Origin of the sequence: Methylophilus sp. DW102 (genome assembly GCF_037076555.1) — a bacterium.
Classification (GTDB): domain Bacteria; phylum Pseudomonadota; class Gammaproteobacteria; order Burkholderiales; family Methylophilaceae; genus Methylophilus; species Methylophilus glucosoxydans.
This window is the reverse complement of the sequence record NZ_AP029023.1, coordinates 748,940-806,610: the sequence shown is the minus strand read 5'-3', so window position 1 is coordinate 806,610 and position 57,671 is coordinate 748,940. Positions and strand designations below refer to the sequence as shown.

General features: G+C 52.1%; 48 protein-coding genes (1 of these 48 cut by a window edge). 6 read left to right on the top strand and 42 right to left on the bottom strand.

The annotated features are described in order from the left end of the window. From AACH41_RS03785 to AACH41_RS03725, 13 genes are all read right to left on the bottom strand, one after another. Positions 1-365: the 5' portion of a thioredoxin family protein gene (locus AACH41_RS03785; RefSeq protein WP_194747377.1), read on the bottom strand. The gene continues 70 nt to the left of window position 1, outside the view; 365 of the gene's 435 nt are visible here — the first part of the coding sequence; the start codon lies at positions 363-365; the stop codon falls past the left edge of the window. 9 nt (positions 366-374) lie between these two features. Continuing rightward, positions 375-827 (bottom strand): hypothetical protein, encoded by a 453-nt coding sequence (locus AACH41_RS03780; protein ID WP_338656834.1) that lies wholly within the window; start codon positions 825-827, stop codon positions 375-377. Positions 828-872: 45 nt separating this feature from the next. Then, positions 873-1,469: an SRPBCC family protein gene (locus AACH41_RS03775; protein ID WP_338656833.1), complete on the bottom strand. Its 597-nt coding sequence runs from the start codon at positions 1,467-1,469 to the stop codon at positions 873-875. A gap of 6 nt (positions 1,470-1,475) precedes the next feature. After that, positions 1,476-2,540: a vWA domain-containing protein gene (locus AACH41_RS03770; protein ID WP_338656831.1), complete on the bottom strand. Its 1,065-nt coding sequence runs from the start codon at positions 2,538-2,540 to the stop codon at positions 1,476-1,478. Further along, positions 2,540-3,157 carry a hypothetical protein gene (locus AACH41_RS03765; RefSeq protein ID WP_338656829.1) on the bottom strand — a complete coding sequence of 206 codons (618 nt, stop codon included), beginning with the start codon at positions 3,155-3,157 and terminating at the stop codon, positions 2,540-2,542. Before AACH41_RS03765 ends, AACH41_RS03770 begins: the two co-directional genes overlap by 1 nt. After that, the gene (locus AACH41_RS03760) at positions 3,154-4,185 is read right to left on the bottom strand and encodes a vWA domain-containing protein (RefSeq protein ID WP_338656827.1); all 1,032 of its coding nucleotides are present in this window, start codon (positions 4,183-4,185) and stop codon (positions 3,154-3,156) included. The genes AACH41_RS03765 and AACH41_RS03760 overlap by 4 nt, the downstream gene beginning before the upstream one ends. 2 nt (positions 4,186-4,187) lie before the next feature. After that, on the bottom strand, positions 4,188-5,159 hold the full coding sequence (locus AACH41_RS03755) for a hypothetical protein (protein WP_338656826.1): 972 nt from the start codon (positions 5,157-5,159) through the stop codon (positions 4,188-4,190). Further along, positions 5,156-6,121 carry a hypothetical protein gene (locus tag AACH41_RS03750; protein ID WP_338656825.1) on the bottom strand — a complete coding sequence of 322 codons (966 nt, stop codon included), beginning with the start codon at positions 6,119-6,121 and terminating at the stop codon, positions 5,156-5,158. Before AACH41_RS03750 ends, AACH41_RS03755 begins: the two co-directional genes overlap by 4 nt. Before the next feature lie 61 nt (positions 6,122-6,182). Continuing rightward, on the bottom strand, positions 6,183-7,202 hold the full coding sequence (locus AACH41_RS03745; RefSeq protein ID WP_338656824.1) for a MoxR family ATPase: 1,020 nt from the start codon (positions 7,200-7,202) through the stop codon (positions 6,183-6,185). A gap of 129 nt (positions 7,203-7,331) precedes the next feature. After that, positions 7,332-7,607 (bottom strand): methanol dehydrogenase [cytochrome c] subunit, encoded by a 276-nt coding sequence (locus AACH41_RS03740; protein ID WP_194747393.1) that lies wholly within the window; start codon positions 7,605-7,607, stop codon positions 7,332-7,334. An 84-nt stretch (positions 7,608-7,691) separates the two neighbouring features. Further along, positions 7,692-8,306 carry a cytochrome c(L), periplasmic gene (gene moxG / locus AACH41_RS03735; RefSeq protein ID WP_338656822.1) on the bottom strand — a complete coding sequence of 205 codons (615 nt, stop codon included), beginning with the start codon at positions 8,304-8,306 and terminating at the stop codon, positions 7,692-7,694. A 37-nt stretch (positions 8,307-8,343) separates the two neighbouring features. Continuing rightward, positions 8,344-9,186 carry a methanol oxidation system protein MoxJ gene (gene moxJ, locus AACH41_RS03730; protein ID WP_275357162.1) on the bottom strand — a complete coding sequence of 281 codons (843 nt, stop codon included), beginning with the start codon at positions 9,184-9,186 and terminating at the stop codon, positions 8,344-8,346. 98 nt (positions 9,187-9,284) lie between these two features. Beyond that, positions 9,285-11,081 (bottom strand): methanol/ethanol family PQQ-dependent dehydrogenase, encoded by a 1,797-nt coding sequence (locus tag AACH41_RS03725; protein WP_194747397.1) that lies wholly within the window; start codon positions 11,079-11,081, stop codon positions 9,285-9,287. 292 nt (positions 11,082-11,373) lie between these two features. On the opposite strand from AACH41_RS03725, the gene AACH41_RS03720 reads away from it, so the two are divergent. Genes AACH41_RS03720 through AACH41_RS03700 form a run of 5 tightly spaced genes read left to right on the top strand, consistent with a single transcriptional unit; the run spans position 11,374 to position 15,901 of the window. Beyond that, the gene (locus AACH41_RS03720; RefSeq protein WP_228518681.1) at positions 11,374-12,762 is read left to right on the top strand and encodes a sensor histidine kinase; all 1,389 of its coding nucleotides are present in this window, start codon (positions 11,374-11,376) and stop codon (positions 12,760-12,762) included. Beyond that, positions 12,749-13,102 carry a hypothetical protein gene (locus AACH41_RS03715; RefSeq protein WP_275357165.1) on the top strand — a complete coding sequence of 118 codons (354 nt, stop codon included), beginning with the start codon at positions 12,749-12,751 and terminating at the stop codon, positions 13,100-13,102. The genes AACH41_RS03720 and AACH41_RS03715 overlap by 14 nt, the downstream gene beginning before the upstream one ends. Before the next feature lie 15 nt (positions 13,103-13,117). Further along, positions 13,118-13,750, top strand: a complete 633-nt coding sequence (locus tag AACH41_RS03710; RefSeq protein WP_194747401.1) for a response regulator transcription factor — start codon at positions 13,118-13,120, stop codon at positions 13,748-13,750. 14 nt (positions 13,751-13,764) lie between these two features. Next, positions 13,765-14,511, top strand: coding sequence for an ABC transporter permease subunit (locus AACH41_RS03705; protein ID WP_194747403.1), 747 nt, complete (start codon positions 13,765-13,767; stop codon positions 14,509-14,511). Next, a complete protein-coding gene (locus AACH41_RS03700; protein WP_338656813.1) occupies positions 14,504-15,901 on the top strand; it encodes a DUF4350 domain-containing protein in 1,398 nt (465 codons plus the stop codon). Before AACH41_RS03705 ends, AACH41_RS03700 begins: the two co-directional genes overlap by 8 nt. A gap of 147 nt (positions 15,902-16,048) precedes the next feature. On the opposite strand, the gene AACH41_RS03695 is transcribed toward AACH41_RS03700, so the two are convergent. From AACH41_RS03695 to epsA, 18 genes are all read right to left on the bottom strand, one after another. After that, the gene (locus tag AACH41_RS03695; RefSeq protein ID WP_338656811.1) at positions 16,049-16,666 is read right to left on the bottom strand and encodes a hypothetical protein; all 618 of its coding nucleotides are present in this window, start codon (positions 16,664-16,666) and stop codon (positions 16,049-16,051) included. A gap of 129 nt (positions 16,667-16,795) precedes the next feature. Then, on the bottom strand, positions 16,796-17,755 hold the full coding sequence (locus tag AACH41_RS03690; protein WP_338656810.1) for an EpsD family peptidyl-prolyl cis-trans isomerase: 960 nt from the start codon (positions 17,753-17,755) through the stop codon (positions 16,796-16,798). A gap of 119 nt (positions 17,756-17,874) precedes the next feature. Continuing rightward, positions 17,875-18,561 (bottom strand): CAAX prenyl protease-related protein, encoded by a 687-nt coding sequence (locus AACH41_RS03685; protein ID WP_338656808.1) that lies wholly within the window; start codon positions 18,559-18,561, stop codon positions 17,875-17,877. Between the two features lie 49 nt (positions 18,562-18,610). Next, positions 18,611-19,285: a hypothetical protein gene (locus AACH41_RS03680; protein WP_338656806.1), complete on the bottom strand. Its 675-nt coding sequence runs from the start codon at positions 19,283-19,285 to the stop codon at positions 18,611-18,613. Between the two features lie 9 nt (positions 19,286-19,294). Next, the gene (locus AACH41_RS03675; protein WP_275357177.1) at positions 19,295-20,917 is read right to left on the bottom strand and encodes a putative porin; all 1,623 of its coding nucleotides are present in this window, start codon (positions 20,915-20,917) and stop codon (positions 19,295-19,297) included. 93 nt (positions 20,918-21,010) lie between these two features. Beyond that, entirely contained in the window at positions 21,011-21,715 is a 705-nt protein-coding gene (locus AACH41_RS03670) for a TonB C-terminal domain-containing protein (protein ID WP_338656804.1), read from the bottom strand. A gap of 9 nt (positions 21,716-21,724) precedes the next feature. Continuing rightward, a complete protein-coding gene (locus AACH41_RS03665; RefSeq protein ID WP_194747416.1) occupies positions 21,725-22,129 on the bottom strand; it encodes a biopolymer transporter ExbD in 405 nt (134 codons plus the stop codon). A gap of 3 nt (positions 22,130-22,132) precedes the next feature. Beyond that, positions 22,133-22,543: a biopolymer transporter ExbD gene (locus tag AACH41_RS03660; protein ID WP_018986307.1), complete on the bottom strand. Its 411-nt coding sequence runs from the start codon at positions 22,541-22,543 to the stop codon at positions 22,133-22,135. A gap of 10 nt (positions 22,544-22,553) precedes the next feature. Then, the gene (locus AACH41_RS03655; RefSeq protein ID WP_338656803.1) at positions 22,554-24,230 is read right to left on the bottom strand and encodes a DUF2341 domain-containing protein; all 1,677 of its coding nucleotides are present in this window, start codon (positions 24,228-24,230) and stop codon (positions 22,554-22,556) included. A 155-nt stretch (positions 24,231-24,385) separates the two neighbouring features. Further along, the gene (locus AACH41_RS03650; RefSeq protein WP_338656802.1) at positions 24,386-24,895 is read right to left on the bottom strand and encodes a PEP-CTERM sorting domain-containing protein; all 510 of its coding nucleotides are present in this window, start codon (positions 24,893-24,895) and stop codon (positions 24,386-24,388) included. Positions 24,896-24,980: 85 nt separating this feature from the next. Next, positions 24,981-27,278 carry a 5'-nucleotidase C-terminal domain-containing protein gene (locus tag AACH41_RS03645; RefSeq protein WP_338656800.1) on the bottom strand — a complete coding sequence of 766 codons (2,298 nt, stop codon included), beginning with the start codon at positions 27,276-27,278 and terminating at the stop codon, positions 24,981-24,983. A gap of 69 nt (positions 27,279-27,347) precedes the next feature. After that, positions 27,348-28,115: a PEP-CTERM sorting domain-containing protein gene (locus AACH41_RS03640; protein ID WP_313983254.1), complete on the bottom strand. Its 768-nt coding sequence runs from the start codon at positions 28,113-28,115 to the stop codon at positions 27,348-27,350. Between the two features lie 57 nt (positions 28,116-28,172). Next, the gene (locus tag AACH41_RS03635; RefSeq protein ID WP_338656799.1) at positions 28,173-31,256 is read right to left on the bottom strand and encodes an ExeM/NucH family extracellular endonuclease; all 3,084 of its coding nucleotides are present in this window, start codon (positions 31,254-31,256) and stop codon (positions 28,173-28,175) included. A gap of 286 nt (positions 31,257-31,542) precedes the next feature. Next, on the bottom strand, positions 31,543-41,802 hold the full coding sequence (locus AACH41_RS03630) for a filamentous haemagglutinin family protein (RefSeq protein ID WP_338656798.1): 10,260 nt from the start codon (positions 41,800-41,802) through the stop codon (positions 31,543-31,545). A gap of 37 nt (positions 41,803-41,839) precedes the next feature. Then, complete coding sequence (locus tag AACH41_RS03625; RefSeq protein ID WP_338656797.1) at positions 41,840-43,540, bottom strand: ShlB/FhaC/HecB family hemolysin secretion/activation protein; 1,701 nt, start codon at positions 43,538-43,540, stop codon at positions 41,840-41,842. Between the two features lie 242 nt (positions 43,541-43,782). Continuing rightward, the gene (locus AACH41_RS03620) at positions 43,783-45,210 is read right to left on the bottom strand and encodes a hypothetical protein (RefSeq protein ID WP_338656794.1); all 1,428 of its coding nucleotides are present in this window, start codon (positions 45,208-45,210) and stop codon (positions 43,783-43,785) included. An 81-nt stretch (positions 45,211-45,291) separates the two neighbouring features. After that, entirely contained in the window at positions 45,292-46,119 is an 828-nt protein-coding gene (locus AACH41_RS03615) for a PEP-CTERM sorting domain-containing protein (RefSeq protein ID WP_338656792.1), read from the bottom strand. 264 nt (positions 46,120-46,383) lie between these two features. Continuing rightward, positions 46,384-47,214 carry an XrtB/PEP-CTERM-associated transcriptional regulator EpsA gene (gene epsA / locus AACH41_RS03610; protein WP_338656791.1) on the bottom strand — a complete coding sequence of 277 codons (831 nt, stop codon included), beginning with the start codon at positions 47,212-47,214 and terminating at the stop codon, positions 46,384-46,386. 264 nt (positions 47,215-47,478) lie between these two features. Here epsA and AACH41_RS03605 point away from each other — a divergent pair, with 264 nt between their 5' ends. Beyond that, the gene (locus AACH41_RS03605) at positions 47,479-48,126 is read left to right on the top strand and encodes a lytic transglycosylase domain-containing protein (protein ID WP_338656790.1); all 648 of its coding nucleotides are present in this window, start codon (positions 47,479-47,481) and stop codon (positions 48,124-48,126) included. Here AACH41_RS03605 and AACH41_RS03600 read toward each other — a convergent pair. Genes AACH41_RS03600 through gspG form a run of 11 tightly spaced genes read right to left on the bottom strand, consistent with a single transcriptional unit; the run spans position 48,123 to position 57,531 of the window. After that, positions 48,123-48,650 (bottom strand): type II secretion system protein, encoded by a 528-nt coding sequence (locus AACH41_RS03600; RefSeq protein WP_338656789.1) that lies wholly within the window; start codon positions 48,648-48,650, stop codon positions 48,123-48,125. The genes AACH41_RS03605 and AACH41_RS03600 overlap by 4 nt on opposite strands. A 23-nt stretch (positions 48,651-48,673) precedes the next feature. Then, positions 48,674-49,066, bottom strand: a complete 393-nt coding sequence (locus AACH41_RS03595; RefSeq protein ID WP_338656787.1) for a prepilin-type N-terminal cleavage/methylation domain-containing protein — start codon at positions 49,064-49,066, stop codon at positions 48,674-48,676. Further along, on the bottom strand, positions 49,053-49,559 hold the full coding sequence (locus AACH41_RS03590) for a type II secretion system protein (protein ID WP_338656786.1): 507 nt from the start codon (positions 49,557-49,559) through the stop codon (positions 49,053-49,055). Before AACH41_RS03590 ends, AACH41_RS03595 begins: the two co-directional genes overlap by 14 nt. Continuing rightward, positions 49,559-51,586, bottom strand: coding sequence for a secretin N-terminal domain-containing protein (locus AACH41_RS03585; RefSeq protein WP_338656784.1), 2,028 nt, complete (start codon positions 51,584-51,586; stop codon positions 49,559-49,561). The genes AACH41_RS03590 and AACH41_RS03585 overlap by 1 nt, the downstream gene beginning before the upstream one ends. Then, positions 51,583-52,233 (bottom strand): hypothetical protein, encoded by a 651-nt coding sequence (locus tag AACH41_RS03580; protein ID WP_338656782.1) that lies wholly within the window; start codon positions 52,231-52,233, stop codon positions 51,583-51,585. The genes AACH41_RS03585 and AACH41_RS03580 overlap by 4 nt, the downstream gene beginning before the upstream one ends. Beyond that, positions 52,223-52,840: a hypothetical protein gene (locus AACH41_RS03575; protein WP_338656780.1), complete on the bottom strand. Its 618-nt coding sequence runs from the start codon at positions 52,838-52,840 to the stop codon at positions 52,223-52,225. Before AACH41_RS03575 ends, AACH41_RS03580 begins: the two co-directional genes overlap by 11 nt. Next, positions 52,837-53,415 (bottom strand): hypothetical protein, encoded by a 579-nt coding sequence (locus AACH41_RS03570; RefSeq protein ID WP_338656779.1) that lies wholly within the window; start codon positions 53,413-53,415, stop codon positions 52,837-52,839. The genes AACH41_RS03575 and AACH41_RS03570 overlap by 4 nt, the downstream gene beginning before the upstream one ends. Then, positions 53,399-54,241: a hypothetical protein gene (locus tag AACH41_RS03565; protein ID WP_338656777.1), complete on the bottom strand. Its 843-nt coding sequence runs from the start codon at positions 54,239-54,241 to the stop codon at positions 53,399-53,401. Before AACH41_RS03565 ends, AACH41_RS03570 begins: the two co-directional genes overlap by 17 nt. Next, a complete protein-coding gene (locus AACH41_RS03560; protein ID WP_338656775.1) occupies positions 54,222-55,934 on the bottom strand; it encodes a GspE/PulE family protein in 1,713 nt (570 codons plus the stop codon). The genes AACH41_RS03565 and AACH41_RS03560 overlap by 20 nt, the downstream gene beginning before the upstream one ends. Then, positions 55,931-57,103, bottom strand: a complete 1,173-nt coding sequence (locus tag AACH41_RS03555) for a type II secretion system F family protein (RefSeq protein ID WP_338656774.1) — start codon at positions 57,101-57,103, stop codon at positions 55,931-55,933. Before AACH41_RS03555 ends, AACH41_RS03560 begins: the two co-directional genes overlap by 4 nt. Before the next feature lie 5 nt (positions 57,104-57,108). Next, complete coding sequence (gene gspG, locus AACH41_RS03550) at positions 57,109-57,531, bottom strand: type II secretion system major pseudopilin GspG (protein WP_275357213.1); 423 nt, start codon at positions 57,529-57,531, stop codon at positions 57,109-57,111. Positions 57,532-57,671 lie beyond the last annotated feature (140 nt).

Genomic DNA, 57,671 nt, shown 5'->3' with positions numbered 1-57,671 from the left:
ATTTGCAGGTGGTGCTGCAGCTCATGCGCCTGCATGGCGCCCCTGACCATATCAATGATGACGCGATCACGCACCGTCATGAGTGCAGGCACTTGTGTCACCTGGAAATTGGCGACCAGATCGGTGGCGACATCAACATCGGCTACCGCAAACGCGACTTGTGGATGCTGGGCGGCAACCGCTGCCAGGACGGGGGCAAAGTGCTGGCAAGGCTCACACCATTCGGCCGTGAACAATACCACGGCGAGCGGATGCGCCTGCACCCACGCATTGAATTGCGCCTGGCTTGCCAGTGTCTGCACCACGGCAGCGGTTTGGGTAGATGCCAGATTGGATTGCGGATCTGAAGGGTTGGTTGTTTGCATACGAGACTCCTAGGGATGCGCCTGCTCGGGCAGGCGTTTAATGGTACTGAGTGTCCAGTGTTGCGGGCCAGCGATGCTTTGTGAGCACCCCAACTCCTGGCTGGGGTGTTCGGCAGTGAGTTGATGGCGGGTATGGTCTGCGGTCTGCACCTGCATAAACCAGCGGTCCACCCATACCTCCAGTCCGGCTGGGGCAGCGCGCTGGCCGCTGTCAGTCAGGGCCAGCGTGATCAGTTTGCCGCCATGCGCCAGGCATAACGAGTCATCCGTCTCTTCGAGTATCACCCATGTTGCCTCATTGCTGGCGACACCCTCTTCCGCCCTGGCGGGCAGACTGGCTGTGACCAAAACACAAACTACGGCTGGCAACATCATCGTTGCCCACTGGGCCAGGTGACTGGCACCTGAAGAGATACACAGCCATCCAGACTGCCCGGATAACCCTAAGTGTTTACTCACCATGACATGCCTCGCTGAATCCACACAATCAACACGGCGGAGCTCAATTTATGCACACAGGCTGGAACCCATGCGTTTAAACAAAGGGCGCAAGCTGGCGCAGAGTTTTTGGCGCCAACCCTGGGTGTTTGCCGCTGCATTCTGGCGGCCTTCTTTCAGCCCTTGCAAACCGGCTTTGACAAAGGCGTCTACCGCATTTTTGGCGGATTCATCATCCTGGCCTGCAGGTGGTTCATTGCCAGTAAAGGCGCGGTAATAACGGGCACTCCAGGTCACTTTGGCGTTGCTGCCATCAGCAGCAACTTTGATTTTGCCGTTCAAAGAACTCACAGGCAGCGCTTCCAGATCAATGTCGCCAAACAGACGATAAGACACGGTCATGTCTGCCGCAGACACTTCGTCGATTTCCTGCATCAACTGCTTGCCGTTTTTCAGGGTCAGTTTTTGCTGGGTATCATTCACCGGCTCGCAGGCAGTGACTTGCGGATGCCATTGCGCCAGGCTGCAAGGGCTGCTGACACGTTTCCATACCGCGTCAGCCGATGCGTTGACCTGGATGGATTCATCCGTTTTTTGCGGTGTAGGCCCGTGCGCCCAGGCTTGCACACTTAATAACATCATCATTCCGCATAAAGACCACTTCATAACACACTACTCCTTCTTAAAAAATCGTTGAAACATCCGCTGCATGCCGAGCAGCCAGGGGCTATCGGCAAACGTCAGCCCCATAAACATGAGCCACAATAGGCAGGCAGGCACCGCCAGCCAGGGCCGCAAATCGGTTTTGGCCCAGCGCCAGGCCGTCATGCCCAAGCCGGTCGCCCAGTCGCCAGGTTGCGAGACGCTATTGAGGCGGGCGTAATGCAAGCCGGTCTCGGCAGCGAGCCGCTGCAGATTTTTTTCATCCAGCGCAGATAAATGGGCATTGCTTAAGAGTTCGTTACCCGGCCCATGCCCGGCATTACGGTCATGCTGGCCTCGCTCCATGGCCAGCACCGATAGCGTGGCCGCCATGCCGAAATTGCCATAGCGCTGCACCTCTTCTTGCTCCCAGTAGCCCGCCACTGCGTTTTTTTCATCCAGTTTGGGGATTTTGCTTGGTGTGGGTTTGCCCACGCCCACCAGATAGCCTTGCACCTCGCCTGGTTTGCCTGCGAATTTGGGCAGGTATTGCGGATTGGCCGGTGGCGCTTGCTGGCCGTCGGTAAAAAATAGCAGGCGCATCTGTTTGCCTAACAACGGCGCCTGTTCCAGCGCGTGATAAAGGCCATGGGCGATAAACGAATCCGCCGCCCACGCCATGCGCCAATCCATGCTGGCGACGGTATGATCCAGCGCGGCAAAATGGCTGCACACCTCCACCGGCTTCACCACATTGACCGTATTGCGCTCGGTAAACATGCCCAGCGCCACGCGTGAGCCACACGGCAGCACAGACAAGGATTTGCGTATGCTTTGCTTGGCCATCTCCAGGCGGCTGACACTTTTCCCATTCAGCTGATAGTCAGTCACATTCATGCTTTGTGTGATATCCACCACAAAGTACCAGTCATACACGCGGTTGGGTAAAGTCAGTTGCGGGTGAAAAAGCGTGAGCGTGAGCAACAGCGCCAGCAGCCACAGGCAACGCTTGCGCCAGACCAGCCCGCGCGATGCTAGTGGATTGTCAGGGCTGCCAACGAGCAAAGCCCTGAGTTGTTTGAACCCTGCCATCATCAGGGCATGCCTCTCGGGTTACCTGGCATGGCAGGCCAGCCACTGGGTTGCTCTTCGGCTTTAATCTGCTCGTCTTCGTACTGTTGCGGCCCATTCATGCCGTGCGTGGTCGGCGCCAGCCTGAGGGCGAGATGGTAGTTGTACTTCACCTCGGACCAGTCAGGCTCGATACGCAAGGCTTTCTGGTAACTCTCTTTGGCCAGGGCGACCAATGGCCCCGCCTCGTCCCAGGCTGGCAGGCCACGTTGTTCGAGCAAGCGGATTGCCGTGCGCAAATAGACATTGCCCGAGTTGAAATAGGCCTGCTTGCGCAAGGGTTGGCTATCGGTGGTGCGGGCAATGACGGCGGCATACTGCGCCAGCGCCTGATCAGATTTGAGTTGATCGTCATAAAACACTGCATTGGCGAACAAGGCCTGCGGCGTCTGGTCAGCCCCCAGCAAGGTAGAACGGATCAGCACATGCGGCGCCAGGCTGTGTCTGTAGACTGCAGACTGATAGAGCGCCACGCCCTGACGCGCTAGCATCACCAGTGATAGCACCACCAGCAGCGCAGCCCACAGCCCGCCGCGGCGTAAATGATTGTTCCATTGCCTTCTTATGTTGGGATGACTCATGTTTGCCACCGTGTTAACTCCAGTTGTACCATCGCGATTAATAGCAAGGCTGCCAGCCAGGCAAGACCATAGGCGTATTGACTCAAGTCTTGTCGTGCAATCGGTTCCAGGTAACGGGTTGGTTTGTTTTTAAGCTTAGCGATATCGCGCACGGCCGCCATCACCGCCTGCGGATTTTCTGCCTCATACACGTGATAAGGCACATTGAGCGTCTGGAAATAGTCATGCAAGGCCACCTCGGGATAGGCGTCAATATTCTCGCCTTCGGCCAGGCTTTGCTTGATGGTGACGCCATTTTCAGAGCGCAGGTAAATCCAGTACAAAGAGGCCTGTTGCCGCATAAACATGGCACGCAACATGTCCTGGGTTTTGCCATCCAGGTGTGCACCGCCATCAGACACCAGCACAATGGCACGCGCCCCGGTCACCGGCTGATCGGCAAAATAATCGAGCGCCATGCCGAGTCCGCGCGCGACCGCCGTGAAACCCATGCCACCGGCTTCGGTTGCTTCCAGTGCAGCTTGCACAAACGCCCGGTCATTCCCCAACGGCGCCGCCAGAATCGGTGAGGTACTAAAGGTCACCATACCCATCAGGTCTTCATGGCCTTGCTTGACCAATGACTTCAACACCTCACGCGCGGCCTGCATTTTCGGTTGCCGCGCCTGAGCATCGCCCTTGTTCACAAACGGCTCGTTCATGCTGGCGCTGCGGTCCAGCACAATCATCACATGCGCACCGCGCCCAATTTTTTCGATGGATTGCGATTTTAGAAACGGGCCACTCAGCGCAATGGCCAGTGCCAGCAGCAAAGTACTTAAACTGATTTTCCAGGCACGTTCCAGCCAGACGGAGAGCGGGTCTTCGGGCAACCCTTGCAAGGCCGGATGCTTGAAATGCCGTTGACCACGCATGCACCAGGGCAATACGGTCAATGGCAATAACAGCAAGGGCCACACCTGTGTCAGCCCCCATGACTCCCCCAAGCCGCTCCATGTGATGACGGATTGCCCCCAGGCCTGCCACATGCTTAAGCGACCTCCAGTTGACTCAAATCTTTGGCTAATTGTGTCAGCAAAGCGATCGAAGACGTCACAGCTCGGCCAGCAAAAAACGCCTGCTGTACATCCGCGTAAAAGGCCTCAAGCGCAGGCGCATAGGCCTGTAGCCTAGGTTGCTGCTGCATTAACTGTGGCAGATTTTCGGCAGTCACCGCATGCCCGGCAAATTGATCCATGGCCCGCACCAGCAAGCGCATGGCCTGCAAACTATCCGAGGCCGCCCCTCCCCTGAGTTTGCGTATCTGGCGCCAGGCCTGACGGAAAGGCATGTGTTTTTCTTGTGGCAAGGCGATCCAGCCGGCCACCCAGGCCAGGTAAAGCAATGCCAATACAAGCGCACTTCCCCAACCTGCCAGTGACCACAGTTGTGGCGCGAGCGGCCAGCTTGGCATGGGCGCATCCGGGTAAAGCTTGACGTGCTCGGCATCAATCCGGGCAGGCAGCAAACTCGACACAATGACCTTGTCTGGCGGCACATCAACGGTCAACCGTTGCTGGGCGCAGCTGGACTGATCGCAGGTGAATTCAAGGTGCAGTTTTTTTAAGGGCAGGATTTTAACCGTGTCGCCGGCAACAAAAATTTGCCAGTCTATCTGCAGGTTAATCACGCGCTCATTCGCCAGGTCCTCATGTTGCCAATGGGCATCGCGCAACTCAATGGCCTCATTTTGTGCCGGGGCAGGCAAACTGGCCGGATCCAGCACAAAACCAGGCGGGACATGAATCTTGAGATGCTGTGTTGCAATGCTGCCCAGCGTGTAATCTGCCTCACGCGTGGCGCTTTCTACGCGTATGCTGGCGTGCGTTGTGGCTTGGGTGCTTGCTGTGGTGCTGGCGGCATATGCCAGCGTAGTGGCCGCCAGCAGATACCCTGCAAAAAATGTCGCCAGCCAGCGCGTAAACTGCATCGTGCCCGCAAACCGGTTGCTTGTGATACTCATGCCATCGTCTCCATCAAGTGTCGGCTCACGTCTTCCGCACGCCAATCCGGGGCTAGCCACAAAGGGGATCTAGCACCCGCCTTGACCAAGCCAAGATTGAGCGACTGCGTTTGCTGCGCGGCATCCGCGGCGATCTGTGTGCGCAACTTGCGCCGCAATAGCCAGCTGCGCTCCTGCCCGGTTTCCATATCGCGTAATCGCGCCCAGCCGAACGCCGGCAATGCCTCAAACGCCGAGGCATCGCGCAATACCACAGGCACCACATCATGTGGCTGAGCGGCACGCATGGTGGCTTGCAGCAGTGACTCTGGCCAAAAAAAGTCAGAGATGAGGAATACCAGCGCACGCCGTGGACCGATGGCCTCTATCGCAGCAGGAAGGGCGCTGGCCGTGTGGCCGTGATCAGCACCCGAACTACGCGCCTGCTGCCAATAGTCATTGAGCAGCCCATGTACTTGCTGCGCTGTGCCAGGCTGAAAACTGGGCAGGCGTTGCAAACTGCCTGGTAAATGGTCGCTGGCAGCGTGCATGCCGAAGCCATCGCCCTGGCGCGTGACCGACCACGCGAGCGACGCGACAAAACGGGTCAGGCGCTGCTGCAAATCTTGGGCAGAAGGGCCCTGAAAAAATAAGGAGCTGGAAACATCCAGAATGGCGTAGACATGAATGGCAGCACGTTCAAGATAGGTCCTGACCAGCCATTGCTGTGGCTGCGTGCGTACACTGGCCCGAATATCAATCCGTTTGGGATCCGGGCAAGCCAGTAAAGAAGCATAGCCAGCGAAGTCAGTGCCGTTGCCATGATGCTTGGTGAGCGTCGCGCCCGCGTGATAGCTGTGTGCCCGCCATGGCACCGGATAAAAGAACTGGTGTGGCTCGAAGGCGGCTTGTACGGACGCCGCCGAGAGCGGCTGCATAGGCCGCCCGGTCTCTTGCGCCATTGCGTTGCTTGCAGCTACCATGCTTCACTCACATCCATACACACACATCGGTCTGCATCATGACTTGAACCTGCAGCACCGCTTAGGGCGCAGAGACTTTATCCAGCACGGCTTGCAGCAATTGCGGGGCAATCCGCTCATGCTGCAAGGCATAGGCGCCGCTCAAAAACACGCGGTGCGTCACCACATACGGCCATACGGCACGTATATCATCCGGGGTGAGATAATCGCGGCCTTCGAGCCAGGCACGCGTACGCGCACTGCGCATCAACATGGCCATGCCTCTTGGGCTGGCACCACCGGCCAGCAAGCGGCTCATATCCACCTCGGGCAGGCTGATGCCTGCGGCCAGCGGATCCTTGAGCACGCGCCATAGTTCGACCGCATACTCCTGCAAGGCCAACTCTGCACGCACGGTGCTTTGCACCTGCGCAGCCAGCGCATTCAGTTGATCGTAGGGGGTGAGGCCTGACGGCAACTGGCCGACCAGTGCATCGACATCATAAAAGCGGGTATCAAACATCAGTGCCCGTTGCAGCTCACGTGCATCCGGCGCCTTCACCGAAATTTCCATCAGGAAACGGTCACGTGCCGCCGCAGGGATCTCAAACGTCTCTTCACGCTCCAGCCGGTTACGGTCAGCAAACACAGTCAGGTGTGGAAAATGATATTCGCGGTTAAAGGCATTGACCGAGCGCTCAGCCATCAGGCGCAGAAACAAGGCGTGGGCCTGTGGTCTGGCACGGTTGATTTCGTTAAAGAAGAACACCGAGAGCGCATCTTCATGTTGCAACAGTGGCCCCGGCTTGACCGCAGCCTGCCCCTGCTCGTTGATATAGGCATGGTACAAAAAGTCACTCGGCATGAGGTCAATCGCACCTTCAATGCGCTGATAGCCGCCACCCAGCAATTGCGCAGCCGCGCGTAACAGCGTGGTTTTACCCACGCCAACGTCGCCTTCCAGCAGCACGTGGCCACGTGAAAAAATCGCAATCGTGAGCGCCCTGACTTGCTCAGGCATGCCAACAACCACACTGTTTAATGCTTGCTCGAACGCCAGCGCACCTTCACGCCATGCGGCCAAATCCATTTGTTTTTCCATACACCATCCATGATTCAGAATGAAACAGGCCACTATCGACTGCGCACAATCGACACCGGTATGTCACATGCAAACGGGGGACGAAACTGACACCGGAAACGATGTCAGTTTCCTGGGGGGAATTTAAGATTACTTCACGTCAAATACGAAGTTGCCGCTGGATTTGGCGTTTGCAATGCGTTTTGCATTACGTGCATCCATGGCTTTGATGGCTTCCTCTTGTTTGTTGAGTTCCACCGGATCATGTTTTGGGTCGTATTTGGAACCCGCAATTTTTTCCGGATAGCCGGGTTTGGCTTCCCAGCAGTTACCTGGCTCTTTACAATTTTGACCATCGTAAGCCAGAGCCTGATTGGACACTGCCAACACACCAGCCACGGCCAGTAATGTCATTACGTGTTTCATCACATTTCTCCTTAATCACAAATTAGCTGGTGTATTTTTTTCAATTATCAGAGGGCCCACCAGCCTAACCCTCTGGTAAGTCGTTTAACCGTGAGGCGTTGCCGCACCACCGTTTTTAAGGTTCTCTTCCTCCTGGTGACGAATCCAGGCAATAATATGAATAATCTCATCCACTTGCAGGCGGCCCTGTTGTGGCCCCATCATGCCGTTCGCCCCACCATAAATGGTTTCAAAGATGCCCTTGTCGGTTTGATTTTTAGGATAAGTCCAGTATTCATCTGCCAGCGCCGGACCTAACTTGCCCTCAGCCAGGTGACCATGGCAACCAGAACAGGCGGTTGAGAAAATCGTATAGCCTTTTTTGATCGCTTCAGGATCGGATCGGTAGGGGTTTTCACCGGTGGCTAAAAAATGCTTGGCTTCAGGGGTAAAGGTCTCACCGTCCATCGGTGCGATCTCCAGCACATCCCCCGAAATCGTGCCACGAAACTCCAATGGCGGACCATCTTTCAACGCGACATGCACGGCAGTGGCTGGTGTTGCAGGCGCCTCTGCTTTAGTCGCTGAAGGACTCGCAGCAGATTCATCTTTGGCGCAGGCCACCGTCAGAAAAGCAGCCATGACCAAACCCGTCAGACCCAAAGCCATGGTCAGCGGTTGACGCAGGCGGCGTAAATGCGGTTGTTGAGATTCTTTCAATTCAAACTCCAAAACTTGATTAACAAAATACAGTGACTTAATGCAGACTCAACAGAGGAATGCCTTCATCCTTGAGGATGGCAGTAATCTCTGCGCCATGCGCATCAATGACACGATTCAAAGCATCCACCAGCTCGGGGTGCTGCTTGTTGACACCCATGACCACGTTGTAGTGCATGGGGATTTTTTCACCGTTGGTTTTTTTGGCGGTATCTTCGACGATCACCATATTCAACGGCACTTCGGAAGCACGCACATAACGCGCAGCTTCTGGCGCCCACAACATCGCCATATGCAAGTGCATATTGGCCACATCATTCACCAGCCGTGACGGCTCGACGTGGATGTAACGGTTGCGGGTGGACTGAAAATTCTGGATTTCAGTAAAGTAGTCAAACATGTCGTCAAAACGGTTGATTTGCAGCAACATATTCTTACCGGGGCTATCCGGCATGACACCGATACGGAAATTTTTCTCTTTGAGGTAGGGATGATCCCAGGAGGTCACATCAATTTCACGGTCTTTGCGTGTGATAAACACGTAAGCTGAACGGTAGTAAGGTTTGGTCGTCAGCACACGCGGATCATTCGGATCGGTGCCAATCAACACATCACATTTACCTGCTTCCATGTCTTTTTGCAGGGTGAGTGGATTGGTCCACCAGAAATAGTTAATTGGCAGATTCATGGCCTTGCCAATCACATTTGCAATTTTGTTTTCAAAGCCCTCTTGCTTGTCATTTGAAAAAGGCAGCTCGGACTTACCAGCACAGACATTGAGCGCATTTGCAGCCACGGCAGGCAACGCCAACAGACTGAATGCCAACGTGAGGCAGGCGCTAACCCAGCCAGCACGGACTCTTTTTACATCAGGAAACATATTTGCTCTCTTCACTCTAGGGCTGAGAACAGGGTGACCAGCCCGTCTTGCGACAAACGGCCACCCTGCACACTACATCAACAGGTTCAGGACTTGAATTACAGGCTGAACACCATCAGGCCACCGCCCATTTGTGTGTGGTTTTGCAGTTCTTTGAACGCACCAACCGCACCCAAACCAGCACTTGGGTCTGTCAGGTCAAACACCAGACCAACGCCTGGCCAGCCACCGACACCGTACATGCTGCCGACGTATTGTTTACCCTTGAAGGAGTAAGTCATTGGAGATCCGATACCACCAGATGGCATCTTGAAGTTCCACAGCTCTTTACCGTCTTTGTTATCCAACGCTTTCAGGTAACCATCCAGTGTTGCGTACCAAACCAGGCCGCCTTTGGTGTACAAAGTACCGCCCCAAGCTGCAAATTTCTCCCACTTGGTCCATTTGGCTTTACCAGTAGTCAAGTCAAATGCACGGATCTGACCCATTTCTTTCTTGGTTGGGCCATTCGGGCCAGGGTACATCGCCAGAGTTGCACCGACGAAGAACTGACCGGCACGGTATGGCAGCATGAACGGCTCCCAGTCCATACAAATGTGGTTCAGGCCTGCGTACAAGGTACGGCTTTCTGGGTCGTAAGAGTCAACCCCCTGGTTGTGGAAGCCCATCGCAGATGGACAAATGTTGGTGCCTTTGTGGTCCATACGGGTTGCAAACTCTGGATCACGCACGGGTGTGCCTGATTTCAGGTCCACTTTCTTGAACACGTTCACGGCTGGGTCGACTTTTTCAGCCACGATCAGCTTGCCGTTTTCACGGTTCAGCGTGTACAAGATACCGTTACGGTCAATGTGGCTGAGCAGCGGTGTCATCTTGCCGTCAACCGGTTGGTCAGTCAGCACCATCTGGTTCACACCAGCAAAGTCCCACTCGTCATGAGGTGTCTTTTGGTAACCCCATTTCGCCATCCCGGTGTCGAGGTCACGACCCCAGATAGTCATGGTCCACTTGTTATCGCCAGGACGCATGGTTTCGTTCCATGGTGCTGGGTTGCCGGAACCGTAGTAGAACAGGTTCAACTTAGGATCGTAAGCATACCAACCCCAGTTAGTACCGCCACCGATTTTCCAGGCATCGCCTTCCCAGGTTTTGAGGCCCAGGCCAAATTGACCGTAGTGTGGGTTTTCTTTGTTGAAGTCTTTTGCCAAACGGATGGACTCGTCAGAACCGGTTGCGAACGCACGCCATTTCAGTTCACCTGTTTTCAGGTCCAGTGCGTTAACCGCACCACGCACACCCAGCTCAGCGCCAGAACAACCGATCAAGACCGTGTCTTTGGCGACAAACGGTGCCTGTGTCAATGTCTGACCGACTTTCGGATCACACATTTCCACTTCCCAGTTCACCTTACCGGTTTTGGCATCCAACGCCAGTACATGGCCATTGGCTTGTTTCTTCACGATTTGACCCGCGCCGTAAGCCAGACCACGGTCTACCACGTCACAGCACATCACTGCTTTGGTAGAAGCATCTTGCTTAGGTTTGTGTTGCCAAACAATTTTGCCTGGATCGTTCAGATTCAAAGCATAAGTGTTGTTTGGGAAAGCGGAGTGGATATACATCATGTCGCCGATGACCAATGGCGCACCTTCGTGACCATTGAGCACACCGGTAGAGAATGACCAGGCTGCTTTCACATTTTTAACGTTGGATTTGTTAATTTGTGCCAGCGGGCTGTTGTGCTGGCTATAATAGCCACCGGTTGCAACAGGCCAAGCCCCTGGGGTGTTCAATGCCTTGTCCAGGTCAGCATCCGCAAATGCCAGACCAGAAACGCTGGCAAACAAGCCTCCAACCAAAGCGCCAACAATGGCACGTGTTGAATTGTTTTTCATACGATCTCCTAATCTCTCAAGAATGAGTTTGATGTGTTGTTGCAGTCACCCCCCCGAATGCTGCACTTCACGACCGAAATTGTTAATAATTTGTAACATTGGCAATAGATGAAACATTCCCTATCATCTATTCAAGAATTCATCATCGCATCACACCCCACAACGGGAATCTTTCACTACAGCCAGCTTAGGGATGTGGTCTATAGTGGCGCACATTCACTTGGCGCAAATTGACCGCCAACACCGTCAATAGCAGATGTGCTCTGCGCTGACTGAGTGGATCTTTCAAGTCATGCATTCATATCATTGGTCTATGCCATTCTTTAGGGTATTTCATCAGCTCGGCCATCTCAGTCGGGCCAGTCGTGACACGCTTATCGTGATCGCAGGCGTGGCCGTCACTTTTGTGCTGTCATCCGCATTCGACCTGGCAGAACGTGTGAACGCCTGGCTACTCACCTATGAATATGCGCAACTAGACGAAGTCCCACTGACCCTGTTTGTCTTGGTGTTGCTCAGTGTGTGGTTCAGCCAGCGCCGCTGGCGTGAGATTCATGCCGAAATCCAGCGCCGCAAACAGACCGAGGCGCGTCTGAGTAGCAGCCAGCAGCTCTATAAAACCCTGTTTGATGGAGATTTGACCGGGAATGTAGTGCTGGACCTGGAAGGCAACATCGGCATGCACAACCGCGCCTTTGAGCGTATTTGCCGCCCACTGAGCCACAACCGCAATACACGTGAGTTGTTCAGCTTTGACTGGCTGCCATTTATTGTGCAATTGCAACAGCAGCAGGAAATCAACTTCAACAAGCTGCAAATCCGCCGCCCAGATGGCCTGCCGTGTTATGTGAGTGCCCGCTTTGTTTACATGGCTCCCAGCGACAACCAGGCCGCACAAATCCATGGGTATCTAGTAGATATGACCGAGCAATGCCTAGTCGAGCAGGACCTGGAACGTACCCTGAAAGAAAACCGTGTGCTGGCGCGCCATGCCATGCAGGTGCAGGAACATGAGCGGAAATATATTGCCAGTGAGATTCATGACGAAACCGGGCAATACCTGACGGCGATCCGTATGGATGCACTCACCCTGCAAAAAAGCACGCCGGAGCAGGCGCATGTGATTGCGGTCAGAATCGCCTCCAATACGCAACACGTCCAGCAATCCATCCGCGCCCTGATCAAGCATCTGCGCCCACCCGCACTGGATTCACTGGGCCTGGTTGGTGCCATCGAGCGACTGGTGAGCGACTGGAAAAAACTCAATCCGCGCGTGGATTGCCATTTGATGCTGGATACCGGCGAGCATGCCTTAAACGAAGATATCAATATCGTGGCGTTTCGCGTGACGCAAGAGGCGCTGACCAATATTGCACGTCACGCCCAGGCCACCGAAGTCTGGATCGATTTGCAGGTGATCCAGCGTCAGGACAAATGGTGGTTGCAGATTGAAGTACGTGACAATGGCAAAGGCATGGATACTTCACTGGCCACCGAAGGCGTCGGCCTGGTCGGCATGCGCGAACGCATCGAATCCCTGCATGGCAGCTTCAAGCTCATGAGTGGCTTGCAAGCCGGCACCTTGATTACTGGCCTATTGCCCTTGCAGGCACACCCGCAGGCTTTGCCTGCCTCTTCCTTACCCACCAACCCGGGAGTCAATGACTATGCAACATCCTAAATGGCCAGGCCTGATCGTACTGCTGTTCCCTTTTTCGCTCGCAGCCAAAGACCTCAACACGCTAGAGCAACCCTTCTTGCAGGCTTATAGCGGAAAATCCCGCCAATTTGTCGAAGAGCAACTGGGCAAACCGGTGAAAAAGGAAGTGGCCGTTAAACCCCATAACGCTGACCAGATCCTGCAGGAAAAAGGTCAAGCGACGGCAGGCGAAGGTGACAGCGTTGAAATGTGGTATTACCAGGGCAAGATTCAATATGCGCCGAATAAATATTTCAATACCGCCGAACTCACATTTGCCAATGACAAATGTGTGAACATCACCTTTGCTAACAAGAAGTAAGGAGTCGTACGCGTCATGGCCAAAGTAATGATCGCAGATGACCACGCCATGCTCAGACAAGGCTTGCGGACCATGCTGGAGCAGGCCAACCACCAGGTCACGCAAGATGCATTGAGTGGCGAAGAAGCCTGCCTGCTGGTGGAAAAAAACCACCCGGACTTGCTGATCCTCGATCTGGACATGCCTGGCATAGGGGGGCTGGAAACGCTCAAACGCATTTTGCACCGCAAGCCGCAGATGCGCGTGTTGATTTTTAGCATGCATGACGACTGCATCTATGCCACGCGCGCGATTCAAGCAGGTGCACGCGGCTATGTGACCAAAACTGAGCCGCCAGAAGTAGTGCTGGAGGCGGTGCAGAAAATCCTCAAGGGCGGCCGCTATATCAATAACGAACTGGCACAGAGTTTGTCCATGTATCACCTGGAAAGCCAGGAAAACCCGATCCAGAAACTCTCGCCACGCGAGTTTGAGGTGTTCAGACGCATTGCCCAAGGGGAGGCGCTGGCAGCGATTGCCAAGGCCATGCATATTGGCTATAAAACCGTCGCCAACATCCAGACCAGTGTGCGGCAAAAGCTGGGCGTCGAAACCACTGGCCAGCTGGTGCATATTGCCGTGCGTTTTGGCATTATCAAGGGCTTGTAAGCGCAGGGTTGCCCATGATACTGATTATTGCCCGTAAAGAATTACGCAGCCTGTTTGCCACCCCCATGGGCTGGCTGGTGCTGGCCATCTTTCAGGCCATTGTTGGCACTTATTACAGCCTGAGTTTTAACCAGTATTTCGAGATCATGCAAAGCGCGCATTGGCAGGTGCAGCGTATCGGCCTCACCCAGTTTATGGCGGAAGGTGTGTTTGGTGTGGCAGCCGTGCTGATGCTGTTTGTGGTGCCGCTGGTAAGCATGAAGCTGATCAGTGAGGAGCGCAAAAACCAGACCATGGCCTTGCTCATGAGTGCACCACTCAGCATGACTGAACTGATCCTGGGCAAGCTGCTTGGCATCCTCAGCTATTTGAGTCTGTTAATTCTCAGCATGGTGCTGATGATCGCGCTGCTGCTGCCCTGGGCAGAAATTGACCTGCCCTATCTGCTCACGCATGCGTTTGGCTTATGGTTATTGATGCTAGCCAGCAGTGCGCTCGGGCTCTATATTTCTTGCCTGACCGCCAACCCTATCCTGGCAGCATTCTGCAGCCTGACCGCGCTGACTTTTTGGCTGTTGCTGGACAAGTTTTTCAGCGACGACCACCAGGCCCTGTTTCATGATTTTTCACTGATGCAACATTACCGCCAGTTTGCATTGGGCATTCTCAATAGCTACGACATCCTGTTTTTTGTCTTGTTTGCCGGCTTTTTTGTGCTGCTGGCGATCCGGCGTTTACATGCGGACCGACTGTATGGCTAATACAACCAAAGACACCTCCACCGTCCCTCCTTTCAACCAGCGTCTTGCCCACTGGTGGCAGCATCAACTGGTGGTGCCTGCGCTGCTGATTGTGGCACTGGGACTGGGCTGGCTGGCCTGGCAGTTTCATGCCACGGCAGACACCACACACAATCATCGCAACACCTTATCTGCCGCCAGCCAGCAGGTTCTCCATGACCTGCCGGGTCGCATAGAGATTATCGCCTTTTGCAGCAACAGCCCGTTCAAAGGCCGCTATTTCCGCAAGTCGATTGTGGCGCTGGTGCAGCGCTATCAGCAGCAACACCGCGGCATACACCTGCAATTTATTGATCCGGCCACCGCGCCTACGCTGGCCAGAGAGTGGCAGATTAAAAAAGAAGGCGAAATGCTGATCCGCTATGCCGGCCAGCAGCAGCGCCTGTATTTGCCTTATACCGAAGAAGCCTTTACCAATGCCTTGCTAAGCCTGCAGCATGGCGAACGCGCCCCGCTGCAATTTCTCGCGGCCCATGCATTGCATGACACGCATGGCACTGGCTTGAGCCAATTGGCACAAGCCCTACAAAATGCAGGCGTTCCCGTCTTGACCGGAGACCTGCCAGCCACGCCAGCGAAAACCCGACCTAGCTTGGTCCTTGCCGGGAGCGACAAACCCTACTCGCCTGCACAAATCGCGGCGATTCGCCAACATGTGCAACAAGGCGGCAACCTGGTTTGGCTCACCGTCTCGCCACAGGCACAGGGCTTGCAAGCACTGGCAGAAGAGCTGCGCCTGACCATTAGCCCAGGCATAGTCATTGATCCAGTCAATCGCCAGTTTGATATTCCCCTGCATGATTTAAGTACCCAGCGCTATGGCGCCCGCGGACCGACGCAGGAATTTGGCTTGCGCACCTTCTTCAACCAGGCGCACGCGATAGAGCACCAGCGCATCCCGAATGACCCGTGGCAAAGCCTGCCTCTGGTGGCAGCAGCAGAACAAGGCTGGGCAAGCGCAAGCTATCAGCCCGCACATCCAGCGCCCTCCTCCATGACCTTTAATGCCACCAAAGATACGCCCGGCCCGGCCACACTGATGCTGGCGCTGGAAAAACCCCTAGCCTCGGGCAACAAACAACGCATTCTGGTCATCGCGAGCCCAGACTTTTTTTCTAACCAGCAAATCCAGCGCGGCGGCAACCTGGCACTCAGCCTGCAAAGCCTGCAATGGGTCGTGAATAACCAGCCTACCGTCAGCCTGCCCGTGACGCCGTTACGCGATACCGTGATTGCATTACCGACGCAACGTACCTGGCTTATGCTGCTGTTTAACGGTTTCCAGTTTGGGCTGCCATTGGTCTTGCTGCTCGCTGGCGGATGGGCCTGGCGCAGAAAACAGCGTGCTTGAGATAAGATAAGTGCATCCAGACGATGAGGGGACGCTTGATAACCGCAAGATCATCACTTAGATTGATGATTGAATCTATTTCATACGGCGGACTGAAGACGAGTCCGCCCTACACGGGCTAATCCTAACAGACCTGAAGTTGCCATCTTATTTATCCTTGTTAACTTTTAAAAAGCTATAAAACCGTGAGTACCAAATTGCAAGCAATCCTAATATGAAAAAACCTATTGAAAGAGGGTGAAAATTAATCAACCATAACTCTTGGTAATGCTTAAGGACTTCATTTTTTGAATAGCAGTCAACTGCATGACCATTAAGTTTCACTTCAGCGACCATATAATCTTTGGCAAATATACCACCAACATTCCTAGCAAAAAGAACTTGCACAGGGGCTTGCTCACTGATAAGCGCAAGACTTTCACGCGTTTCACAAAAGGACGCGTTGTTGACACCAAATTGAGCGTAGCTGTAAGAAAACCAGGGATATATGTACAGATCATGGTCAAAAACGGTTTTATTTTTATGAGGATTAGAGACTCTAATTACATATTTGCCACCTCTGACGTTTCTTTTTTCTATTACCCCTAAAATTGTGTAAGTGTCATGCATATCCAAGTTTATTTTTGGCATATACCAAAACGTTGTCCAAATAAGCGTTAGCACCAGCTTTAGAAGAGTTTTCTTGTTCACATCAATAGCCCTCGTAGGGCGGACTCGTCTACAGTCCGCCATATGTTTTGGCTTCAACAACCTATCAATTTGCATAACGCAAACGCCCTTCCATGCCAATTAAACACCGGAATCTACATCCTCACATAGCGTATAAAAAAGCCCCGCAATATGCAGGGCTTTTGTTGATTTGGCAGGTCTGCCGTTCCGTTGGCAGGTTGATGCTTACAAGCCGGACAAACCTTTTTCAATCGCCTGATTATGTGTGGCTTCTGTTGGCGATGTTGGTGCAACCGCTGCAGGTTCTGGTTTGGCTGCTGGGACTGCAGGCGCAGTGGTGTCAGCGTTCAGGGTCATTTTAGAGAAGTCGCCATAAAACTCGACCTTGGCCTCTTTGCGCAAACTCGCAACCTCATTCTTGATCAGTGTTTGCTGCCCAGAGTTGACCAGGAACTGCTGGATCACTGGTTTAGCATTGTCAAAATTGACCGGTTGGCGATCGACTTTAGCCAGATACAGCAAAACTAACGCCTGTGGGCTCTTGACTACAAGCGTATCGCCCGCTTTCAACGCGTTAAGCTGCTTGAGCAACTCGAGTGGCAACTGTTCGGCGGCTTTGCGGCTGGCATTCACGTTAAAGACGTATTTATTGTCTTGCAGCCATTTAGCAATATCTTCTGGCGTTTTAGCGGCATTAATGCCTGCTTCAATCTCGCTGACGTGTTGTGTGCCATCTTTCACGGCAAATTCCTGGATCACATACACATTACGCTCACTGAATAATTCTGGATGCGTATCATAAAACTTCTGGATTTCATCGGCTGAAGGGGTGGCCTGCTTTGCCGCCACTTTTTGCATATAGGCTTGCGCCAGCACTTGCTGCTTGGTGGCCTCAAGCACTTGTAACACATTCGGGTCACGGTCCAGCTTTTCATCTACAGACTTTTGCTTGAGCAATTCCATGTCTACCATTTGCTGCAACACTTTTTCAGACGCGGCTTTCACTTGCGACTGGTCCAGCTTGCCCAGTTTGGACAAGGCAAAATTCAGCTGGTGAACGGTAATTTCACTGCCATTCACTTTGGCAACCACCTGGGAGCCGCCTTTGCTGGCTTCATCATGTTTGCTGCAACCAGCCATTACCAGCATCAGTGCTGGTACGATCAATGCGATTTTTTTCATCATCACCCTTTAATATTCGCTATTTTTAACTTCTGTTGCGATCACTCGCAACCTGATAACGGTTTTTAATCCGCCGTCTTGAGCAAGACGCGCTGTTCAAGACAAACGCTTACACACTCGGTTCACCAATATTGCCAATGGTCACCAAACACTACCCACGCCCCTAAGAGCGCATTGGTGGTGACATGCGCAATGATTGCGACCCAGAGCACCTGGAAATGACGGTATAACCAGGCATATACCAATCCTGCCAACAGCCCTGCAAACCAGAGTTGATGCTCCACAGCGAATAATACGCTACTTAGCAGGATTGCATAAGTCGTGACTGCGGCAGGTGACACAGTCAGAAAATCGTTCGCATCCAGCCTGCGCATCAGATACGAACGCCAGAACAATTCTTCAATGACAGGCACCACTAATGCAGAACCCGCCCAACGGCACGCTAACCAGAACAGATCCTCCCCTGTCTGCATAGGCATCGCCACGATGGCTTGTGTCTCGCTCCCGCCCAACCAGACTGGGTAAGGCGCAACCCACAGAACAAACACCAGCACCCCCGCCAGTAAGGCAAGCCCTATCTGCGCGCGCGCAGGCTTGTCGGTCAACTCGCGATAATCGGCTTTAAAGTAGAACAGGCACGCCAAGGCCAGCAAGCAGCGACACAAATACGCCGCTTGCCCCGCCACCCCCAGCGCAGTGAAGAGATCCACTAACCAAGGCTGCAGGGCCAACAGCAAAATAAAGCCGATAAACGGAAAGATGCGCGCACATTCTGCGCGCGTGAACCAGTGATCAATTAAATGCATCATGCAGGCAAGCCTATCATCAAACCAGCTACCTGCCTATGCTGGAAGCCACTTAAGGCGTTGCAATTTTGTCGACCTTGTTTTCCAGTAACTGACTGTGTTTCTCTTGAAGGATATTCTCGAGTTCAACCCGCTTTAATTGAAAAAACGGCTCTGAACGCAGCACTTTTTGATAAAAACTGGCATTGTCATACAAATCCACCAACTCATGCCCATACGCATACAAACGGCTGTTTTTTTCTTCGCAGCTGGTCAGCTTCTGGTGGCTGTCACTCACTTTGGAAAGCAGTTGTTTGCGTTGCTGCTCGTTGCTCTCTTGCGTCGCATGTGCAAGCTTGAGTTGTTGTTCGGCCGCCTCAAGTTGCTGGTTTTTTTCGGCGAGCTGTGTTTGCAACTGTTTGAGTTGCGCAGATAACGCGTCTTTTTCCTGCAAGAGCTTCTGATTGTCAGACTGCAATTGCTGGTTGCGTTTGAGCTGTCCCTGCAATTTGGCCGAATGCGAGCGCTGTGCAGACTGTGCCTGATCCAGGGCTTGCGACAAGCCCTGTTTCTCTTGCTCAAACTGCGATTGCAGGGCAGATTTTTCAGCCTCCATATCCTGCTTCATTTTTTGCATGAGGATGGCGGCACGTTTGGCCGATTTGTCCTGCTTTTCTGCAGCAGCCGTTGGCTCTACACAGAGTCCAATCAAGCTCAGGCTCAGCAGGAGTGACGAGATGAGTTTCATACAGTCCCTTTAAAACCGGCCATTAAAGTCAAGAAAGAAGGTGTCCACAGAGAATGGCAAACCAGAAATTTCATCGGCACTGACGTATCTGGAAGATAACCAGGCATTTTTGCCCAGACCATACTGTCCACCCACAAAAAAGCCCTTGGCATCGGTGCCACCTAAGCGGAAGTTGGAGTCTGTGAACCCATCAATCATGGCGTCACGCTCCAGACGACGATAGCCACCAAACACTTGCCAGTCATGCAGCTTTTTAATCAAAGGATTACCCACCATGAGTGAGAGTTCATAGCCCTCATTTTCTTTTTTATACAAGTTACCGGTGCGACGCAAAATCTCTTGCTGATCAAAACCGATGTTTTGTACATAAGCCCCGTGCAAGATCACGTGAACGGGATCGAACGTGGCTAAATCAATCTCACCGGTAAAGTTGATCAACTGAAATTTGGAAGCCAGTCCACAAGGCCCTGTGTCTCCACAAAGATTGCTATTTAGACCATCGATACTGAAGGTACTATTTCCTTTTTGGCGCCATAACGGGGCTGTACCCGCATACTTGAGACTGTCATTGACCGGATTACGCTCGCCCTCTATATTTTCAAAATCATAGTAGGCCACCCCCAGCTTAACCTTGGTGTCATTGCTGGCTGTCCACTCGATGCCCCCCTGCGCAGCATAAAGCCATTTGTCTCTGGCTTTGTTCGTATCAGAAGACTCGATCTCTTCGATCGGGAAAGCGCCAACCGTCGAGAATACCCGCCAGTGATTGTTAATCGCCGGGTTAGCTCTTGCCACAAAACCATCAAAGGCCAGATCAGGGTCCCAGAGCAAGTCAGTATTGAATGTCGGGTTACCGGTAAAGAATGGGTTGGCAAAACGGCCACCAGTCAATGTTAGCCAATCATAGGGCTTGCCTTCAAGAAAAGCGCGATCCAGGCCAAATACAAACTTGCCTTGTGAAAACCCTTCCGTCTGGTTAGGCGTGACTGGTGTTTGCAGCATACCGGTGGTAAAGCGGATGCCGCCGTTCAACCATTCATTGATCTTTAAATTAGCGCCGAATAAAGCCCGGATACGCTGGCGATCACGGTCTTCAGTGGTATTGTTCACACTGCTCATGTTCTGGACTTCATTGGTTCGCAAAAACACAGGGGGCGTGTTGAACTCATTGAACATATCTTCCTGGTAGCGCAAACGCAGAGCACCCGTCCACTCAACGCGATCAATCCACTCTGGAATCCCTAACCGCTCGCCTGCCTTGTAATTGAGTTTTTTCATCACCTCTTGCTCAATCTCAGCACGCATTTCGTTTTTGACATGCTCAGGCACATATTGCACGCGGATCGCTTTCGATTGCGTCGCCGCAGCTGGCGCATCTGGTGCTGCAGATTCGGCAACACTGGCCGCTTCTTCTTGTGCTTTTTGTTTGGCAGCTTGCGCCTGCTTGAGCAAAGCATCTGCCTTTTCTTTAGACAGTACACCCTCTTGTACCAGCAACTCGATCAAATTCATGGTGGTGGCTCGCACCTCTTCCAGTGATTCACGCTCACCGGCGAGTACACCCTGGGCTTGTGTGCTAAACAGGCCGGCCACCAGCCATGGAATCATCCAGTTCTTTGCTTTTATCTTCATATCTTTCCCTAGTTACTTTCGCTCTTTAGCAAGAGGCTCTTTACTGCGAGGCTTGCGATCAATAGTGATTAACGCTGTTGTGTGTTCCGTACTTCATGACATGTTTTTCGAGGCCATTCTGACGATGACCTTTCTTGGCATATCCTCTGGCGCAGACTCTTTCAACGGCGGAATCCGGCTCAATACTTTGCGGATCAAGGCATCGGTTTCAGCATCGCCACTGGAGTCAATCAATTCCGCATGATCAATGTCGCCCTGGGCATTTAAAAACACCCTGACATCGACCTGATACTTCACTTTGCTCAGTCCACTTTCTGCATCCAGCGCTTTCTTGATTTGCGCATCTACCTTGTTGGTAAACCAGGCAAACGCAGCCATATTCTTTTTGCCGCCAATCTTGGGACCAGTGGTGACGTCGCCCCCCTTGTACTCATTATTCACGGCACCGGACTGGAAGGGACTTGGGCCATCTCCCGCAGCACCTTCCATCTTGAGGTTCTCGGCAGGCGGTGCTTCAACCGGTTTGGGCTCAGGCTCTTTAGGCGCCTCTTTCGGCTGCTCTTTTGGTGTTTCCTTGGGCGGCTCTTTAGGCGGAGGCGGTGGCGGTGGCGGCGGTGTGTCGGGCAGCAATTTCACAGTAGTGATTTGCTTTTTCTGCGTCGGCCCACCCGAAAACAGTTTTTTGATGCCATACGCGATGCCAGCCAAGACGGCCAGCACCAATACAGCAATCAGGATGCGGGTCGCCCACAGCCGTGCGGGGTGTACCGGCGTGTCAGTGGAAAGGTTATCTTCCATCGCCATACCCTAAGTCCCGATTTTGCCGGTCACCAGGCCGACATTTTCAATTTGCAAGCGGTTAACGAGGTCAATGACGCCGATCACTCCGGCATACGGGGCTTGTGGCTGCCCCTTGATCATGACGTTGAACTTGGGATCCATGGCCTTGGCCTGGTTGAGTTGTGTCTCCAGTTCAGCCATGGTCACGCCAACCCCATTGATGGTGAGCGTGCCGCCCTGTTGTACCTGCACGATTTTGATGTCGTGTTTTTCAGTGCTGGGCTTGTTAGACGGCTTGGGCAGATTCATGGTCAAGCCTTGTACGCCCGCCGTGGTCATCAGGATAAAAATCACCAGCAGCACATAGGCCAAATCCAGCATGGGCGTGATGTTGATGGTGTCGTATGGTTGAGCGTCGTTTTGTACCTGCATGGCTTACTCCACCACTTTCTTGGTCACCAGGCCGACTTCGGTAATGTCCAGCCGTTTACAGATTTCCAGCACTTCAGAGACCTTTTCATAATGCGCGGCGGCATCCCCCTTAAGCACCACCGGCAGCTCGGGATTGCTGCTTTTATATTGCGCCAGCCGCTGCTCCAGCTGTGCCATATCCACCGGGAACGCATCAAGGTAGACACTGCCATCACTGGTAACGGTAATCGCGCGCATTTGCGGTTTGGCCAAGGCAGCAGAGTTCACCGTGTGCGGCATGTCGACTTTGACGCCTTGCACGGACGCGGTAGTCATGATGATAAAAATCACCAGCAGCACATACGCCAGATCCAGCATGGGCGTAATGTTGATCTCGTCGTAGAGCTGGTTCTCTTCTTTGACGCCTTCTGACATCGCTTATGCCTTATTCCTTACCGTACAGTTCAGCGGTACGGGTAATGAACTCATCGACAAAAATCTGCATGGCGATGGTGATGTTTTTGACGCGGCTGGCCAGATAGTTATAGCCAAACAGGGCAGGAATCGCCACGCCCAGGCCAGCCACCGTGGCCAGCAAGGCGGCTGCAATCCCCGGCGCAATCGCGTTCACGTTAACGTCACCGGCAGCGGCAATGGCAGCAAAGGTGATCATAACACCCACCACAGTCCCCAACAGGCCCAGGAAAGGTCCACCGGAAATCGCAATGGTCAGCAACACCATCATGCTGTTCATGCGCTGGGTTTCACGTACCAGATCGGCATCCACAGCGGCCTTGATCGCATCAATTGAGGCGCCGCCCAAAGCCACTTTGCCATCCACTTCACGTTTTTTTATTTCACGTAAGCCAGCTTTGTACAAGCCAAACAGATTGGAGTGGGTGTAGCTACCGGTTTTGTCCAGTGCCAGCAAGTCAGCAGCATTAGACTGTTGAAAGCGCTTGAGAAACAGGTCATTGTCTTTGTCAGTACGGCTCACCAGGCGTGCTTTGCTCACCATCACCCAGGCGCTGATGGCGAACATCACCGCCAGAATCGCGATCACCACTTTGGCGTCCACGGTCAAGCTGTTGATCAGAATGCCCATGTAGTTGGCTTCGCCGCCTTCTGCTTCTTCCTCCCCGCCCGCGGCAGCCACTTTCACCATGCTGGCATCCGCGCCTTGTGATTGGGCAACCAAGGTCAGCCAGGCGGCACTGCGGGCAGTGTTCGCCAACTGCAACTCATCGACTTCAGCATTCAGGTTTTCGCCCAGCGTGAATGTCGCAGCCGCTTGCGCATCGGTCACTGCTACTTGACCAGCGACTTGGCCATTCAGGTAAACCAAAACCTGGCCCGCCTGAAACACCAACGCCACATGCTGCCATTGACCGGCCTTTAATTCGCCTGCTTTGGTGGCTGCACCACCGGCCTGCAATGCCAAGGTACTGCCATCCAGCTGCAGGCTGATATTGCCGCTTTTGAACAATACGGCGGTTTGCGGCAAGCTGGCAGGCTTAAGCCAGACCGACCAGGTGCTGCCATTGGCCAACACTGGCACAGCTGGCAAAGTCAATGCCAAAGGGCTGTTATTCAGTAAGGCGCTTTCTGCAATCAACCCGGCTTTTTGTACAGTCGCGTTGCCGCTGGCCGTCAACTGGCTCGGGCCGCTATCCTTGAGCAAGGCATTTTCAGAGAAGGCAAACCGTGCCAGCAAGGCCGGATCATTCAGTGCCTGCGCATCGCTGGCGGCTGTGGCAGACTCATTGCCTGCTGCCAGATTGATAAACAACTCCTTGTTGGCCGAAGATACTTGCGGCAACACCACCCAGGCCACCGCCAATTCGTTGACGGCATCATATTTTTCCAGGGTAAACTTGAGTTCGGTTTTGTCATCTGCCGCAATAAAACGTAGATCAGCCCCATCCACATTGGCGCCGGTAAAATCAAAATTACCGGAATGCAGACGCACCAGCATCGGCGCCTGGTTGACTGCCTCTTTGATATTGGTAGTGTCTATGCTGATTTTTTGCTGGGTAGCCCAGTCTTTGTTCCATGCAGCCTCGCCGGAAACAGAGAGTGTGAGCCCTAAAATTGCAACCAATAAACCAAGTGTGTTCTTCATAGTTTTGCTGACAAGTGAATTTGAGCAGCAAGTCTAAAGAGTGAATGTTGCAGTCACATTAAGACAGGACTAGTCGGACTAGTTTTTTCTGACACATAGGCAGAGCGCAAAAAAGCCCGGCGAACCGGGCTTTTTTGCTACAAGTGCAAACAGGGTTATGACTGACGGCGGGTAGCGATCCAGCCAATCACGCCCAAGCCCAGCAGCATCAGGCCAGACTGGGTAGGCTCAGGCACTGCAGCTGCGTAAGTCAGGCTACCAGCACCGGACAAACCCAGTGTGGTGTCATAGGCAAAGTAAGCATCAGAGGCATCGTCACTGCCCGCGATAAAGCTAAAGCCAATCGCCGGGCTGTTCGAGTTAACAGACCACTCAATGCCAGTAAATACGCCATCTTGAAACACAGCCGTCGCACTGGATAAAGCCGGCGTGCCCAAGTCAAACAGGCTGCTGCCAAATTTGAAGTTCAAGCTGCTCAGGTTAATTAACTCAGTGCCGCTGGACAGCAGGCCAGCATCATCAAAGCTGAATAAGCCTTGGTAGCTGGTGCCATTGTAATAGCCGGAATCCACCAGGCCATTAAACTGCAGGGATTGAATAGCGGCTTGCGCAGGCATCACCACTGCCAGCAAGGCCACCAAAGTGAGTTTTTTGATCATATTCATTGCAATATTCCTCTAGAAAACTTTGAAATCGTAAAACTTTTAAATAGTAAAAGTATGCATTAGTAAAACTGTGAAAACTTGAGCGTTAAAGTGTGAAATCGCGAGCAGGCATCACTTGTTTCGCCGTCAGGCCTTTGAGCGTGAGCAGCGATCTGGCAGCGGCAGGACCGGCAGCACCGTCACTGTCTACCCAAAGCTGCACACCGCCTGTCACATCCACCAGGCGCAGATAGCCACCAGTCAATGCGGTATTGGCAGACACACCCAGTGAAGCCAGCAAGGCAGTTAACTGCACTTTGTCGGCATAAGGGGTAAAGTCAGTGATGGTGTCACCCGCTTCACGCAGACTGCTGTAGACAAACACGTCGTTACCGGCGCCACCTGTCAGCGTATCCACGCCGAGGCCACCATTGATCACATCATCCCCCGCAGTGCCTACCAGCACATCACGGCCAGCCGTGCCCGTGCGGGTCACACCAGCAGTCGAGTTGGCAATCGCCAGGTCAATCAAACGGCCGCCTTTGTCGTACTGGTTTTCCAGGCCATACAGGTTGGTGGTGATTTCATCGCCATCGGCATTGTTCAAGCGACCCAGACCGCCTTCAGCTTTAGGCGTCTGGATGTAATTAGCCAGGGCCTCTTGATAGGTAATCGTGAATGGGCTGTTTTCAAACACCACGCCATTGGCTGCAAACGGGTAACCATCGCCCCCAGCGGCCGTAAAGTCTATGGTGGTGAAGGAGAAGGTGCGGCTATTGTTGACAACCACGCCGTTATCAATCAGTACGGTGCCGTCATCCAGCACCACACGTTGAATGCGGCTACCTGTGCCTTGCGTGGTTCTGGCCGGGTTGCGGCTGTCGTAGATCACTTGCATGCCAGAAATCTGGGCATAGCGGCCATTGGCACGACCGGTCGGGCTGGTGTCGCCATAACCGTGCTCCAGCAAGTCTTTGAGCTGGGTCGCGTTCATGGCGGGTGCGCGTTTAACCAGATTGGTAAACGGCAGAATATTAAAAGTATCGCCGACGGACACGTTGCCAGCCGCAGCGATATTGGTACGGATGCCGCCACCGTTCTGAATCGCCACATCGGTTTTACCGGCAAAGCGCATCGCATCAGCCACCAGATCACCCAAGCCGGTTTCGGCATTACGTACCCCTGCCACAAAAGTGCATGGCAAGGCAGAACAGGACGTATGTGTTGGGCCGTTTAGTTTCACCGCAGTGGTGCCGATGATTTGTGCATTGAGCGCATTGATATAGTTTTGCACGGGTGTCACCACCTTGCTTTGCAAGGTCGCATCCCCAGTCACGCGGTCAGCATCGGCGGCCGCGCCAGACACGCGCATCATCTTGCTGGATTCCACTGCTGTAAAAGTCCCATTGGCATCATCAATCGTAAAATTGAGCTGGCCGACATAACGGTTACCAAAATGGCTGGTCATCACTGGCACATTGCGGCCATTGGCATCTACGGCATAGACCGGATCAGAATTATAAGTGGCACCGACACCGCCGTTGATCAGCAGGTCATCTGGATCCACCATGAGTTCATGACCACCGCCAGACAACACCAGATCCACCCCGGACAATGCAGGGACCACGACATCAATTTCGTTAGCGGCATTTTGCAGATGGCTCATCAAGATGATGGTGGTCGCACCTTGCTCGTTACGCAGACGATTGACTTCAGCCTGAATCAGGGGAATCAAGGCTTGCAGGTTTTGTGCCTCGGTGTGGTTGGCATCGTAGCCGATCACGCTGACTGCACCCGGTGAAGAAATGGTCGGCAACAGCGGAGTAGTCGCCCCGACCAGGCCAATTTTATGACCCGCTGCGGTGGTGATCACTTTGGAAGGTGCCACTTGACCACTGGCTTTTAAAGCACTGAATTCAGCGGTGGCGTTAAAGTCCAGGTTGCTAGAGAGATAGGTGCTGCCAGTTACTTTAGCAAAACGCGCAGCCATTTGTGGACCCAGATCAAACTCGTGGTTGCCAAACACCATGGCATCAAAGCCAATCTGGCGCAAGGCGATCGCGTCATAAAAATCCTGACCGCCATCGCTGTAGCTGGTAGAGAGGTTGTTCAGGCTGGCCGTGAAACGTGGGCCAGGCAAAAAGGCATCACCGGCATTGAGCTTGAGTACCGTACGGCCTTGGGCCACGGCTGCCGTTTCGGCATTTTTGATCACGGTCGCCAGACGGTCGACGCCACCATAAAATGAAATTGCCTGGGCACTGGTGTCACGCAGGTTGCCCTGGGCAGACAGCAACCAGCTCTCCTGATCCCCCACATGCAACAGGGTCACGCCCTCAGCCCATACAGTGCTGGCGCTCATGGCCAAAGCCACACACGCCGCTAATTGTTTCAGTTTAAACATGCTTTTCTCCACAAAGTGCCATGCACTTGCATGACACTCCTGACAAATGATTAATAGACGCTTTAGGGATTAACGGGATTGGCGACGACGTACCAGTGCCAACACACCCAGACCAGCCAGCAACATGCCTACGCTGTCAGCTTCAGGTACTGGCGTCACAGCAGCCACGGTAAACGCTGTGGTATTGGGCACCAATGCAGCAGAATCACTGTTGTTTACAGTGTCTACATTCCAGTTATTGACGTTAGCCACTTGCGCCTTGTAATCAGTAAAGTGATTCAGGCCACCACGTACACCGTTATACTCGGCGTAGTCAGGATTGCTGGAGGCACCGGCTTTAGCCGTCAATTCAATGGCGTTCACGCCTGCAGTCAAACCAGTGTTGTTCAGAGGGCCATGGGCATCAAACGTCCCGTTGGTAATGGCGCTCAAGAATGTGGTTGGTGCAGTCGCAGCAGTACCCAGGTAGGCATAAACAGTTTCGCCAGAATTCGAAATACCCCAGTTTGCACTACCGCTCACGCTGACACGAGACAGCACGCCAGTGGAAGCAGACAGGCTGGTTTTGTCGTAGGCAGAGAAACGTACCACTGTGCCTGCAGCAACCACGTCGCTGGAAACCCACTGGTTATAGCTTTCGCCACTGTTGAAAGCGCTGCCAGTCCATTCGTTATCGCTGAAGAAAATGGTGGTGTTGGCGGCGATATCGACAAAGGTCACAAATGACAAACCATCTTCATCGGCATTAAACGCAGTGAACATGATGTCACCGGCATTCAGGGCCGCATTGGCTTGGCTGGACAGCAACAAAGCTGCCATTAAACTGATTTTTTTCATCTTAAATATCCTCTCACTCGGTTTGTTAAAAACAACTTATTGATTTGTTATGGTTGATTACCAGCGCACATCGCGTTGTGCATCCAGTTGATTCATGGCTAATCCTTTCAGTGTGACCAGTGGTCTGGCGGTGGCCGTCCCTCCTGTGCCATCGGCATCGATTTGCAATTGCACGCCGCCTGATACGCTCACCCAGCGGGCGAAGCCATCAGCAAACGGCTGGCTGCCGCTGTAACCCAGGCTTTGCAGTAGTTCGCTGATCTGCAACTGGTCTTCACCTGGCGTAAAGTCGGTAATGGTGTCAGTGGCATCACGCATGCTCTGGTAAACAAAGGTATCGCGCCCGGCCAGACCAGTGAGGGTGTCCGCACCCAAGCCGCCGGTGAGCACATCATCGCCTGCGGTGCCGGTCAGCGTATCGCGCTGATTCGTGCCATTGACTGTTTTCACCAATTGCACGCCGACAATGACCGGGTCATGGTCTGATGAGCGGTATGGACTATCGCTATACAGGTCTTGCGGTTTGAATTCGGTGTTGTAATCAATCACCATGGGCTCGTCGGCATTGATGTGCCAGTGGGTCGTGCCAGTCACTTGTGCCGCCATGCTGTTGCTGGCCAAGGCGTGGTCGATATAGCCAGACTCGCCATCAAACACATAGGAGTAATCACTGTCGCCACTAAAGCGGGCAATCTGGTCCTGCAAGCCGCCTGAGGTCAGGGTCAGGATAGGATCTTCTTTGCCATAGCTATTCAGGTCGCCAATCACCACTACATCCTGATCACCTGCTTGCGCTTGTACGGTATTGATGAATTGCAACAAACGATCGGCCTGGGCCACACGGCGCGTGTTGTAACAGCCCTGACCATCGCCCTGATCGGCATTGCTACCGGAGGCATCGGAGCAGCTCTTGGATTTAAAGTGGTTGACCAACACTGTGAATTTTTCGCCATTGGCCGCCTTGAAGGTTTGTGCCAAGGTTGGACGGTTGTTGATGCTGTCGTTATCAGACAAGGCCGCCGCAGCCGGGGTCAGCTTGGCAGGCTTGTAGATCATCGCCACTTTGATCGCGTCAGTCCCTGTGCCAGTCACTGGATCAGCAATCGCCGCATAAGTATTGGCACCAACCGCGGCATTCAAACCGTCTACCAGATTTTGGACAGCGGTGCTGCCGTTATTCTGGATTTCCATCAGGCCCACCACGTCCGCATTCATTGCACTTAATGCGCGGATGATTTTGTTACGCTGGCGGTTAAACTCGGCCAGGTTGTTGGCACCGCGGCAGTTAGAGGCAGAAACACTGCCGCCCAGGCTGCAGCCCTGGCCAGTTTGGCCGCTCGCTGTGGCGCCATTGGCAAAGGTGGTGAAGTAATTCAGCACGTTAAAGCTGGCAATCTTGAGATTGCCCGGCACACTGGCAGGCGCTGCCGTACGTGGGTTTTCACGCTGGAACTGCACAGGCTCGGTAGGATTCAACTTGTAATCGCGTGGGCCGGTGCTGGAGGCCGTGATCAGGCCATAATCAATCACCCCGGTCAGGTTTTGTACTATATCGCCGGCGCGCAGCGTATTGTCTTCCCCGATAAACGGGATCGGGTTAGGATTTTGTGCACTGCTGCCGTCATCGAGCACCAAACGGCGACGGGCATTCTCATCCGCTAACTGGGCTGCTGCCGCAGAGTTGGCTGGATACAGATTGCTAGGCTTGAGCATGCGGCCATCCGCAGACAGCGTGACTTGACCATAGCGACCCAAAAAGTAATTCTGTGAGGCGGTCATGGGGGTGGTGATACGCACCAGCATGCCCTCGTAGGCTTCCAGATCGCCCTCGGTCACTTCAGGCAGGCTAATGTCTGTCGGCAAGATGACATTGTTGCTGCTTAATACTTGCAAACCACTCACATTCACCAACTCAGTGATGGTATTGAACTCGGTCACGTTGGCAGTTAAGCGGATTTTTTGACCTTTGCTGACGGTAGGTGCAACGCCGGTTCCCAGGTACACAAACACACCGTCTGAGGTTTGTGGGTTGCCGTCACCGCTCGCATCTTGCAGATAAAACCCGTTCAGGCTTGGGAATACTGCTGTGACCACACCCTCAGTGGTGACGGTTTGACCATTCAGCGGGCTGACAGAGGCGGTGCCCAATGCGCTGCCCTGAATCTGGTAAATACGCGTGATATTGCTGTTTTTGATCGTGATATTGACGGTACAAGTCGCGGTCTGCGCTTCGTTATTGGCAAACTGGATATCGGCCGTATATTGTCCGGCTGGCAAGCTGCCATCCAGTTGCAAAGCGGCGCTGGCTGACTGGCCATCATTGCTGGCTGCGGCAAAATTAACCAGGCTCACGCCATTTGGCGCATTAGAAGCCAAGGTCGCTGCATTGACTACACTGTCAGCATCCGACGCCTGCACCTGGCCTGCACCTGCCTCGCCCACTTGCAGCGTAATCGCCGGGCAGGAAGTCACAATCGGTTGATTACCTGTGCTGCCACCACCACTATTGCCGCCACCGCACACATTCACGGCCGTGCTGCTATTGCGTGGCGCAGGCGTGCCAGCGACAAAATCGCTGCTGTTCTGGTTGGTATCCTGGCAACCGTCGCCTTTGCGCAACAAGGCCTTGCTGCTGCTAATCGCCGGCGCTGCTGAACCCTCAGCAAAGTTAGCCGTGCCGTAGCCCACCAGATCAGCAATCTGCGCCAACTGGCTGCTGCTACATGGGTTAGAGCTGCCATTACAAGTCAGGCCAGTACTGCTCTTAACCAGCACCACCTTGCCATTGGTGCCACTCATATCAGTGCCATTATTGCTGGCATCAGGCGTTGGCAAGGCTGAACCATTGGCTGCGCTACGCAAACCCACCAGGTAATATTGACCCGCTTGCAACAAGCCAGACAGAGTAGTCACCCCATTGGCAGAAAAATTCCCCGTCCCTGTCGCGCTGGCATACTGCACAGACCAGCCACTGATATCAACCGCAGCGCTACCGTTGTTGAATAACTCAACGTAGTCCTGGTTATACACACTGCCCTGTCCGCCATACACCTGACTAATCACCACCTCGGCATGTAAGGGAAGACTTAAAGAAGACCAGCCCAGACAAGCCAGCAACCAATGCATTTTTTTTAGTTTCATTCAGAACTCCGTCGTTATCCGCTCACGTAAAATCCTGAATACTTTAGCAACTTAGATTGCTGCCAATATTAATTTTCGCGCCATAACACTAGGTAGCTCGGACTATGAAAACTGCTAAAAAGAGGGCTAGATTTGTACTTTTTTAGTCTTGCTTGACTATGTGGCCGCTAGTCCGTGTAATCAGAACAGCCCTTAGAAAGACACTTCTTCATGACTCAGCAGAGGTAGGGATCAGAAATAAAAATGCCCACCAAAAGGCGGGCGTAAAAGTGTGAAATGTAACCGGCTAATCTTCGAGTCGAATGGTTTTAACCGTGACAATCGGTGGCAAGTCACGCGGAACAGTATTCTGGCTACTCATCTGGCTAGCCAGGTTTTCTGTCAGCGCGTTGCTTGCACCCGCAGAGGTGTTGGTTGAGTTCGCCAATGACCCGGCCAAGCTACCTGTATCTGCTGCAGGAACACCAGCCGAACTACCGGACACTGAAATATTGGAGGCATTCAAAATGACGGGGGCCCCAATCAGCAAGTTACCCGCCTCAATCCCCGCCTCACCTGCATCAAGTAATCCACGCGGCGCGAATAATGCGACGGAGCCTTTATCAGGTGCAACAATGCTGCCGCTTGGGCCATCAGGATCATAACTCTGGGCACGAATACCCGAACCTGAAGCGACCCCTTTCACCTCAACAGTAATATCGCCATATGCATTGGGGGTAACCACTCGCTCAGGCACTGATATCGCGGTTTTTGAACCCCGACCAGCATCAATATCCCCATGATTAGACCAGATCAAAATGTCACTGCCGTACTGTGTAATCACTTTAGACTGGTTCACCATAAAACTGCCGTCAGAGTAAGAATTAATGCTACCGCCTTTTTCAGTCACAATACCGATGCGATCACCCACAGAACTATTACCCGCGATACCCGCATTCACCAAGCCGCCAGGAGCAAACAAGCTGATATTGCCATTTCTTGAGGTTTTGATCTGACTTTGATACATCAAGATGTCACCGCTGTAGTCTTTGGCCGGGAACAGTGAGGCAATCACATTATCACTTCTTACCGTGCTCTTATTCTTCACGTACTCTTTACCAGCAGCCAACAACTCTACCTGGAACTCACGCAAGGCAAACACCTTTTGCTGGGTTTTATCCAGACTTAAAAAGCCTGCCATTGCTTCTTGCTGCGTATAGGGTTGACCCGTCACCGGATTTTTACTACCTGTGATTTCGTTCATATAAGCCTGCACCCGCGTTGCCGTGCCCTGACGATATTCCGCCAATGCCTCTGCATTGCCTTGTAGAGAGGCTGGGCCGGCGCCATTTGGATTAATATAAGTCCCCACAAAACCCTCTATATCTTCGCCAGATTGACCCATGCCAGCCAGCAAGGTGACATTCGCACTTTTATCGGAAAGATTGGGATTCACAGTATTTGCGAGCGAGAGAATGCCGCTGGTATTGCCCAGATCAATATTGCGACCAGCTTCAATCAGTACCTCACCAGGTCCATTAATATCGACACGCGAACCTAGTTCGCCGTTATCCATCACAAAGTCTTTACCCGCATGGATTTCAGACACATCACCAACATTATTGTGCTGAATAGAGGCATGTAAGGTCACGTTATTACCCGCGCTGATGTAAACCGGTTTTGATGATTTGATACCGTAAACATTGTCGACATCACTTGAAGGCGAACCGGTCAGTCTCACATCACCATCACGGGCGATGATTGTAGCTTGCGTTGAATCATTTTGATGCACAGGCACTGCAGAAACACCGGTTTTGATACTGGCCAGAATGCTGGTAATGGTACCATTGCTCGGGCTACCTATGGTCGGGTTAAACACATTCAACACTGTGCTTAAATCGGCATCCGAAATAAGAATGTTCGCTGTAGGCTTTGTCCCTCCAATTAATCCAGCTCCAGCAAGGACGTTACCCGCGGCCATCAAATTCAAATTACCGAGCTTACTAGGTGCAAGAATCATTCTATAGGCTGTGATATCGCCATTGAAAGCTGTTGCATTTACTGTACCAGGATGAATAGCTGACATATCAAGACCAGTTACAGTACCATACGCTTGCGAACTAAACCCTGTACTCGAAATAGATGTCCTGTTACTTTGGCCAACCTCGACATTGCCAGACAAAGAAGTCACGTTTAAAGCAGAGTCTTCAGCATAAGTATTGAAGAAAGTACTATTTGTAATTTGACTCGCCGCTGTTAAAACGCCTTGCATCCAAAGCGTTGGGTTAAAAGCCGTTTGTACTTTGATATTGTTTTTGGCTGTAACTGTTGCACTGGCATCCTGCAGAGCAATCACAACGCCATTGGCACCAGGTGCCTGGGCTGCATCTGCTGGTCCTGGAATGCTATCTCCCGCTTGTAAATCAAGCTGCCCACGACCGGCATAGTAGACACCATTCACAAGATTGCCCCCAGCGGACACAGACACATCCCCGCCACCGTTCACCAAACTTGTGCGGACTTCATTGCCTTGCGCATCCAGCGTTTTGACAAATTGAGCATTGGTTGCTGAGGAGGCGGAAACGTTAGTGATATTACCTCCAGCCTGAATGCTGACATTGCCGCCGCCCAGTGCAGCAATCCCCTGCTGGAACAAGTCTGGACGAACCCACCAGCTGGTATCTGCACCATTACCCCCCTGACGTAACAGCCACTGGTTGACGCTTTGTGTCGTGGCTACACCGGTAATGTTCCCGGCAACCTGAATGGCAATATCCCCGCCATTATTGACATAGCTTGCTGCCGTTGGCACATTGGTTCCAGTAGAAGCTGGCGTAAAACCAGTAAGATTAGGCACCTGTTTGCCGGCGGTGTAAATCACGGAGCCTGTATTTCCAAGTGACATATTGCCACCCACAGCAATTGTGATATTGCCCTCACCCGTACGGATGAGTTTGTTATTTTCGAGCTTGAAATCACCTGTCCCTGCCTGAGTCTCGGTGATATTTGCAGCGTTATAGTCGGCCCCGGCAATCAAATTAAAATTAAATGTGTTGGTATTTGACTGCAATAACCCAGCAGTCGTAGCGGTACTGAAGCCATCACTTAAAGATCCGGTCAAATTAAGATTACCATTTGAGCGCAAGGTCAATGACCCGCCACGCCCTGCCAACAAACTGCCAAACGAACGCAAGTTTATATCAGCAGGCCCAACCGTCATTGCGGTAGGAGAGCTACCCGCCGTACTGCGTACCTCTATGTGCGGCAATACTTTTGCAGCCACACCATCCTGAGTCACGCTATACGCACTCGCCCCGTTATTGGCATTATAAAAACTGTTCGTGTCCGTAATCATGCCAGCCATGGCTGCCGCAGTGAATGTATTCGAGGTGTAGGTACGGCTACCTTCAACCACCACCTCGTTAGCGCCTTTGATCGCCGAAGTGGTATTGAATGCAACATTCACAGTATTGGCCGTGCCATTGGTGCCACGACGCCCACGCAAGGTCACTGAACCATCTGCGCCATCCACACCTACATTGTTATTTGCGGCTTTGTCGTAGCCACTCACATCAATGAGTGCACCAGAATCTGCAGAAACGGCATTTTGAGTAGCCAGACTGTCAGAGGACAATAACACGGTCCCGCCTGAACCCGTTTGCAAATCTCCTGTTGACTGGTTCGCTTGTGTACCACGCGCGGTGATTTGGGCGGTATTCGTCAATGTCACCAATCCATTGGCATAAATCGCTACATCGCCACCTTTATCACCATCTGCATTGATATGACCCGCCACGGTAGCATTGCCATTATCAACACCGAGCGTAAATGTATGTGTCGTCACCGTATCGCTATTCGCGATAGTGACATCGCCATTACGTACCCGGATATCCCGGCTTTCGTTAACCTTACCGGTTTCTAACGCCTTGTTCACATCGCTGAAATTATCCAGATTGGAGACATCAAGCTGGAGTGAGGCCGTTTTCTGGCCTTGGGCAGCTTGACCTTGAAAGGTATTATCAGCCGTGATGAAACGGCCATTTTTCGCATCTACCTGCAATTTACCAGCGTTGCCTTTGGTTGTACCCCCAGACAGGTTGAGTAAACTGTTGCTATCCAGCTGCACATTGCCTTGCTGGGAAGTCAGGTGAATATTACCTGCATCAGTGGTTGCTGAATGTGTTTCATCAAACGCTACGGTTGCAGCCGACACATCAATGCCGCCGCCTGAGACGACTTTAACATCACCAGCCCGCGCCACAGCATTGACATCCCCGGCCTTCATGACCAGTTTTCCGCCCAATTGCATATCATTGGCAGACAAATTAAGCGTTGCGCCCAAACCAGAAGTGTCTGTGGGGGATTGACCATTCGCCTGTGTCTGCAAGCTACCTGTATTGGCAAATGTATAGTTACTGCCTGAATCTGCAGTGATCACCGCGCTATTCACAGTTGTCTGAGCAGCGTTTACATTCAATGTACCCGCCCCTGAAAAGCGCACGTCTTTGTTTGCATTCAGGGTGACAGTATTAAAACCATCAATGTTGCTAGAAACCTTGCCGGTATCTGCAAATGAAATCTGATTGGCATTGACAGTCAACTGACCCGTTGAAGCGCCAGGCGCTGTAAACAGGCTGTTATTGGTGTTTTTGAGGTTAAAGCTGTTCGCAAAAATACTCACATCGCCTGCATCATGATGTGCAATGCCTGCAGTATTAAAGGTAATATTCAGGTTGCTGTTGCCAAAGTTCACCGCGCCAAAAATATCAATATTTTTGTAGCTGTTGAAGGTGATCGCCGACAGGCGGCCAAAATCATCCAAAGTAGCCGAGCTGATGCGCGTAGCGCCAGCAACTGCCTTGTCTCCAATTGAATATTGATTTGACCCCAGCGTGACGGTACCCCCCTCTTCCACCTCAGCAGTGCCAGATAAATCAGCATTGCTGGTCGCATCCAGCACCAGTGAACGTGCCGCCTGAACGCTGGCGCCATCCGCTATTGTTAAATTGCCGGTGGTTGGCGTAGCCGATACATCGGTTCTAGAAAAATCAAAATCATTTTTGGCAGATACGGCCAGGACTGCACCATCTCCACTCGTGACCAGCGTCGTCTTATCTGTTTTATCAGCTCTTACACCTGTGCGGATGACTGCACCTTGATTCACGGTAATCGTATCTTTAGACGCTACGATGAATTCATCTGATTGCACCGCATGATTATTATCGTTAGTGAAACTGACATTAGAGGCTGTGGTGGTGATGGTCTGTTTATTACCAGTCACTGAGCGGCTACCGCCAAGCAGAATAGAGTCAGCGCGAATATTGTTGAGCTGATTTGCGGCAATCTGCAACACACCGGTCAGTTGTGGATCGACACTTGAAACAACACGAATATCATTCGAAGAAATATCGACCAGTGCCCCTTTACCGCCCGCAGCGGCACTGGTATTGATCGCCCCATCAATATTCAGGCTATTGCCAGCTGCCAGCACAAGTTGACCAGCATCTTTTGTCAGCCTCGGAATATCCTTGCCATCCCTCAATGCGTTTTTGGTCAATAAAGTATTGCCGGAGGTCAGCAGATAGTCTGCAACCCCTTTATAGTTTTTGCTGCCATAATCCTTGTAAAAAGTATCGCCATTAATGATATTAAAGCTGGTGTATTGACCTCGGCTGGTGCCATCCAACTTGGTCAAATAGCCTGAAGACAGTCCATTACCGTCTGACTGTGTTAACTGCGTGTTGAGTTGCAGATTAGTGCCGTTGGTGCTGATCAGGAAAGCGCCAGGTAAAAGTGCATAATGTGCAGGCAGTAGTGTATATTTTCCTGCCGCCAGACCATTGCCGCCGGACAGATAGATCGCCTGCCCAATGCCGACATCGGAACCAGAGTTCATCAAATAATCATAAGGCGCATATTGATTTCCCAATGATGGCAATACGGCGTAATAGCCTGCTTGGGATAAGGTATCCAATGAGCCGCCTATGCCTTGAATCCATTCATAAGCCAGCGTATCGCCATTCCCAGAGATATCAATACGGGAACCCGCTTGCAAATTCATGTTATTGGCATTAAGCGTAACTTTTTTCTTGTCAATGGCTGTCATGAAGGTGGTATTTTCACCCTTGGTCTCGGCAAGCTCACTCCCGCCAATCACCGTGACGGCATAAGGAATCAAACTCTCCTCTGCAGAGACTGAGGTCAAACTGCCAGGTGCCAATGTAAGATTTTGAGCAGCATTGAGGGTGATTTGGCCTAACGGCGCACGCAATACCCCCGCTTGGGTAATGGTGTCAGCATTTAAGGTCAGGGTCCCAACCGCAGATAAAGGCACAGTGCTCGGCGTGTTTGATTGGTTAGTGACCTCAATGGTGCTACCTGAGCCTGTTGCGTTCACAGTAAAGTCCACACCGGTTGCAGGGTAAATTTGAGCAGCGTCCAGATGTACCAGGCCAGGTGCCGAAAGCGATGCGAGGCTTTTTAAAGCAGTAAGCGTTCCCCGACCGCGAATATCTGATCGGCTCTGTAACAAGGTTTCTTTCACATGATTGAGGCTGACATCATTTTGCACTTCAATAAAGTTTGCCTGCGCCTTAAACGTATCACTACCCGCTGTCAGTTGAGTGCTTGGCATAGACACACTGCTATTGGCTAATATCAATGTAGAGGCAGTCAAGTTTGCCGAACCTGAGTATGACGTGGCATCCAAGGTTAACAGCGATGGCACACTCATTGTGGTATTGTCGAAGTGGATTTCGTCTCCGGCTACCGTACTGACATTGGCCACCTTCAAGGCCACATTATCAAACCCACCTTGGCGAATTTGTTCAGCTGAAATTTGACCAACACCTTTCGCGGTGGTCAAAGGCATCGCGGAATTAGAAGTGTTGATAAGGTTGCTGTTATTTCCACCTGCGGTATTGTTTGCCGCCATGATTACTTTGCTATTGGTCACATTTAATACACGTTGACCATTTGCAAAATACAATGGCGGATCACTACCCTCTGTACCCCGGCTGTACGCACCACCGAGTGTGATATTCAGAGTTCCCGCCTCCCCTGCCCCAGAAGCAGTACCAACTAATGTACCATCCAGTGCTATCCCGTCACGGCCAGTGAGCGAAATCGTCCCCGCACTCCCCGCAACAGACTGCCTTGAGTATCCCCCAACCACTCTCAAGTCAACGTTACCGCTGGTTCCAGAAACATCAATCCGAGAACCTTCCTTAGCTATCAGTACACCATTACCAGCAGTTAAAGAGATATTCCCCGCCTTGGTAACAAACGCTGAACGCAAATTACCGTCGCTGGCTGGTGGCCTCACATATTGTGCTTTAGCGACCAGAGAAGCTGTCTCGCCCAAATACAAACTCAGTGTAGGGTCAAAACTGTAATTGGGTCTTGTGAAGTCACCGTTATCCGGAATTTGATTGATTGAAAGATTAATGTCAGCCCCTGGCGCCGCAATGTCACCCAGAATCGTCATCTGACCGTTGGAGGTCAGCGTCACATTGCCACGTGGTCCAGTCTTGCTGGTGGGCGCATCCGTAATGATGCTTGCATTAGATTGCATGGTCAGGTCATCCCCTGCCTTCACCTCAAGACTTGTCGGTGACCGCAAGCGCCCAGCCATGGATGTTGTATTCACCAAGCCACTCAACTCACTACCACTTTGTGCAACCTTGGCAGCGGAGGTCAAGGTCCTTGCATGTTGCTCAGGCGTGATATTGACTGCACTATTCGCTTGATCACCAATTAAAATATCCCCGTTCCACCGCTGGGCATTACTCACGGTGAATTGAGAAAATCCCCCTTGTTTAAAGAAGTTTTCGGAAAGCCAGAGTGTGTCATTTTTCTGTGGGTTGGCTCCCCCCAGTTGGATATTTTCTACCAGCCCCGTTGACTGCTCACCCTGTAAATTGACAGTTAAATGCCCACCCAGCGTCTGCTGTCCGTTGATCAACATGCCGTAACTGCTAAAAGTACCGTCAGTGACCTGGTTATCTGCCAGCGTGACATTAATATCGCCACCTTTGCCGGCTACAGCCTGACCAAGCTTATTGAACCATGCGCCTGAGGAAGCATCCATTTTGGCACCTTGGCCTAAACGTAAACCATTATTGACAGTGATACTGCCGCCGTTGAGCCCAATCTTGCCATTCATGGCACCAGGCACCCCTGGAATATCATTGGTATACAAACCCGACACATTGATGTTGACATTATTGGCGACCACCACATCAGCATTTTGACTGGCCGCCAAGGTCACAGAGCCTGAGGGCAAACGAATATCCTGATTCACATTGACGCCACCACTGCCCTGGACGCTGAGGCTACCATTTGCTTGTAACTGCATTGCAGCATTCAGGTTTACCTGGCCGCTGGAAGCAATGTCTACACGATTGACCCCATTTGCCAGCATATCAGTACTGATCTCTGAGCTTTGCGTCTGCGCTGTACTCAGCTGGCTATCTTCGTTGAAGTCGTCATCAAGCTTTTTGGTTGAGGAAACAATATTCAGGCTACCAGAGTTGTTATAAACCAGCTTAAACTGGCCACCCAGTGGACTCGCATGATCAACCGTCTCACCGCGTTGATATAACCCTGCAACCGTGCTAGCCTGCACTGCTCCTTGCAAAGCCATATTGGTGGCTGTCAGACTCAAACTACCGGCATTGCCCCCCTCTTGGTAACTAGGCTGCCAATAGCCGCCAGCAGATATATCTGTCGCAATGCCTGCTGAAGACCGCCCATTCAAGCCATTGGCGGTCAACGCCCATGTTCTAGTTTGCCCTGAGCGCAAACTAGAGAGGGAGTAATAATCTTGAATACTTTGATAATTCACATTTGGCAAAGCGTCTGACGCCAGTACCCACTTGCCATTAATTAGTAAACTGCTCTCACGGATAGTCCCTTCATCATAAGTGATGCTGCCCGCCGAAAGATCAATTTTAGAGTCGGCTTTGCTAACGAAATTAACCGCTGAAAAATTGACCTGGCCACCGTCTGTAGAACGTTCTGCAATGGTTCTGGTAATACCCGCCTTCGCCTCATCAAGCACACTCTGACTTAATAGCTTGGTGCCTTTGCGTGCATCAAGAAATAACATCTTGCTAAATAAGTTACCGCCTCTTAGCACAGGCGAATCCCGTAACTGATCAGAGTAAAGTTGTATTGCTAACTGATTACGGCTCATGGGGGCGGTGGCATTGACCCCTGAAACATCAATGACAGCGTTATCGCCAAGATAAATACTGCTATTGTTATTTTGTACATCTGTCCCAGTCACAAACACATGGCCACTCTTAGCCGCGACAAGCCCATCAATATTGATATCTTTACCCTGTATATTGATCACAGAGCCATCAATTAAAGTGGTCGTTGTTTGCGTACCATTCAGCTTATATAGAGATTGTGGCAGGGTCTGCTTATCAGTAATTTCTTCTTTATCATCAACATCAATAGTCACCGATGTTTGACTATTTTTACCCAGGTTCACTTTGCCATACACTGGATTGATATTAACATCACCACTCTTGCTGCCAATTTGCTCAGCTTTTAGAAAAATGGAGCCATTCGCACGCACAGAAGTCGAAGCAGAAATGGTGCCTTGCTGGTTGACAGCCAACCCAATCAAGCTGGCATTACCATGATCAGCAACAATCTGGCCCAGGTTAGTCGCTGTACCCCCTGAGCTCACTTCGACGAGCAAGCCGGCAAATTTGTCTAGTGTACTGAGATAAATGGTTTTGCCTGCAGCGAGAATGGTTTGACCCTCAGGCGTTTTAATAATCCCGCTATTGGTGACATCTGGGGCGAGCAGCATGACACGACCACCGGATTTTGCGGTAATCTTTGCCTCCTCTTTGACCACATTGCCATCCTTGTCGTACTCTTTACCTGCAACCTCAATCACACCGACTGCGTCAGCAAAAGAAAACACTGGCTCATTTTTATTAGACAAAATACCATTTTTATAAATGGTCTCAATATTATTGCCATCCAGTGTTGTTGCCGTTAATGAGCCGACATTCACCTGCGAGCCTGCCCCAAAATAGATGCCGTTTTGGTTAACAATATAAACATGGCCATTGGAATTCAGTATGCCGTTAATATAGCTGGCAGAATTACCTGTGATGCGGTTAAGCACACTGGATTGTGCATCAGGCATATTGAAATTGACAGTCGCGTTTGAGCCGACATTAAAACTATTCCAGCGAATAATCGCATTACGGATCGCTGTATTAATGTTCATGATGTTATTGGCAGGGGTGTTAATTTGGACCCCACTCGGCAGTGTGTAGTTTGCGTCTTTTACTGGCAATGCGTTGACATCAATCGCCAACACCGGAGCAGATAAAATACTCAAGCAACCGGCCAACAACAATGCCACGGTGCCACTTGAAACTTTCCAAACAGTTAGTGGAATACCAGTCTCACTGTCGCAAGCATTGCCTTCGGAACAGACTGAAGTCACTGATTTTTGATGTGTACGCGCGATCTCGGCGATTGGCACCAGCATGCCAAGGCGTTTACTAAATACCAATTTAAATCGTAACTTGTTCATACGCTCACCTCAGAAACTTCAATTAACTACTCTGCTACTACCAATCAAAACCGACTTTAAAATGCAATCGTGTATCTCCACTCTCAGCCATGCCAGCAGGCTTGGTTGGTGCAGTACGTCCGTTATCCAATATCCAGCTGGATTGCAAAACACGGGCAAAATCCAGACGCATGAATATGCCTTGAGCCGCTTTCATATCCAGCCCAAAACCATAAGAAGACAAAATGTAGCGCTCGATTTGGGAGAACCTGTCATCTGGCTGGATATCTGGATTGCGGGTTCTGGCCAGACCGTAGTCATAAAAAGCCAGCAAACGCATTTCCTTTACCCAGGAACCGGCATATTTTTGCAAAGGGGGCGACCTAAGCTCAGTCGTGAAATTGGCACCGACATCGCCCAGAGCACTGGACTCTTGAAATCCGCGTACCGTATCCAGACCACCGATGAAATATTGCTCATTTGAAATCAACGCATCGCCTGTTACCTGTCCGCCTATAGAGCCATACCACTGCCACTGCTGCGGCAAAGTTTGCGTGTGCTCAAACTGGCCTCGCAAGTAAGAATAATTTGGACGCGCGAAGGATCGTCTGGCGAAAAACTCTCTGTCATCACTCACCAATCCTTTAGTCGCGAAGATAAAGTTCAGATCAAGCTTGGTAGTACTTTCTGGCGTAATCAGACTACCTGTATAACCAATCAAGAATGGTAAATAAGTGATAGGGTTGCTATCTAAGTCTGCGCCTAATCGACGGGTGTTTTGTTTAAAGTCCTTGTAGTCCACACCGAGGGTCAAATTATGGTTGTATGACTTAACAGGACTCGTCATAGGATGGATGTAACGCAAACCATAAATGTTACCGTTACCAATCACATTCAGGTCGCCCACGGCACTGATATCACTCTCTGACATCACGGCGTATGCTGCCCAATAGTCTCCAGCGTAAGGGATCACATAAGTGCCTGAAAACACTTTGACTTCATTGGTATCTTCTGGCGTCACCTGAAAGCCGAAGCTCACACTATGATCGCTTTGCCAGAGGTTGTCGTATCGGAGATTGCCCGCTAAGCGGGTTTTGGTGGTGTTAGGCGTGTAGCGGTTGTTGTATTCAAGACTGGCGTGCAGTGGAAATTTGTCATCCACTTTTAAATCGACTTCAACCATGCCTGGGGACTTGCCCGGACGCAGCACCGGTGCGACCACGCGATCAGGATTAATATTGACCGAAGCAATTTGTTTTTGTACGGTGGGGAAGTGCGGCACAGTCCCTTCTTTAAACTCGGTCACACGCTGCTTAATTTTACCCAGTGAGTAATACTTGGAACCAACCACACTCAAGCGCTCCACCTTGCCCTCGAGCACATCCAGCTTGACGACGCCTGCATTCACCTCTTGCTCGGGGATGGTCACAAATACTGTCAGGTAGCCTGCCTCATGAAAGCTCTGCTCTAGCGCAGTACGTGCCTTCTCGACATCCTCAATCGAGCGATGCTCACCTAGATAGGGGTAAACCGCTTTTTCTACCTCAGTGACACTGAGTACGGTATTGCCATTGACGACATATTCAAAAATATCAAACTGATCCTTGGCTGCAGTCTCCTCTACCTTTGTTTTATCACTGACTTCGGCCCCCCAGGCATTGACGGGCTGTGGCGCAGTTGACTCGGCCTCCTCTGCACAGACTGCAAAAGACCACAAGACACACACACAACTCATCACACGAAGCAACAATTGCAACACCTTTCTACTTTTAATCGCCAGAGGCACTTACTGAGGCTTGCCATTTTGAAAGCACTGCGTGTCACAAAGATGAAATACGGACTAGTCCATGACCTATTTTCATTAGTCCTTATGGGTCATTGCAGCGAGACTTTCAAGGCATAAATTGTGTTGCTGTTTTTGTGTTAAAAAATAAAAAAGCACACCCGGTTAGGGTGTGCTTTTAATCAGAATTTGCAGCTTTTGGCTGCTATATACTGAAATTAGAACAATTGTTGAGCTTGGCAGTTGTTACCGTTGCGTGAGCCTTTAGCAACCACTTGACCCACTGTGCAAGAAGAACCTGCGAATGGGTTGATTGTCAGGCCACGTGGAACTTCAGCACAATCCAAACCTGTGAATGCACCAACAATTTCGTTGATCACAGTCTCGCCAAATGTACCGGTAGCTGAGTTAGCCACAAAAGATTTCATCTCCATGTGGAAGTCATACAAACCTTGAGCCGCTGTGTAACGCGCATTGGCATCTACAGTTTGACCAGAACCAGCGATAGGCGCTTCTGGGTGTACGTTATCCAGCTTGATATAACGGTAACCATTAGAAGATGTATCTGTACGCCAGTTGTTCTCAAGAGACAATACACCGATAGCGAAACCGGAGGTAGACAATGCTGATTTGGCGTTACCAGTACCTGAACCTTCAGTGATGATCAAGGTTGAGGTAGAGTCAGCAGCGCCAACTGGAGCCAGAGCACCTGCAATCGCTGGGTCACCATTACATGGGTTACGCAAGAAGGTAGCATTTGAAGAGGCTTGCGTACCAGAAGTAGGTACCCGACGTGCCAGATTCAAGGCTGCTGTTGAGCCAGGAACCAGAATGCCTGCATTAGCTGCAGTACCACTGACGATAGAGGCATATTGTGCGTGGGAGATGCTTGGCGCATTGGCTGGCAGATAATTAGGGTCAGCACTGTCTGCCGCACCAACACTTGCGTAAATCCCTTGTGCAACTTGCATTGCACGGTACAAGGAAGTAGAGGTAGCAATACCAAACACTTGACCAACGTTAGCATTGGCTTCAGTACCGTAACCATCGGTTGAAATACCGAACAGTGCGGCCTCAACGTCGGAGAAACCACCGGCAGGCAAAGCGGTCGCGCCATCTGGAGCAGTGGCTGGCGTTACGATAGCGCAAGAACGGTAGGAAGGAATCGCAGTTTGGTTAGGCAAAGACAATGTGCCAGTTTGTGCAACACAAGCAGAGTTTGCACCCAACTTAGCAATACGACGCAGGTTAGTCGTACCGAATACGCCATCACCATCTACATCGTTTGGAATATGTGGTGCGTATGCATTAAATGAACCACCGTCAATGGTATGGTAAACCACTGAAACATTACCACCGCGCACGCAGGCATAAGCCAGGAAGTTGCTAGCTGCAGAAGCGCCAGGTCTTACTGCTGTTGTTGAAGAACCATTATTGAATACTGACAGCGTGTTTGCATCGCAACCTGCTGCAAAGCCTTGAAACACGTTGTATGTAGGGGCTGAGTTACCGGAAATCCAGGTTTCTTTCAATGTATTTGCATTGCGTGCAGTATTGATTTGTGCCTGAGTCACAGGTGCTGCCAATGCTTGACCAGCAAACAGGGTTGCAGCCACAGCCAGAAATACTTTGTTAAACTTAAACATTTTTCGCTTCCTTAGATAAAAGTTTGAATGACGGCCAGTGACCACACCAGCCGTTTTTTCATGGCTTTTGTTTAGATATTGTTAAGCCTTACGACGACGGGCAACCAAACCGATCACACCCAAACCAGCCAGCAACATTGCATAGCTATCAGCTTCTGGAACTGGAACAACGAATTCCAGCGCGCCAGTTGAAGTCATTTTGAATGAGTAATTACCGTTTGGACCGCTCAAAACGTTAAAAGCAACTGGTGAACCAGCAGCTGCACCAGTCAGCTGTTGCACAACGGTCATGCTTGAATCCAAAGCTTTCATGGAAACATGACCTTGACCATTGATACGACCTGTCGAACCGTAAGCTACGGCGCGACCTGCATAAGCTTGGGAAAGGTTGGATGAAACAACGCTAGCACCATTGTCGACAGAGTTATGATTATCCAAGGCATTATTATTGGTCATGTAGCCGTTGAAGTTAGTAATCGAAGTCTGCAACTGGTTAGAGTTAGTCAGGTTAGCACCTGATGCGTATGTAGAAATAATGCCACGTGCACCAACACCACTACCAGTACCATCAGCAGCGTAAACAGCCCATTTGGTTGTTGAAGCAGTAGCTGTGCCCCAGAACGTACTCCAGGCATTTGCGTAATCACCACCGGCCAAATCAAACGACATGGTCTTAGTCAAACCGTCAGCTGACAACACACCTGTTTTGTGTGCATCATTAACCATAGTTTGAAAAGTGTCGTAGCTGTAGCCCAGATCGAATGTCGCTGACATGTTGCTGTTGAAGTCCAGCAAAGTGAGAATCATGCTAGAGCTGCCGCTTGTTGCAAATGTCATCGCAGCTTGTGCTGGAATAGTTGCTGCGGATAATGCCAAGGCAGCAACCAATGCTTTGTATTGGAATTTCATAAACCTCTCCTAAAAATTATTTAAAACAGCTGAAAGAACAAACCACTAAATGGCGATTCAAAAAAACACAAGAATGGTGACAGGCGGGTATTACAAGGATGCGATAACTTAGTAGTCCATCAAGACTAGTCGCGACCAATGCTACAAATGCCGATCAAATCATCCCAAAAATTTTAAGAGAGGCAGATGACAACGATTGAACAAGGACTAGTCCTATCGGACTATGGAATAAGAGTATTAAAAGAAAGAATAGAGAAGAGAGATTTATTGCTTGCGGTTAATCAAGCCCAGCTTAAGCGCTTTACTGGCGGCCTGACTGCGGTTTTCGACATCCAGCTTACGCAAGATGTTCTGAACATGATTTTTGATTGTGAGCGGGCTGACCTGCATAATATTGCCAATCTCCCAATTGGTCTTGCCTGCCTGTAACCACTCCAACACCTCCACCTCGCGCTTACTGAGCGGTTTGACCCTGCCATGCTTACTGGTGGACATGATGGCAGGAGACTTATTGGACGTGACTTTGACAATCGCACAGTGCAAATGCGGCATTAGCAATTCCAGCAGATGCGCACTACGCGCATTCGCCGGAGAACTCAAACGACCAAACATCACCATGGTGGCAATCCGGCTATGTTCATTACCAAACCCATGCACTACGAACCGCTTGAGCTCAGACAACAGCATAGGCTCGGCGGCCACTTGCTCTATCGCATAGTGCGTATGCACCTGCGAGGCATGCTCAGTGGTATAAAACAATGGCGTACCTAGCTTTGCCCATTGTGTAAAAGCCTGATTCACCAGACCTTCCTGCTCGTGCAATACCAGATCAAACTGGCTATCGCCGAAATAGCGGCTAGAGGTCAGGTACTCGTAATCATAACTGGCGCGCTCCATCCCACGAACTGCAATAATGACAACCTCATGGGCAAGCAAGCATTGAAAACCACGCTGCAACCAGTTAAATAAATGTGCACGATTTTGCAGACGAAGTGATTCCTCGATCACCTCCATAAATAGCGTGCGTTGTTCCTCATTCAGTGCCAACGTCCATTGATCATTGGCCTGATCGATCCCTGTGATTGTGGTGTCCATGTGTTGCACACATTGATATTAATGTGCAGCAAGTGTGCTCAAAATTTGTGACAAAAAAATGATTGCACAGCGTCAGTTTGTTGATGAATTAATGACAACGGATTAATATGCGGACTATTCTTTACGAAGAGAAAAATTCATCAGATGAACCAGTCATCAAGTAACAGCAATGGTGATAGAAGCATTCACGCAATGAGCGCTCATTAACAATATAACCAGTCTACGTGTCTTGAGAATGTCACTTGCGTATGAGACTATTGAGAGATGCCAAACCTCGTAGTCAAATTGCGTGTATTTTTTGTGCTCACCTTACTGGTGTGCATTCCAGCACACGCGACTGAAGCGATTGAATACTTGGCCGGAAAAATTGTACTGGACCCTTCTGATGACACAGAAATTGTGATCAGCAATACCGGGGGATCGGACACAGAAACCGAACCAGTAATTGCTGACGACGGGCGCAAAACCTTGACAGGGTCTCGTTGGTCCACAGCGCAATTGCCCTATCAGGCAGAAGTACAAGCGGCGGCACAAGTCACACAACTCGAGCCCGCACTGATTCATGCCGTGATTGCTACCGAGTCTGGCTACAATGCCAAAGCCACTTCGCCCAAAGGCGCTTATGGCTTGATGCAGGTGATGCCGGCCACTGCCAAAACGCTGACCCCTACCCCAGTGCGTGCCTGGTCAGCCTCGCAGCAAATCTTGTGGGGATCCCGCTATTTAAAGCAACTCATGGACTTGTTTGAAGGCGATGTGGTGCTGGCGCTAGCGGCTTACAATGCTGGTCCGCAAGCGGTCAAATCGCATCAGCGGACGGTGCCGCCTTATGCTGAGACTCAGCAATATGTGCCTAAGGTATTGCGCTACTATCAGGTATTTAAGTCCAAACTCATCCAGCCGCTGCATTAGCGGTTGGCCCAGGCCTCTTCCAAACTGGCCAGACTATTCGGCTCGTATACAAACTTCCAGTCACTGTAATGCTTGGCCGCCTGGAAGTCGGCCTGCGCATCCTGAAAACCATTGCGCCGAATGGGCACAAGCGTAGACGGACTGTAAACGCCGATGATGCGCCCATCCCTGAGGATCAGACGCATGCCCTGCTTGACCGCAAAGGGGTCTGCGTACACTTTGCGCAGATGTCTTTTTGGCACAGGAAATCGTTTGTCTTCTAACAGCTCTTCCAGACTCGCCGGGTATTGTTTAACGGCTTGCGGCGTAGATTCATAATAGCGGCCGATTGCCAGCCGGTAAGCCTCTCCCACCTCAAGCAAGAGGGCCTCATTGCTGCGCTGGGACTGTTGCTGCCAAAGGCTGGCCGCGCCCTGCATGGCAATGGCGGCAATCGCCAAGGTGACCATGATGCCTAAATACGAAAAGCCGCGCAGGAATATGCCGCCACGCAGAGAGGTGACTGCTGGTTTAACAGGTCTCATATCAAGCGACATAGCCCTGCCTCTTACCAATCGGTATAGGCGCTGCCATCCGAAGCCTGTCCAGTCGCACTGCTATGCAAGGTATAAACGCCACCCAGCAAAGGCAGCTCTGGTGCTGTAATTACCCAGGCATCGTTATGCTCCGAGATAGGGTCCCAAGGTAATTTGTCCAGATAGCGCTTGTCCACCAGCTCCTGCAAGCTTTCAGGGTATTGCCCCTGATCGGCATAAAACTCATCCAGCGCCTTGCGCGTGGTGATTAACTGTTGTTTGAGCGCCTGCTCTTTGGCGCGTTGTACGCCAGAAAAATAGCGCGGTAGTGCCAGCGAAAGTAGCAAGGCTAAAATCGACAGCACCACCAATAACTCCACCAGCGTGAAGCCGCGCCACCGCCGCCAACGATTACCACTGCGCATAGGGAACTCCATTCAGGCCGATGCGCGGGCTCAGTGAATACACATCATAGACATCCTGGTTATAGCGCGGCTGGTCGGGTGGACTGTCATAACTACGCAAGCCCCAAGCCGCCACTGGTGCAGTGTCGTCGCGCTTGTTGAGCATGGGATCAAAAGGGATGCGCCTTAAAAAACGTAATTTTTTGTGCTTGGGGTCTTTGAGATCGTCGACGCCCTCGACCAACACTTGCAAGTTGGGCGGGTAACCGCTGGCATCTGAATTTTTTTTCACCCGCCCATCCTCCGCCGCCTTTTTATAGGCATCAATCGCGCGGCGGATATCATGCAAATGTGTACGCAACTGTTGTTCTTTTTGCCGCTGCACCGCGACTTGTATCATGGGCGTGGCAATGCTGGCCATGATGGCGATAATCACCAGCGACACCATAAGCTCAATCAACGTGAATCCACAGCCTGGGCAAGCACTAGACTGCAAGCACGCGCGTTGGCGCATCAGGGGATCTCCTTGGGCGCTGGCAAACTGGTCGTGCCCTGTTCGGGCAAGTCCCTGATATTGTTTGAAAGACCATCTGATGAGGGCGTCACTTGTGGCGCGGCGTTTGTATTGGCCGGTGTCGTGTCTGGCGCGGGTAAGGCCGGTTCGGGCGGCGGCGCAGCGTCAGGCGTATCATTGGCGGGCTCATTGGCAGGTGTGTTGCTGCCTTCATTCAACTCATTTTGCCGCTGTAACTGCAGCTCACGGATTTGCTGGCTACGCGTGAGGGTAGGCGCAACAGGCATGCTGTTCATCAGTGGTTTGTCTGAAATCACGCTGTCGGTGCCACTCCAGTACTCAGAGAAGGTGGCTTCTGGCAAAGTGACATTACTGATAACCTTGGGCGTAATCGCCAGCACAATTTCTGTTTTACTCTTGTCATCAGTATTGTTGGAGAACAGGCGGCCCAAGATCGGGATTTCGCCCAGCCCAGGTAATTTGGTTGCGTTCTTGCGCTCGGAATCCTGGATCAAGCCGGCCAGGATCTGCGTTTCGCCATGCTTAAGCCGCAGGATGGTGCTGGCATTGCGGGTACCAATATTGTAAACCTTGGAGTTATTGCTCAAGGTCACAGCCTCACCCAGTGAGCTGACTTCGAGGTTCACCTTGATGCTGACAAAATCATCCAGCATGATGCGCGGCTCAACTTCCAGCTTGAGGCCGACATCGACATAAGACACGCTCTCGGAGGTCCCTACATTGGCGGTGGTATTGGTGGTGATGACCGGCACCTTGTTACCCACCAGCACCTTGGCTTTTTCGTTATTTTTGACGCGGATGCGCGGGTTGGATAACAGATTCAAATCACTGTCTGTGGTTTTGAACTGTACGCCAGGGTTAGGGCTGACACCAATATCACTCGACTTGATGCTCTTGAGCGCCTCCAGTGTCAATGGGCTATTGAGCACCGTGAGTGAGGTGGGATAGCTGATGCCCAGTTGTTGCAACTTGCCACGCGTGACTTCCATCACCTCAATTTCGAGCATGACCTCAGGGTCGGCAATATCCTGCGCCTTGATCATTTTTTCTGCCAAGGCCAATACTTCCGGCCGGTCACGCAACACCAGCATGTTCAGGCGCTCATCGACATACACATCACGGATTTTTAAAATCGTCCTTAACATATCCGCGCACTGCTTGGCACTGGTGTTGGCAAAATAAAAGTTACGGATCAACAGGTCCTGATAGTCTTTGTTTTTTTGCTGGGTGGCCGGATACACCAACACACTGGTGGGAGACAGCACTTTTTTCTGCAAGCCGTTGCTGGCTAGCACCATCTCCACCGCCTCTTCAATTGGCATTTTCTTGACGAACACCGAGGCCTTGGTCTCGGCTTTAATGTCTTTATCCAGCACAAAATTAATCCCGGTGGCTTTGGACAATGCCTCAAACACTACCTTGATGTTGGCATCCCGCAATTCCAGCGTGACCGGTTTGTTGATGGCGGTTTGCAATTGCGGCAGGCTGGCACGTGCACGCGGCTCCATGGCCATCAGTTGCTTTTCCAGCGCCTGGGCTTCGGTATTGGTCGGTTGCTCCAACAAAATATCGCGCACTTCCTTGAGTGCCTGCTTGGGCTGGTTGATATGCTGCTTGGCAATCTCTAACTGCTTGCGCAGCACAATTTCACGATCACTAGCACGCGCATAATCCAGCGCTTTAGGTTGATAAGGATCCAGCGTCAGGATGCGGGCATAAGCTTGCTTGGCGGTGGCAATATCGCCTTTGGCATCTGCCGCAGCGGCGTCCGCCAGCAAGGCGTTGATTGCCAGCTCACGCTCGCGAAACCAGCGGTTGCGCAAAGTCACATCCGCAGGATGCTCTGCCACCTGTTGGGCCAACTCTTGGACTTTGCCTTCCGGGGTCGTCGCCGTCAGTTTGGGCGGAAACAGGCCGCACGATGACAGTACCAGCGTACAGGCAGCGAAAGACAAACTGCGTGGCACGCTTGACCATGATCGCAGACTTGGATTCAAAACATTCATTGGTTTAACATTTCTTCTGTTGGATTGTTTTCTGGCTCAACCTGACGCGTGGTTGCGGCTTTGCTTTTACTCAACACCACCCCTTTGTTTAATGGCAGGTAGGTGAAATACACCGCCTGCATATCCTCGCGGTCCAAGCGCCATTGCGTATCGACCTGAGAGCCCAGTTTGGGCATCAACATCTTTTTCTGCTGCATTAAAATCACCAAGTCGCCCCCCGGCATCTCCTTGAGACTACCGACATAGCTATAAGGCAAAGGCGGCGCCTGCGGCGGAGGCGGTGGGGGCGGCTTGACCGGGGGCGGTAACCATTCATGCGCCGCAAATAGCACATGCGCAGGCTTGCCCGCGGGTAACTGGCGCTTGAAATACGCGGCCTCTGGCATGGCTGCGGTTTCGTCTTGAGGGCTGGCAGTTTGACTGGTCGCCACACGCGCTGACGGCTGATACGTATCCGTGCGACTGTCACTGTGGTCGGCGCTGACTGGCACAGACTCAGCCACTGCTACTTTCTTGGCAGGTCTGACCGCAACCAGATCAAGCTCCGCTTGAGGCGCTGCCGACCATTGCCAGTAGACCAAGCCCAACGTCAACAGCAAGGCCAGCCAAATCACGGGCGAAGTCGAGGATTTGGCGCTAACTGCCATGCTTGCGCCCTCCCCGGATAAACACTGAAAACGTCAGCGTCGCGTCCAGCATCGGCTGCATGGTCTCGTTTTTGCGCAACTCGAGGCCAGTCAAGGCCATGGCAGGATATTGCCGCAACACATCGACAATAAACTGCCGGCAAGTTAGGTAATCGGTCTGAATATTGAAGCGCATGTCATATTGCTGAATCTCCTGCGTGGCGTCACTGGCGGCATGCAGTTGCCACTGGTAATCGCCCACATTCAAGGCCATCTGGCGTTTTTGCGCCAGGCGCGCAATCTGCATCATGCGTGGCGACAGGTCGGCAAACTCTGGTAATTGCTGCCATAAGGCGGCCAGGTATTCCGGCGCATTTTCGCTCACCTCCGGTTTGACAATGGCGGTTGAAACCGGGGCCACAGGTGCTACCGGTTGGCTCTCAAGCTGCTGGATGGCTTGCGTGAGCAAAGTAATTTGCGTGGTTGTGGCAGACTGCTGCTGCGACAACACGCCCCATAAGATCAGCAACAAGACGCTCATCAGCATGGGCAGCCAGCCAAGATACCAGGCCGCACGGCGTAGCAGCCAGACCATAGTCAGGGCCGAGAACATACGTGCCGATTTCATGGTTGCCAGCCCCCCTGAATTTCGAAGCTGACCGGGCGCTGCGGATGACTGTCATTGACCTGGTGTTTTTGCAAATGTACCTCATGCAGCGTCGTCAGGCCTTGCAAATGACTCACATAATTCAATAACGCCGCGTAGCTCTTCGCCTCGCCCGACAATACAAATTGGCCGCGATTGGCATCAGGGGTCAATTGCAACAACGCGATATCGGCGACCTGGCTTGCTTCTAGCGCCTGCAACAAGTCAAACCAGCGCACATTGAGTTGCTGCACAATTTTTTGCGCTGCCTTTTGTTGCGGCTGGCTTAATACCGCCACCGGTTTGATGTTGGCTTGACTCAGTGGATGTTGCTCGGTGCGCGGTGCAGTGCCCTGCATAGCGGACTGCTGCTCGGTCAGTTGCTGCTGCCGCTCAGTGAGTGACTGCAAGTGCGCGGTTTGCTCGGCCTCTTCGGCATAGGTGAGCCATACCGTCATCAATAATGCTGCCACCAGCGCCAGTCCTGGCCAACGCACACGTTGCCAGGCAAATAACGGGCGCGCAAAATCCATATGATACTCAGGCTGCGGCCACATGACTGACCTCCTGACGCAACTGAGTGAGTGATCTCGCTGATGGCAACAGCTGCCAGTTGACCTGGCCCGCCAAAGCTTGTTTGAGGCGATGACCGGTATTTAACGCCCTGTGGTTGCCGGGCTCGGTTACCCAGTAACACGCTGACGCCTGCACGCCCAGCAAGGTACGCTCACGCAACACCCAGTCTGCCATGGTTTCCACTGCCTGCAGAGAGGTCGCCAGCCCGGCCACATGCATAATACGCCCTTGCTCAAGCTGCAACAGCCTGAGCATTTGCGGCTCTGCGGTTAGCACGGTGCCGGTTTTGGGCAGCCGGGTGTTGGCCCACAAGGCGCAAGCATAGGCTTGCACCTGCCATTGCAGGGCATACGGACGTAACAACGCAGTCCAATCCAGTGTCTGTAACACCGGGATAGCCACCAGCAGGCTATCTTGTGGTTGGCAAACATCCTGTAAGCGGAAAGGCCAGCTACGTGCGGCTTCACCATAAGTTTGCATAAGCATGGCGCGCGCATAGGCTTGCTGATCCTGCCCGCTCCAGTCAAATGCCTGCAGACCTTGAGTCATGGCAGGCAAGCGCATCAGATGCACATGCTGGTCAGCGAGATAGAGTTCTATCTTTTGCCAGCGTGTGGCTGGCAACTGTGCCAGCACTGCCTGTAATGCTGGCTGCAGCGCAAGCGCATCTGCGCCTGACCAGGCAGTCGTCGCAAAGACAGGGGACGAAGCAAAGCCCGCCGGAATATGTTCGGCCTGCAACTGGTCAGACAACACCAGGATCCGCGTCAGGCCAAGTACGCTGAACTCAGGCAACAAACGTGACACGGTTAACCTCCTGCAAACTGGTCATGCCTTCAGCCACGGCGCTGATCGCCGCCTCGCGGATGGTACGCATGCCATTTCTGGCAGCCGCCTCTTTCAACTGGCGGATCGGCTGGCGGGCAATAATCATCTCGCGCAACTCGTCATTAAGCACCAGTATTTCGGCCACCGCTTTACGGCCTTTGTAACCCGTGCCGCGGCAATGGCCACAGCCCTGGGCATGCATAAACTGCATGCTGGCGGCCTGCTCAGCGCTTAAGCCAGAGGCACTGAGCAAGTCAGCATCCGGCACAAACGGCTCGGCACAATGCGGACACAAGGCGCGCACCAGGCGCTGGGCAATAATGCCATTCACTGCTGACACAAAATGGTAAGGGTCTACGCCCATATGCATGAAACGGCCGATGACATCGAGCACACTGTTGGCATGCACGGTAGAAAACACCAGATGGCCAGTCAGCGCCGCTTGCACGGCAATTTGTGCAGTCTCGGCATCGCGGATTTCACCCACCATAATCTTGTCCGGGTCATGCCGCAGAATTGACCGCAGGCCACGCGCAAAGGTCAGGCCTTTTTTCTCATTGACCGGGATTTGCAGCACGCCAGGTAACTGGTACTCAACCGGGTCTTCAATGGTGATGATCTTGTCAAACCCCGTATTCACCTCTGAGATGGCGGCATATAAAGAGGTGGTTTTACCACTGCCGGTCGGGCCAGTGACCAGCACCATGCCATACGGCTCGCTGGCTAATTTGCGGAATCTGGCAATCACATCGGCATCAAAGCCCAGCGCTTTCAAACTCAAGCCTTGCGCCTGCTCGGTCAAGGCCTTTCGGTCCAGCACCCGCAGTACGGCATCCTCGCCAAACGCACTGGGCATGATAGAGACACGGAAATCAATCAGGCGGCCCATGGCATGCACTTTAAAGCGGCCATCTTGCGGAATCCGGCGTTCGGCAATATCGAGTTGCGCCATGACCTTGATCCGCGAAATGGCCTGCTCGGCACTGTCCAGACCGGGGCTATTGGCGATGCTGGCCATCACCCCGTCAATCCGGTATTTCACGGCCAGACCGCCTGCATGCGTTTCGAGGTGGATATCGCTGGCGCCTGTTTTGAGGGCATCGTATAAGGTGGAGTTAATCAGCTTGACGATGGGGTTGGCATCTTCGTGAATGGACTTGAGCGAGAGCTGCATGACCAGCTCGTCCTCGCCTTCTTGCATTTGCTCACTGGGCAAACCTACGCCATCCATGGCACGCATGGTTTCTTCTTCACCGGCGAGGTAGGCGCTAATCTCCAGCCGATGTGCCAACTGCCAGACAAACGGCTGTTTTACGGCATGCTGTACCCACAACGGCAATTGGCGGTTAAACGGGTCAGCAAACACGAGAATGAGTGTTTTTTGCGCGTCATAAAACGCCAGACACTCTTTTTGCTGCGCTTCGTTATAACTGATGACTTCAAAAGCTACCTGCCACTCGCGCATATCGCGCATGGTGGCGACCGGGTAATGCAGCAAGTCAGCCAGTTGGCTCACCAGAATTTCAGTGTCCACCGAGAGCAGGTCTTCGAGCACCTCGATCACGCGCCGTTGCTGTTGCAAGGCCTGCGTTTGTGCTTGCGATAATAGTTCTGCAGAGAGCGACTGTAGTGGCTCAGCAGGCACGTGCTGATTGGGGAGAGGCTGGTTCATTGAATTTGTCCTGCCAGTTCAAAAATGGGCATATACAGCAACAGCACCACCACGCCGATCACCAGGCCAATAAACAGCATGAGCAAGGGCTCAAACAGCCGGGTAAACCAGTCTATCCAGCGTGCCAACTCTTCATCATAAAAGCTGGCGATGCGGTCCATCATTTGTGGCACATTGCCCCCGCGCTCGCCCACCAGCAACATGCGCTCGCCAATCGGCGTCGTCATGCCGTTGACCTGGAAGGCTTGCGACAGGGGTTGGCCCTGGCTAATCATGGTTTGTGCCTGCTTGAGACTCAAAGCAAGACTGCTATCCAGCAATCCTTCCAGCGAGTCGAGCGCCACCATCACTGGGGTCCCCCCCGCCAGTAACATCCCCAATGTTCGGTAAAAGCGTGCCAATTGATAGAGTTGCAGCTTTTCACCGATGGCAGGAATACGCCACAAGGTGCGTAACATCCACTGCCGCATGGCTGGATGTTTCAATAACACGACCAGCATGACCAACACACTGACCAGTAGCGTCAACATCAGCTCGCCATGCTGGGCAATCAGGCTGCCCCATTGCAGCATCAGCTGCGACATCCAAGGCAAGTCTGCCCCCGTGCCTTCGTAGACACTGCTGAATTTAGGTACAACAAAGCCCATCAAAAACGCAATGACCAAGCCGCCAACCACGATGAGCAGCAGCGGGTAAATTGACGCGCTGACGATTTTCTTTTTGAGTAATGACACCTGATTGTCATAAGCGATATAGCGAGACAAGGCATTGCCCAGGTCGCCCGTGCGCTCGGCGGCTTTCACCGTGGCGATATAGAGGGGCGGAAATACCGCAGATTGACGCTCTAGGGCCGCAGAAAAAGACTTACCCTGCTGCAGTGATTGCAAGATGCCCTGCAAAACACCGCGTGTATGATCCTGCCGCAAAGCCAGTGCATCAATGGCTTCGACGAGGTTCAAGCCGGAATCGAGCAAGGCCAGCAACTCCTGGCTGAACAAAGCCAACGGAAACGCCTGGCGCTTGGCTATTTTGCCCTGCCTTTGTGCCTGCAGCGAGACCAGCAACAAGCCTTTCGCCTTTAACTGGGCGTAAGCATCCTGCTCATCATCGGCTTGCAGCTCCACCATGGTCAGGGTGCTGCCATTCAACACTTTTGCCTGATAGTGCATGGCATTTACCAGTTGCTGATATCCTGCGCTTCGTCACTGCCACCGACCTGGCCATCCTTACCCAGGCTGTAGAGATCATACTCGCCGTGCTGGCCGGGCATACGGTATTGGTAAGGCTTGCCCCAAGGGTCGTTGGGCACTTCTTTTTTCAAATAAGGGCCGGCCCAGTTTGGCTGGTTATCTGGGTTATTCATCAGGGCCGTCAAGCCTTGTTCGGTACTCGGATAATGCCCGACATCCAGACGGAACTGATCCAGAGCCTGTTCCAGCGCGGCGATCTGCGCTTTGGCCGTTTTGACTTCTGACTTGCCAATCTGCTGGAAATATTTGGGGCCGACATAGCCGGCCAACAGGCCGATAATGACCATCACCACTAATAATTCCAGCAAGGTAAACCCGCGATTACAACGGACAGCAAGACTAGCCATCGAAAATACTCCATGAAAATTTGATGACAATACTAAGCAGATTAGATTGCAGAAAAGTGGCGGTAATATGACAGACTGTCACAATTGAACAGAGGCGATGCCAAGCACAGCCATAAAAAAATCAGGCCGAATGGCCTGAT

Bases quoted from the DNA above. Each gene is read 5' to 3' on its own strand.
- AACH41_RS03780 (WP_338656834.1), bottom strand. From the start codon at position 827: ATGGTGAGTAAACACTTAGGGTTATCCGGGCAGTCTGGATGGCTGTGT.
- AACH41_RS03555 (WP_338656774.1), bottom strand. From the start codon at position 57,103: ATGCACTATCAGGCAAAAGTGTTGAATGGCAGCACCCTGACCATGGTG.
- AACH41_RS03745 (WP_338656824.1), bottom strand. From the start codon at position 7,202: ATGGAAAAACAAATGGATTTGGCCGCATGGCGTGAAGGTGCGCTGGCG.
- AACH41_RS03620 (WP_338656794.1), bottom strand. From the start codon at position 45,210: ATGTTTAAGTTTAACAAAGTATTTCTGGCTGTGGCTGCAACCCTGTTT.
- AACH41_RS03700 (WP_338656813.1), top strand. From the start codon at position 14,504: ATGGCTAATACAACCAAAGACACCTCCACCGTCCCTCCTTTCAACCAG.
- AACH41_RS03680 (WP_338656806.1), bottom strand. From the start codon at position 19,285: ATGAAACTCATCTCGTCACTCCTGCTGAGCCTGAGCTTGATTGGACTC.
- AACH41_RS03770 (WP_338656831.1), bottom strand. From the start codon at position 2,540: ATGATGGCAGGGTTCAAACAACTCAGGGCTTTGCTCGTTGGCAGCCCT.
- AACH41_RS03705 (WP_194747403.1), top strand. From the start codon at position 13,765: ATGATACTGATTATTGCCCGTAAAGAATTACGCAGCCTGTTTGCCACC.
- AACH41_RS03645 (WP_338656800.1), bottom strand. From the start codon at position 27,278: ATGTTTAAACTGAAACAATTAGCGGCGTGTGTGGCTTTGGCCATGAGC.
- AACH41_RS03595 (WP_338656787.1), bottom strand. From the start codon at position 49,066: ATGCGCAGTGGTAATCGTTGGCGGCGGTGGCGCGGCTTCACGCTGGTG.
- AACH41_RS03755 (WP_338656826.1), bottom strand. From the start codon at position 5,159: ATGAGTATCACAAGCAACCGGTTTGCGGGCACGATGCAGTTTACGCGC.
- AACH41_RS03590 (WP_338656786.1), bottom strand. From the start codon at position 49,559: ATGCGCCAACGCGCGTGCTTGCAGTCTAGTGCTTGCCCAGGCTGTGGA.
- AACH41_RS03560 (WP_338656775.1), bottom strand. From the start codon at position 55,934: ATGAACCAGCCTCTCCCCAATCAGCACGTGCCTGCTGAGCCACTACAG.
- AACH41_RS03760 (WP_338656827.1), bottom strand. From the start codon at position 4,185: ATGTGGCAGGCCTGGGGGCAATCCGTCATCACATGGAGCGGCTTGGGG.
- AACH41_RS03660 (WP_018986307.1), bottom strand. From the start codon at position 22,543: ATGTCAGAAGGCGTCAAAGAAGAGAACCAGCTCTACGACGAGATCAAC.
- AACH41_RS03575 (WP_338656780.1), bottom strand. From the start codon at position 52,840: ATGAAATCGGCACGTATGTTCTCGGCCCTGACTATGGTCTGGCTGCTA.
- AACH41_RS03640 (WP_313983254.1), bottom strand. From the start codon at position 28,115: ATGAAAAAAATCAGTTTAATGGCAGCTTTGTTGCTGTCCAGCCAAGCC.
- AACH41_RS03720 (WP_228518681.1), top strand. From the start codon at position 11,374: ATGCATTCATATCATTGGTCTATGCCATTCTTTAGGGTATTTCATCAG.
- AACH41_RS03605 (WP_338656790.1), top strand. From the start codon at position 47,479: ATGCCAAACCTCGTAGTCAAATTGCGTGTATTTTTTGTGCTCACCTTA.
- AACH41_RS03600 (WP_338656789.1), bottom strand. From the start codon at position 48,650: ATGAGACCTGTTAAACCAGCAGTCACCTCTCTGCGTGGCGGCATATTC.
- AACH41_RS03650 (WP_338656802.1), bottom strand. From the start codon at position 24,895: ATGAATATGATCAAAAAACTCACTTTGGTGGCCTTGCTGGCAGTGGTG.
- moxJ (WP_275357162.1), bottom strand. From the start codon at position 9,186: ATGTTTCCTGATGTAAAAAGAGTCCGTGCTGGCTGGGTTAGCGCCTGC.
- AACH41_RS03675 (WP_275357177.1), bottom strand. From the start codon at position 20,917: ATGAAGATAAAAGCAAAGAACTGGATGATTCCATGGCTGGTGGCCGGC.
- AACH41_RS03775 (WP_338656833.1), bottom strand. From the start codon at position 1,469: ATGAAGTGGTCTTTATGCGGAATGATGATGTTATTAAGTGTGCAAGCC.
- AACH41_RS03570 (WP_338656779.1), bottom strand. From the start codon at position 53,415: ATGTGGCCGCAGCCTGAGTATCATATGGATTTTGCGCGCCCGTTATTT.
- AACH41_RS03685 (WP_338656808.1), bottom strand. From the start codon at position 18,561: ATGATGCATTTAATTGATCACTGGTTCACGCGCGCAGAATGTGCGCGC.
- AACH41_RS03765 (WP_338656829.1), bottom strand. From the start codon at position 3,157: ATGAGTCATCCCAACATAAGAAGGCAATGGAACAATCATTTACGCCGC.
- AACH41_RS03615 (WP_338656792.1), bottom strand. From the start codon at position 46,119: ATGAAATTCCAATACAAAGCATTGGTTGCTGCCTTGGCATTATCCGCA.
- AACH41_RS03750 (WP_338656825.1), bottom strand. From the start codon at position 6,121: ATGGTAGCTGCAAGCAACGCAATGGCGCAAGAGACCGGGCGGCCTATG.
- AACH41_RS03725 (WP_194747397.1), bottom strand. From the start codon at position 11,081: ATGAAAAACAATTCAACACGTGCCATTGTTGGCGCTTTGGTTGGAGGC.
- AACH41_RS03690 (WP_338656810.1), bottom strand. From the start codon at position 17,755: ATGATGAAAAAAATCGCATTGATCGTACCAGCACTGATGCTGGTAATG.
- AACH41_RS03665 (WP_194747416.1), bottom strand. From the start codon at position 22,129: ATGCAGGTACAAAACGACGCTCAACCATACGACACCATCAACATCACG.
- AACH41_RS03580 (WP_338656782.1), bottom strand. From the start codon at position 52,233: ATGGCAGTTAGCGCCAAATCCTCGACTTCGCCCGTGATTTGGCTGGCC.
- epsA (WP_338656791.1), bottom strand. From the start codon at position 47,214: ATGGACACCACAATCACAGGGATCGATCAGGCCAATGATCAATGGACG.
- gspG (WP_275357213.1), bottom strand. From the start codon at position 57,531: ATGGCTAGTCTTGCTGTCCGTTGTAATCGCGGGTTTACCTTGCTGGAA.
- AACH41_RS03630 (WP_338656798.1), bottom strand. From the start codon at position 41,802: ATGAACAAGTTACGATTTAAATTGGTATTTAGTAAACGCCTTGGCATG.
- AACH41_RS03670 (WP_338656804.1), bottom strand. From the start codon at position 21,715: ATGGAAGATAACCTTTCCACTGACACGCCGGTACACCCCGCACGGCTG.
- AACH41_RS03710 (WP_194747401.1), top strand. From the start codon at position 13,118: ATGGCCAAAGTAATGATCGCAGATGACCACGCCATGCTCAGACAAGGC.
- AACH41_RS03655 (WP_338656803.1), bottom strand. From the start codon at position 24,230: ATGAAGAACACACTTGGTTTATTGGTTGCAATTTTAGGGCTCACACTC.
- AACH41_RS03695 (WP_338656811.1), bottom strand. From the start codon at position 16,666: ATGCAAATTGATAGGTTGTTGAAGCCAAAACATATGGCGGACTGTAGA.
- AACH41_RS03635 (WP_338656799.1), bottom strand. From the start codon at position 31,256: ATGAAACTAAAAAAAATGCATTGGTTGCTGGCTTGTCTGGGCTGGTCT.
- AACH41_RS03740 (WP_194747393.1), bottom strand. From the start codon at position 7,607: ATGAAACACGTAATGACATTACTGGCCGTGGCTGGTGTGTTGGCAGTG.
- AACH41_RS03715 (WP_275357165.1), top strand. From the start codon at position 12,749: ATGCAACATCCTAAATGGCCAGGCCTGATCGTACTGCTGTTCCCTTTT.
- AACH41_RS03585 (WP_338656784.1), bottom strand. From the start codon at position 51,586: ATGAATGTTTTGAATCCAAGTCTGCGATCATGGTCAAGCGTGCCACGC.